This window comes from Sphingomonas sp. AAP5 (genome assembly GCF_004354345.1).
GTDB classification, from domain to species: Bacteria; Pseudomonadota; Alphaproteobacteria; order Sphingomonadales; family Sphingomonadaceae; genus Sphingomonas; species Sphingomonas glacialis.
In genome coordinates this window covers 1,543,529-1,599,801 of the sequence record NZ_CP037913.1, presented here as the reverse complement: position 1 = coordinate 1,599,801, position 56,273 = coordinate 1,543,529, and the positions used below count along the sequence as shown (strand labels likewise).

At 66.3% G+C, this 56,273-nt stretch carries 56 protein-coding genes and 2 tRNA genes (2 of these 58 running past the window's edge); 39 read left to right on the top strand and 19 right to left on the bottom strand.

Features of this window, described 5'->3' with window-relative positions:
* On the bottom strand, nt 1-247 hold the start of the coding sequence (locus tag E2E30_RS07265; RefSeq protein WP_133188604.1) for a M1 family metallopeptidase. The gene continues 1,481 nt to the left of window position 1, outside the view; only the first 247 of its 1,728 coding nucleotides appear in the window; it begins with the start codon at nt 245-247; the stop codon falls past the left edge of the window.
* Nucleotides 244-912, bottom strand: coding sequence for a hypothetical protein (locus E2E30_RS07260; RefSeq protein WP_133188602.1), 669 nt, complete (start codon nt 910-912; stop codon nt 244-246). Before E2E30_RS07260 ends, E2E30_RS07265 begins: the two co-directional genes overlap by 4 nt.
* 82 nt (nt 913-994) lie before the next feature.
* On the opposite strand from E2E30_RS07260, the gene lon reads away from it, so the two are divergent.
* The 3 genes from lon to E2E30_RS07245 all read left to right on the top strand — a co-directional run bounded on the left by lon (nt 995) and on the right by E2E30_RS07245 (nt 4,112).
* Entirely contained in the window at nt 995-3,481 is a 2,487-nt protein-coding gene (gene lon / locus E2E30_RS07255; protein WP_133188600.1) for an endopeptidase La, read from the top strand.
* 153 nt (nt 3,482-3,634) lie between these two features.
* Nucleotides 3,635-3,907, top strand: a complete 273-nt coding sequence (locus tag E2E30_RS07250; protein ID WP_133191967.1) for an HU family DNA-binding protein — start codon at nt 3,635-3,637, stop codon at nt 3,905-3,907.
* Nucleotides 3,908-4,037: 130 nt separating this feature from the next.
* A tRNA-Val gene (locus E2E30_RS07245) sits at nt 4,038-4,112 on the top strand.
* 43 nt (nt 4,113-4,155) lie between these two features.
* Here the strand turns inward: E2E30_RS07245 and E2E30_RS07240 are convergent.
* Entirely contained in the window at nt 4,156-4,767 is a 612-nt protein-coding gene (locus E2E30_RS07240) for a prolyl hydroxylase family protein (protein ID WP_240699100.1), read from the bottom strand.
* A 210-nt stretch (nt 4,768-4,977) separates the two neighbouring features.
* Here E2E30_RS07240 and E2E30_RS07235 point away from each other — a divergent pair, with 210 nt between their 5' ends.
* From E2E30_RS07235 to E2E30_RS07160, 16 genes are all read left to right on the top strand, one after another.
* Nucleotides 4,978-5,841, top strand: coding sequence for a type II secretion system protein N (locus E2E30_RS07235; protein WP_133188596.1), 864 nt, complete (start codon nt 4,978-4,980; stop codon nt 5,839-5,841).
* Entirely contained in the window at nt 5,838-8,054 is a 2,217-nt protein-coding gene (gene gspD, locus E2E30_RS07230) for a type II secretion system secretin GspD (RefSeq protein WP_133188594.1), read from the top strand. Before E2E30_RS07235 ends, gspD begins: the two co-directional genes overlap by 4 nt.
* 147 nt (nt 8,055-8,201) lie before the next feature.
* On the top strand, nt 8,202-9,746 hold the full coding sequence (locus E2E30_RS07225; protein WP_133188592.1) for a GspE/PulE family protein: 1,545 nt from the start codon (nt 8,202-8,204) through the stop codon (nt 9,744-9,746).
* Between the two features lie 104 nt (nt 9,747-9,850).
* Entirely contained in the window at nt 9,851-11,077 is a 1,227-nt protein-coding gene (gene gspF, locus E2E30_RS07220; protein ID WP_133188590.1) for a type II secretion system inner membrane protein GspF, read from the top strand.
* Between the two features lie 16 nt (nt 11,078-11,093).
* Nucleotides 11,094-11,594: a type II secretion system major pseudopilin GspG gene (gene gspG, locus E2E30_RS07215; protein ID WP_443018392.1), complete on the top strand. Its 501-nt coding sequence runs from the start codon at nt 11,094-11,096 to the stop codon at nt 11,592-11,594.
* On the top strand, nt 11,569-12,045 hold the full coding sequence (locus E2E30_RS07210; RefSeq protein WP_133188588.1) for a GspH/FimT family pseudopilin: 477 nt from the start codon (nt 11,569-11,571) through the stop codon (nt 12,043-12,045). The genes gspG and E2E30_RS07210 overlap by 26 nt, the downstream gene beginning before the upstream one ends.
* Nucleotides 12,008-12,406, top strand: coding sequence for a type II secretion system minor pseudopilin GspI (gene gspI, locus E2E30_RS07205; protein ID WP_416194498.1), 399 nt, complete (start codon nt 12,008-12,010; stop codon nt 12,404-12,406). The genes E2E30_RS07210 and gspI overlap by 38 nt, the downstream gene beginning before the upstream one ends.
* Nucleotides 12,403-13,029, top strand: a complete 627-nt coding sequence (gene gspJ, locus E2E30_RS07200) for a type II secretion system minor pseudopilin GspJ (RefSeq protein WP_133188584.1) — start codon at nt 12,403-12,405, stop codon at nt 13,027-13,029. Before gspI ends, gspJ begins: the two co-directional genes overlap by 4 nt.
* Entirely contained in the window at nt 13,013-14,008 is a 996-nt protein-coding gene (gene gspK, locus E2E30_RS07195; protein ID WP_133188582.1) for a type II secretion system minor pseudopilin GspK, read from the top strand. Before gspJ ends, gspK begins: the two co-directional genes overlap by 17 nt.
* Nucleotides 14,005-15,102, top strand: a complete 1,098-nt coding sequence (gene gspL, locus E2E30_RS07190) for a type II secretion system protein GspL (RefSeq protein WP_133188580.1) — start codon at nt 14,005-14,007, stop codon at nt 15,100-15,102. Before gspK ends, gspL begins: the two co-directional genes overlap by 4 nt.
* A complete protein-coding gene (gene gspM / locus E2E30_RS07185) occupies nt 15,099-15,575 on the top strand; it encodes a type II secretion system protein GspM (RefSeq protein ID WP_133188578.1) in 477 nt (158 codons plus the stop codon). Before gspL ends, gspM begins: the two co-directional genes overlap by 4 nt.
* A complete protein-coding gene (locus E2E30_RS07180; protein ID WP_133188576.1) occupies nt 15,572-16,303 on the top strand; it encodes a type II secretion system protein N in 732 nt (243 codons plus the stop codon). Before gspM ends, E2E30_RS07180 begins: the two co-directional genes overlap by 4 nt.
* Before the next feature lie 54 nt (nt 16,304-16,357).
* Nucleotides 16,358-16,434: transfer RNA gene (locus tag E2E30_RS07175), tRNA-His, on the top strand.
* A 27-nt stretch (nt 16,435-16,461) separates the two neighbouring features.
* Entirely contained in the window at nt 16,462-17,514 is a 1,053-nt protein-coding gene (locus E2E30_RS07170) for a Leu/Phe/Val dehydrogenase (RefSeq protein ID WP_133188574.1), read from the top strand.
* An 85-nt stretch (nt 17,515-17,599) separates the two neighbouring features.
* The gene (locus tag E2E30_RS07165) at nt 17,600-17,998 is read left to right on the top strand and encodes a VOC family protein (RefSeq protein ID WP_133188572.1); all 399 of its coding nucleotides are present in this window, start codon (nt 17,600-17,602) and stop codon (nt 17,996-17,998) included.
* A 121-nt stretch (nt 17,999-18,119) separates the two neighbouring features.
* Nucleotides 18,120-18,773, top strand: coding sequence for a tetratricopeptide repeat protein (locus tag E2E30_RS07160; RefSeq protein ID WP_133188570.1), 654 nt, complete (start codon nt 18,120-18,122; stop codon nt 18,771-18,773).
* Between the two features lie 44 nt (nt 18,774-18,817).
* Here E2E30_RS07160 and E2E30_RS07155 read toward each other — a convergent pair whose 3' ends face one another.
* From E2E30_RS07155 to E2E30_RS07140, 4 genes are all read right to left on the bottom strand, one after another.
* Nucleotides 18,818-19,096, bottom strand: coding sequence for a hypothetical protein (locus tag E2E30_RS07155; protein ID WP_133188568.1), 279 nt, complete (start codon nt 19,094-19,096; stop codon nt 18,818-18,820).
* 158 nt (nt 19,097-19,254) lie between these two features.
* Complete coding sequence (locus E2E30_RS07150; protein ID WP_133188566.1) at nt 19,255-20,658, bottom strand: M20/M25/M40 family metallo-hydrolase; 1,404 nt, start codon at nt 20,656-20,658, stop codon at nt 19,255-19,257.
* Entirely contained in the window at nt 20,655-21,071 is a 417-nt protein-coding gene (locus tag E2E30_RS07145; RefSeq protein WP_133188564.1) for a type II toxin-antitoxin system VapC family toxin, read from the bottom strand. Before E2E30_RS07145 ends, E2E30_RS07150 begins: the two co-directional genes overlap by 4 nt.
* A gap of 23 nt (nt 21,072-21,094) precedes the next feature.
* Nucleotides 21,095-21,349, bottom strand: coding sequence for a hypothetical protein (locus E2E30_RS07140; RefSeq protein WP_133188562.1), 255 nt, complete (start codon nt 21,347-21,349; stop codon nt 21,095-21,097).
* Nucleotides 21,350-21,450: 101 nt separating this feature from the next.
* On the opposite strand from E2E30_RS07140, the gene ettA reads away from it, so the two are divergent.
* On the top strand, nt 21,451-23,130 hold the full coding sequence (gene ettA / locus E2E30_RS07135) for an energy-dependent translational throttle protein EttA (protein WP_133188560.1): 1,680 nt from the start codon (nt 21,451-21,453) through the stop codon (nt 23,128-23,130).
* Nucleotides 23,131-23,154: 24 nt separating this feature from the next.
* Here ettA and E2E30_RS07130 read toward each other — a convergent pair whose 3' ends face one another.
* From E2E30_RS07130 to E2E30_RS07105, 6 genes are all read right to left on the bottom strand, one after another.
* Nucleotides 23,155-23,727: a Uma2 family endonuclease gene (locus tag E2E30_RS07130; RefSeq protein ID WP_133188558.1), complete on the bottom strand. Its 573-nt coding sequence runs from the start codon at nt 23,725-23,727 to the stop codon at nt 23,155-23,157.
* Nucleotides 23,728-23,794: 67 nt separating this feature from the next.
* Nucleotides 23,795-24,070, bottom strand: coding sequence for an acylphosphatase (locus tag E2E30_RS07125; protein ID WP_133188556.1), 276 nt, complete (start codon nt 24,068-24,070; stop codon nt 23,795-23,797).
* A gap of 126 nt (nt 24,071-24,196) precedes the next feature.
* Nucleotides 24,197-24,577, bottom strand: a complete 381-nt coding sequence (locus E2E30_RS07120) for a DoxX family protein (RefSeq protein ID WP_133188554.1) — start codon at nt 24,575-24,577, stop codon at nt 24,197-24,199.
* Nucleotides 24,578-24,631: 54 nt separating this feature from the next.
* A complete protein-coding gene (greB, locus tag E2E30_RS07115) occupies nt 24,632-25,138 on the bottom strand; it encodes a transcription elongation factor GreB (protein ID WP_133188552.1) in 507 nt (168 codons plus the stop codon).
* A gap of 21 nt (nt 25,139-25,159) precedes the next feature.
* Nucleotides 25,160-25,894 carry an NYN domain-containing protein gene (locus E2E30_RS07110; RefSeq protein ID WP_133188550.1) on the bottom strand — a complete coding sequence of 245 codons (735 nt, stop codon included), beginning with the start codon at nt 25,892-25,894 and terminating at the stop codon, nt 25,160-25,162.
* A 45-nt stretch (nt 25,895-25,939) separates the two neighbouring features.
* The gene (locus E2E30_RS07105) at nt 25,940-27,931 is read right to left on the bottom strand and encodes a lytic transglycosylase domain-containing protein (RefSeq protein WP_133188548.1); all 1,992 of its coding nucleotides are present in this window, start codon (nt 27,929-27,931) and stop codon (nt 25,940-25,942) included.
* A gap of 86 nt (nt 27,932-28,017) precedes the next feature.
* Here E2E30_RS07105 and dapA point away from each other — a divergent pair, with 86 nt between their 5' ends.
* Entirely contained in the window at nt 28,018-28,896 is an 879-nt protein-coding gene (gene dapA / locus E2E30_RS07100; RefSeq protein ID WP_133188546.1) for a 4-hydroxy-tetrahydrodipicolinate synthase, read from the top strand.
* Between the two features lie 62 nt (nt 28,897-28,958).
* Nucleotides 28,959-29,273 (top strand): GIY-YIG nuclease family protein, encoded by a 315-nt coding sequence (locus E2E30_RS07095; protein WP_133188544.1) that lies wholly within the window; start codon nt 28,959-28,961, stop codon nt 29,271-29,273.
* 69 nt (nt 29,274-29,342) lie between these two features.
* Here E2E30_RS07095 and E2E30_RS07090 read toward each other — a convergent pair whose 3' ends face one another.
* Entirely contained in the window at nt 29,343-29,759 is a 417-nt protein-coding gene (locus E2E30_RS07090; RefSeq protein WP_133188542.1) for an acyl-CoA thioesterase, read from the bottom strand.
* 153 nt (nt 29,760-29,912) lie between these two features.
* Here E2E30_RS07090 and smpB point away from each other — a divergent pair, with 153 nt between their 5' ends.
* The 8 genes from smpB to E2E30_RS07050 all read left to right on the top strand — a co-directional run bounded on the left by smpB (nt 29,913) and on the right by E2E30_RS07050 (nt 39,378).
* Nucleotides 29,913-30,395: an SsrA-binding protein SmpB gene (gene smpB / locus E2E30_RS07085; protein ID WP_010186783.1), complete on the top strand. Its 483-nt coding sequence runs from the start codon at nt 29,913-29,915 to the stop codon at nt 30,393-30,395.
* Nucleotides 30,388-30,972, top strand: coding sequence for a DUF2062 domain-containing protein (locus E2E30_RS07080; protein ID WP_133188540.1), 585 nt, complete (start codon nt 30,388-30,390; stop codon nt 30,970-30,972). Before smpB ends, E2E30_RS07080 begins: the two co-directional genes overlap by 8 nt.
* 58 nt (nt 30,973-31,030) lie before the next feature.
* The gene (locus E2E30_RS07075) at nt 31,031-33,082 is read left to right on the top strand and encodes a M13 family metallopeptidase (RefSeq protein ID WP_133188538.1); all 2,052 of its coding nucleotides are present in this window, start codon (nt 31,031-31,033) and stop codon (nt 33,080-33,082) included.
* Between the two features lie 136 nt (nt 33,083-33,218).
* Nucleotides 33,219-35,624 (top strand): response regulator, encoded by a 2,406-nt coding sequence (locus tag E2E30_RS07070; RefSeq protein ID WP_133188536.1) that lies wholly within the window; start codon nt 33,219-33,221, stop codon nt 35,622-35,624.
* A 37-nt stretch (nt 35,625-35,661) separates the two neighbouring features.
* The gene (locus tag E2E30_RS07065) at nt 35,662-36,027 is read left to right on the top strand and encodes a response regulator (RefSeq protein ID WP_133188534.1); all 366 of its coding nucleotides are present in this window, start codon (nt 35,662-35,664) and stop codon (nt 36,025-36,027) included.
* A 94-nt stretch (nt 36,028-36,121) separates the two neighbouring features.
* A complete protein-coding gene (locus tag E2E30_RS07060; protein WP_133188532.1) occupies nt 36,122-37,132 on the top strand; it encodes an SDR family oxidoreductase in 1,011 nt (336 codons plus the stop codon).
* A 134-nt stretch (nt 37,133-37,266) separates the two neighbouring features.
* Nucleotides 37,267-38,376: a recombinase RecA gene (gene recA / locus E2E30_RS07055; protein WP_029625358.1), complete on the top strand. Its 1,110-nt coding sequence runs from the start codon at nt 37,267-37,269 to the stop codon at nt 38,374-38,376.
* A gap of 369 nt (nt 38,377-38,745) precedes the next feature.
* Nucleotides 38,746-39,378 (top strand): glutathione S-transferase family protein, encoded by a 633-nt coding sequence (locus E2E30_RS07050; RefSeq protein WP_133188530.1) that lies wholly within the window; start codon nt 38,746-38,748, stop codon nt 39,376-39,378.
* Between the two features lie 138 nt (nt 39,379-39,516).
* Here the strand turns inward: E2E30_RS07050 and E2E30_RS07045 are convergent, their stop codons facing one another.
* Complete coding sequence (locus E2E30_RS07045; protein WP_133188528.1) at nt 39,517-40,824, bottom strand: dicarboxylate/amino acid:cation symporter; 1,308 nt, start codon at nt 40,822-40,824, stop codon at nt 39,517-39,519.
* 133 nt (nt 40,825-40,957) lie between these two features.
* On the opposite strand from E2E30_RS07045, the gene E2E30_RS07040 reads away from it, so the two are divergent.
* The 3 genes from E2E30_RS07040 (at nt 40,958) to alaS (ending at nt 45,933) form a co-directional block, all read left to right on the top strand.
* Entirely contained in the window at nt 40,958-42,244 is a 1,287-nt protein-coding gene (locus E2E30_RS07040) for a M24 family metallopeptidase (protein ID WP_133188526.1), read from the top strand.
* 71 nt (nt 42,245-42,315) lie between these two features.
* The gene (locus E2E30_RS07035) at nt 42,316-43,080 is read left to right on the top strand and encodes a hypothetical protein (RefSeq protein WP_133188524.1); all 765 of its coding nucleotides are present in this window, start codon (nt 42,316-42,318) and stop codon (nt 43,078-43,080) included.
* A 174-nt stretch (nt 43,081-43,254) separates the two neighbouring features.
* The gene (alaS, locus tag E2E30_RS07030) at nt 43,255-45,933 is read left to right on the top strand and encodes an alanine--tRNA ligase (RefSeq protein ID WP_133188522.1); all 2,679 of its coding nucleotides are present in this window, start codon (nt 43,255-43,257) and stop codon (nt 45,931-45,933) included.
* 39 nt (nt 45,934-45,972) lie between these two features.
* Here the strand turns inward: alaS and E2E30_RS07025 are convergent, their stop codons facing one another.
* The 4 genes from E2E30_RS07025 to E2E30_RS07010 all read right to left on the bottom strand — a co-directional run bounded on the left by E2E30_RS07025 (nt 45,973) and on the right by E2E30_RS07010 (nt 50,990).
* A complete protein-coding gene (locus E2E30_RS07025) occupies nt 45,973-46,245 on the bottom strand; it encodes a hypothetical protein (RefSeq protein ID WP_133188520.1) in 273 nt (90 codons plus the stop codon).
* A 40-nt stretch (nt 46,246-46,285) separates the two neighbouring features.
* Nucleotides 46,286-47,332 (bottom strand): M4 family metallopeptidase, encoded by a 1,047-nt coding sequence (locus E2E30_RS07020; RefSeq protein ID WP_133188518.1) that lies wholly within the window; start codon nt 47,330-47,332, stop codon nt 46,286-46,288.
* A 373-nt stretch (nt 47,333-47,705) separates the two neighbouring features.
* Nucleotides 47,706-49,496: a cation:proton antiporter domain-containing protein gene (locus E2E30_RS07015; protein WP_133188516.1), complete on the bottom strand. Its 1,791-nt coding sequence runs from the start codon at nt 49,494-49,496 to the stop codon at nt 47,706-47,708.
* Nucleotides 49,497-49,766: 270 nt separating this feature from the next.
* On the bottom strand, nt 49,767-50,990 hold the full coding sequence (locus E2E30_RS07010) for an NADP-dependent isocitrate dehydrogenase (protein WP_133188514.1): 1,224 nt from the start codon (nt 50,988-50,990) through the stop codon (nt 49,767-49,769).
* A 136-nt stretch (nt 50,991-51,126) separates the two neighbouring features.
* Here E2E30_RS07010 and E2E30_RS07005 point away from each other — a divergent pair, with 136 nt between their 5' ends.
* The 6 genes from E2E30_RS07005 to frr all read left to right on the top strand — a co-directional run.
* A complete protein-coding gene (locus E2E30_RS07005) occupies nt 51,127-51,855 on the top strand; it encodes a phosphatidylserine decarboxylase (protein WP_133188512.1) in 729 nt (242 codons plus the stop codon).
* A gap of 160 nt (nt 51,856-52,015) precedes the next feature.
* Entirely contained in the window at nt 52,016-52,831 is an 816-nt protein-coding gene (locus E2E30_RS07000; protein WP_133188510.1) for a CDP-alcohol phosphatidyltransferase family protein, read from the top strand.
* A 420-nt stretch (nt 52,832-53,251) separates the two neighbouring features.
* Nucleotides 53,252-54,097, top strand: a complete 846-nt coding sequence (gene rpsB, locus E2E30_RS06995) for a 30S ribosomal protein S2 (protein ID WP_133188507.1) — start codon at nt 53,252-53,254, stop codon at nt 54,095-54,097.
* An 85-nt stretch (nt 54,098-54,182) separates the two neighbouring features.
* Nucleotides 54,183-55,121, top strand: coding sequence for a translation elongation factor Ts (gene tsf / locus E2E30_RS06990; protein ID WP_133188505.1), 939 nt, complete (start codon nt 54,183-54,185; stop codon nt 55,119-55,121).
* Nucleotides 55,122-55,474: 353 nt separating this feature from the next.
* Nucleotides 55,475-56,149, top strand: coding sequence for a UMP kinase (gene pyrH, locus E2E30_RS06985; RefSeq protein ID WP_229839259.1), 675 nt, complete (start codon nt 55,475-55,477; stop codon nt 56,147-56,149).
* Nucleotides 56,150-56,152: 3 nt separating this feature from the next.
* Nucleotides 56,153-56,273: the start of a ribosome recycling factor gene (frr, locus tag E2E30_RS06980; protein ID WP_133188501.1), read on the top strand. Its footprint extends 437 nt past the window's final position; the window shows 121 of its 558 coding nt (coding positions 1-121); its start codon is at nt 56,153-56,155; the stop codon falls past the right edge of the window.

Genomic DNA, 56,273 nt, shown 5'->3' with positions numbered 1-56,273 from the left:
GCACAAGCCGGGCGAGCGGCGCCTTGGCGGTGAAGCGCAGCGTCGCGACGCCGCGTAGCGTCTCGGTCTCGGGCAGCACTTCGAACGCGAGGTCGGCGGCGTCGAAGCCGAGCTTGGCTTGCTCGGCATCGATCGGCCCGCCCGATTTCTGCGTCTGTGCGGTCAGCGGCGGCTCGCCCTTGGTCGGCAGGGCGGCGGCGGTCAGCGCGAGGCAGCTCGACAGGAGCGCGATACGAACAGGGATCATGCGGGGCTCAGTTCCACGGAGAAATCGGTGATCGTCAGGCGCAGCGACGGGCGGCCGTCCTGGAGCATCGTCGTGACGCGCGGGAAGCGGACGCCTTGCGCGTTCACGCTGCCGGCAAAGCTGAAATGCTGGCGGATCGCGGGGGCGCCGGGTTCGGGTGCCGTCAGCACATAATCGGCCGCGGCAATCCGTCCGTCGCGATCGAGCGTCAGTGCGATCGGCGGATAGCCGTCGCGCGCGGCGTTGAGCCGGTTATAGCCCGCGGTGGAAACGAAGGCCGGGGCAAGCAGCAGATAGGCGAACGCGCCGAGCCGCTGGCGTTCGAAGCGTGCCTGCGCGGCGGCGAGCGTCGTCTGCGCGCCGTCCTGCACCAGAAAGGCGGTGTCGCGCTCGATCATCACGGTCCGCGCGGCGCTGCGCGTTTCGCTGACGAGCCAGCTGTCCGACCGCGACCGTGCAAACGGCTCGATCCGGCATTCGACGTGCAAGTCGACCGGGGTCTTGCCGAGCATCATCCGTGCCATGCCGCTCCACGTCAGCACGCGGACGCGCGCCAGCCGGTCGCGCCCGCCCGCAGCGATCATCGCGCGGGCAACCGCGTCGCCACCACGCCCCGCAGCACCGATCGCCTGCGGCAGCGCCGCGATCGCGATCGTTCCGCCCAAAATCGCACGACGATTGATGGATCGGCAACTCCCCCCATATAAGGGGGCAAGCACGCGGCCTTGTCGCGATCTCGGAGTATCCATGACCCAAGCTTCTTCCACCCCGTCCACTCAGGCTTATCCCGTCCTGCCGCTGCGCGACATCGTTGTCTTCCCCAACATGATCGTGCCGCTGTTCGTCGGTCGCGACAAGTCGGTCGCAGCCCTGGAAGCCGCAATGGCCGCCGACAAGGAGATTTTCCTGGTCGCGCAGCTCGATCCGAGCGAGGACGACCCCGATCGCGACGATCTGTACGAGATCGGCGTCACCGCGGTCGTGTTGCAATTGCTCAAGCTGCCCGACGGCACCGTCCGCGTGCTGGTCGAGGGCAAGCGCCGCGCCGCGCTGACCTCGCTCGTCCAGAGCGACGGCTATCTGTCGGCCGAAGTCGAGATGCTCGAGGGCGATGCCGGTTCGGACGAGCTCGAAGCCGCGAGCACCGAGCTGGGCGACCGCGTTGGCGAGATCACCCCCGACGATCTCAGCCCCGATCTCAAGGCGCTGATGCGTTCGGTGATCGACCAGTTCGAGAATTACGCCAAGCTCAACCGCAAGCTGCCGGCCGAGACTGCCGTCCAGCTCGGCGAGATCGAGGATCCCTCGAAGCTCGCCGACGCGGTCGCCGCCAACATCCAGGTCAAGGTCAGCGACAAGCAAGCGCTGCTGATCGAGCGCGATCCGGCCAAGCGGCTCGAGATGGTGTTCGCCTTCATGGAGGGCGAATTGGGCGTCCTGCAGGTCGAGAAGAAGATCAAGTCGCGGGTCAAGCGCCAGATGGAGAAGACCCAGCGCGAATATTATCTCAACGAGCAGTTGAAGGCGATCCAGCGCGAACTCGGCAACGAGAGCGATGACGGCGAAGGCGACGAGATCGCCGAGCTGACGCAGAAGATCGCGACGATGAAACTCTCGAAGGAGGCGCGCACCAAGGCGACCGCCGAGCTCAAGAAGCTGAAGACGATGGCGCCGATGAGTGCCGAGGCGACCGTCGTGCGCAACTATCTCGACGTGCTGCTCGGCCTTCCGTGGGGCAAGAAGTCGAAGATCCGCAAGGATATCTCGGCCGCGCAAGCGGTGCTCGACGAGGACCATTATGCGCTCGAGAAGGTCAAGGACCGGATCATCGAATATCTCGCGGTGCAGGCGCGCACCAACAAGCTGAAGGGGCCGATCCTGTGCCTCGTCGGCCCGCCTGGCGTCGGCAAGACCTCGCTCGGCAAGTCGATCGCCAAGGCGACCGGCCGCGAGTTCATCCGCCAGTCGCTCGGCGGCGTGCGCGACGAAGCCGAGATCCGCGGGCATCGCCGCACCTATATCGGCTCGCTGCCGGGCAAGATCGTGACGAACCTCAAAAAGGCCGGCACCAGCAACCCGCTGTTCCTGCTCGACGAGATCGACAAGCTCGGCCAGGATTTCCGCGGCGATCCGGCGTCGGCATTGCTCGAGGTGCTCGACCCCGAGCAGAACGCCAAGTTCCAGGATCACTATCTCGAGATCGACGTCGATCTGTCGGACGTGATGTTCGTGACCACCGCGAACACGCTCAACCTCCCGCAGGCGCTGCTCGACCGAATGGAGATCATCCGGCTCGAAGGCTATACCGAGGACGAGAAGGTCGAGATCGCCGAACGCCACCTGATCGAGAAGCAGATCGAGGCGCACGGCTTAAAGGAAGGTGAGTTCACGCTCACCACCGAGGGCCTACGCGCGCTGATCCAGTACTACACGCGTGAAGCCGGCGTCCGCACGCTCGAGCGCGAGATCGCCAAGCTCGCGCGCAAGGCATTGCGCCAGATCCTCGAGGGCAAGACGACGAGCGTCACCGTAACGCCCGACAATCTGTCCGACTTCGCCGGCGTGAAGAAATATCGTCACGGCTTGGGTGAAGAAGAGAATCAGATCGGTGCGGTCACCGGGCTCGCCTGGACCGAGGTCGGCGGCGAATTGCTGACGATCGAGAGCGTCACCGTGCCCGGGCGCGGTCAGGCCAAGATCACCGGCAAGCTCGGCGACGTGATGAAGGAATCGATCGAGACCGCGTTCAGCTTCATCAAGGCGCGCTCGCCCTCGTACGGAATCAAACCGAGCATCTTCGCGCGCAAGGACATTCACATCCATCTGCCCGAAGGCGCGGTGCCCAAGGACGGTCCGTCGGCGGGCATCGGCATCGTGACGGCGATCGTCTCGACGCTGACCGGCGTGCCGGTGCGGCGCGACATTGCGATGACCGGCGAGGTGACGCTGCGTGGTCGCGTGCTGCCGATCGGGGGCTTGAAGGAAAAGCTGCTCGCGGCGTTGCGCGGTGGCATCACCACGGTGCTGATCCCGCACGAGAACGAGAAGGACTTGGCCGATATTCCCGCGAATATCCGTGACGGGCTCAAGATCATCCCGGTGGCGCATGTCGATGAGGTGCTCCGTCTTGCGCTAACCGCGCCGTTGACGGCGATCGATTGGACCGAAGCGGACGATCTGGCGGCACAGCCCCCGGCGGGCGTCCCGGCAATCGGTGGTGAACTGCACCACTGAGCTCGGATCGGCGTATAATACTGCATCCTCGCCGTTTTGACCGACGGCGGGGATGTTTTTGCTTTGACAGCCCCGGTGCGAGCCGCCTTACTGCGCCACCGGCTTTCGCCTGGGAATCATTTCAGTAGTTTTTTAAACGGGGGTTTCGTGGCCATGAACAAACAGGAACTGATCGCGACGGTGGCCGACACGTCGGGTCTGACCAAGGGTGATGCAAGCAAGGCCGTCGAAGCCGTGTTCGAAGCCGTGTCGGCCGCGCTGAAAAAGGGGGATGAAGTCCGTCTCGTCGGTTTCGGGACGTTCTCGGTCAGCAAGCGCAAGGCGTCGACCGGCCGCAACCCGCGCACCGGCGAGCCGATGACGATCAAGGCCTCGTCGCAGCCCAAGTTCAAGGCCGGCAAGGGCCTCAAGGATTCGGTCAACTGATCGACTGACTCGGAAATTCTGGGCATCGGCGCTGGACAAGCGGCGCCGGCTCGTTTTAAGAGACTGCAACAGGGCGGCGTCAATGCCGCCCTTCTCCGTTTTGCCCCGCCGTTCCGGCGGAAAAGGCAACGGGCGCGTAGCTCAGTGGTAGAGCACACCCTTCACACGGGTGGGGTCGCAAGTTCAATCCTTGCCGCGCCCACCATATCGCAGCCGCCGGATCCGCATGGGTCTGGCGGCTTTTTCCGTTACCGCCAGGCGCGTTCGCGAAACCATTTGGTGATGACGTATTTGGTCCCCGCGCGGACTTTCATGCCGTGGTGGAGCGTGGCCGGGTTGAGCGTGCCATCGGCCTGCCGGTTGTTCCAGGCGAGCAGCTTGCCCGTCTCGGGCTGGATGATCTTGTTGATCGCCTTGAACCGCGTCGCGCCGCCCGCTTCGGGTTCGTTGAGATAGAGCATCACGGTCCAGGTGCGGTTGCCCGCGCTACGACAATGGCGATCGAAATCCACGCCGCCCGGTTCGAAATAATCGGTGTGCGGCTTGAACTCCTGGCCAACCGCGTAGCGCTGACCCTGGATCGGTTCGCCGTGCGCCGGGTCGAGCCCGGTGAACGCGCTGATCCGCGCGTCGAGCCACTGCGTGAGCGGGGCGAGCGAGTCGAGATCGCCGGTCTCGCTCGTGCGAAACGCGCGGTCGCCGTTGAAGTCCGCGACCGTCGAAGGGCGCCGCGTCGCGTCGACCGCGTCGCGCACCTGCGCGCAGGTTTCGGCATCGAGGAACTTGCGGCACACGAACAACGTCAGTTTGGGAGACGGAACACGCTGGACCCCCGGCAGAGCGGCGAGATGTGCGACCATTGCCGCTGCATTGAGACCCGAACCGAAGCTGGGGGCGGCTGGGAAGGCAGGAGCATCGGTCACGCGACACACTTTGCCAAAGACTTCGCGCATTTTCCAGGTGCTGGCAGCGCGTCCGATGCGGGGGGCGCCACGTACAAGGTTCACAGCGGCACCGCGGAACGGTAACACGGGCTGTAATATGGCGTCGCGATCGGGGATGGGTTCCACATGCGCTTGGTTTTGGATGCGCGGGCGCGGGCCTTTCTGCGACGGTTTCCGGTTACCACGGTCTATTCCGCGCTCGAGCTGGCGCTGATCGCGGGGCTTGCCGTGCAAAGCGCGCGGCTCGTCTGGGCGGTGCTGACGCCGGTCGGCCCGGTCGGGATCTGGCGCCCCGAGCAAGGCGGCGTGCCCGGTTCCCCCGAGGCGATCCTGCGCGGCTTCGATCCGTTCTACCGCGCGAGCGGCGGCGATGTCGCGGGGCCGTCGGTCGTCACCACGCTCCAGCTCTCGCTGTTCGGCGTGCGGATCGACGAAGCGCAGGGCGGTGGCTCGGCGATCATCGCTGGCCCCGACGGCGTCCAGCAAAGCATCGGCGTGGGGCAGGAGATCATGCCCGGCGTGCGGCTGAAGGCGGTTGCGTTCGACCACGTCACGATCGATCGCGGCGGCGTCTCTGAGGATCTCTATCTGCCGCAGACCGAGCAAGCGCCGGTCGCGCCCGCGATGCCGAACGGGCCACCGCTGATCGGCGGCAGCGCACCCGCAGTCATCACCGCGCCACCGCCTGCCGCGGTCGGACCGCAAGGCGTCAGCTTTGCGCAGTTGCGGCGCGATGTCGGCTTCATCCCGCGGATCGACGGCGGCCGCGTGACGGGGTTGACGGTGCGGCAGCAAGGCGACGGCGCTGGCTTCCGCGCGGCAGGGTTGCGCGACGGTGACGTCATAACGCAGATCGCGGGCAAGCCCGTCGGCGGCGCTGCAGACATCGAGCGTCTCGGCGCGCAATATGCAAAGGGCGGCACGCTAGGCTTTACGGTCGAGCGTGGCGCAGACACTGTACCACTCGTCATCACGATTGCGGGGCAATGAAGAAACGAATCCTGGCGCCTATCCTCGCGATCACGCTTGTCACGGCGGCGCATGCGCAACAGACCATGAATGTCCGCGATGCGGATATTCGCGCGTTCATCGCCGATGCCGCCCGCGTGACGGGGCGGACCTTCATCATCGACGCGCGAGTGCAGGGCAAGGTGACCGTCGTCACCGATCACCCGGTGAGCAAGTCGCAATATTTCGAGATCTTCCTCTCGACGCTGCGTGCCAACGGGCTCGTCGCGGTGCCGACGACCAATGGCGCGTTCCGCATCCAGCCGACCGATAACGCCGCGTCGCAGCCGAGCCGCATCGGCTCGCGCGGCGCGACGAGCAACAGCTACATCACCGAAATCGTCCGGCTGCGCTCGATCGATGCGCAATCGGCGGTCGACACGGTGCGCGGGCTGATCTCGCCGCAAGGCTCGGTCACCGCCAATCGCGGCGGCAACAGCCTCGTCATCGTCGACTTTGCCGACAATGTGCGACGCGTGCGCGAAGTGCTGCGCCGGATCGACACCGACACCGCCTCGACGCGGATCATCGCGCTTAAGAACGCCGGCGCGCGCGAGATCGCGACCGCGTTGCAGGCGCTCGCCGGGCAGAGCGCAGGCGGTGCCGGGGGGGCAGCGCCCGCGGGCGCCGCGACGTCGGTCAGTGTCGTTGCGGTCAACAGCTCGAACTCGGTCGCGATTCGCGGCGATGCTACCTCGGTCGCGCGGCTCGCTGCGGTTGCCGAGGATCTCGATCGGCGCGCCAAGAACGGCACCGAGATCAAGGTGATCTTCCTCGAAAACGCCGATGCCGAGCAATTGCTGCCGGTGCTCCAGCAGCTCGTCGGGCAGACGCCATCGCCGATCACCAACCAGCAATTGTCGGCGTCGAACTTCGGGAACAACAGCCAGTCGGGCGGCAGCAACGGCAACAATCCCAGCTCGCGCCCCGCGAACACGCCTGCGGTCCAGCAGCAGGACACAGGAAATACCGGCAACGCACCAACCCAGACTGCGATCACTTCGGGCGGCCGAACCGCCTCGGTCGTGACGCGTTTCGTCGGGGCGAACGCGATCGTCATTGCCGCGCCCGCCGAAGTCCAGCGTCAGCTCGCCGACGTCGTCCGACAGCTCGATACGCGGCGCGAGCAAGTGCTGGTCGAGGCGATCGTCGCCGAAGTGTCGGACCAGACGGCGAGCTCGCTCGGCGCGCAATTCGCGATCGCGAACTTGAAGGGCGGCGCGTTCGCCGCGTCGAGCTTCCAGAACTCGGCGCCGAGCCTGCTCACCATCGCCGGCGCGATCGGCGCGCGGCAGCTCGCGACGACGACGACGACGATCAACGGCGCGACCGTCACGACGAGCACCGGCAGCTCGTCGAGCGATTCGCTGACGCAAAGCGCGATCAGCTCGGTGCTCGGCGCGAGCGGCGGCTTTGGCGGCTGGGCGGGCAAGATCGGCGACACCGTCTTCGGCTCGATCATCAACGCGGTGAAGAGCGACACGACCTCGAACCTTCTCCAGGTGCCGCATCTGGTGATGCTCGATAATCAGGAAGCACACAGCCTGGTCGGGCAGGAAATCCCGATCACCACGGGCAAGGCGCTGTCGACCAATTTCGACAATGCCTTCCAGACGACGCAGCGTGAGAATGTCGGGATCGAGTTGACGGTGCGGCCACAGGTTAATTCGAGCGGAACGGTGAAGCTCAACCTGCGGCTCGAGGTCAGCTCGATCGCCGGGCCGGTGTCGAGCAGCAACAGCGACCTGATCCTCAACAAGCGCGAGGTCGAGACCGTCCGCACCGTCGACGACGGCGACATTGCGGTGATCAGCGGCTTGCTCGACGATAACGAGCGGCGGACGATCGAGAAGATCCCGTTGCTCGGCGATATTCCGGGGCTGGGGAACCTGTTCCGCTCGAAGGCCAAGTCGCGGACCAAGACCAATTTGATGATCTTCATCCGCCCGACGATTCTGCGTACCGCCGATGACAGCCGCAAGCTGACCGAGCAGCGTTATGGCTATCTCCGGCTCCAGCAGGGGCTGGCGATGCCCAATGACGAGCCGTCGATCGACCAGCTGGTGCGCGATTATATGGGCGCGGCGCCACCGATCCCGAGCGCGCCGGTGCCGGGGAATATCGAGGATCCGCGGATCATGGTGCCGGTGCAGCGGAGCTCGAGCACGGTGATCCGCACGAAGCGGGACCGGTGATGGCGATGCGCGGTCCCGCTTTCTCCTTCTGCGCTTCCCCGGCGCAGGCCGGGGCCCAGGGGCGGGCGGCTGAGTGTTCGGACGCTGCGCGCGATGCGCCTGACCTCCGCGACTGGGCCCCGGCCTGCGCCGGGAAAGCGCGTTAGGATGGCCGAGATCGATCTTCTGGCGCTGACAAGCGTGGCAGCGGCAACCATCCCCTACGCCTTCGCGCGCCGCTTCGGCGTCGTCCTCGACCCGACGCACGAACACCTGACCATCGCCATGCGCGAAGGCTCCGACCCCAAGGTTCTGCTCGAACTGCGCCGCCACCTCGCGCGCGCCTTCGACGTGACCTTCGTCGTCGCGACCGAATTCGATCGCCTGCTGTCCGAGGCCTATGCGATGGACGGCCAGGCCGCCGCGATGGCCGCCGGCACGCTCGGCCTCGGCGACGAACTCGACCTGCTCGCCGATCATCTTCCCACCGCTGACGATCTGCTCGACACCGCCGACGATGCCCCCGCGATCCGGCTGATCAACGGCATCATCGCCGACGCCGCGCGCAACGGCGTGTCGGACATCCATATCGAGCCGTACGAGACCGGCCTCGTCGTCCGCATGCGCATCGACGGCGTGCTGCGCGAGACGCTGCGCATGCCGCCGCACGTCGCCCCCGTCGTGGTCAGCCGCGTCAAGGTGATGGCACGGCTCGACATCGCCGAGCGACGCGTGCCGCAGGACGGCCGCATCGGCCTGACGCTCGGCGGCAAATTGCTCGACGTCCGCGTCTCGACGCTGCCGAGCCGCGCGGGCGAGCGCGTCGTGCTGCGTATCCTCGACAAGGAAAATGCCGGGATCACGCTCGACGTGCTCGGCATGACCGCGGCCATCAACCAGTTGCTCAAGGACGCGGTCACCGAGCCCAACGGGATCATCCTCGTCACCGGGCCGACCGGTTCGGGCAAGACGACGACGCTCTACGCCTCGATGCGGCTGCTCAACGATGGCAGCCGCAATATCCTGACGGTCGAGGATCCGGTCGAATATGCGATGGAGGGCGTCGGCCAGACGCAGGTCAACGCCAAGGTCGGGCTGACCTTCGCCGCGGGGCTGCGCGCGATCCTGCGGCAGGATCCCGACGTCGTGATGGTCGGCGAAATCCGCGACCGCGAGACCGCCGAGATCGCGGTGCAGGCGTCGCTGACCGGGCATCTGGTGCTGTCGACCGTCCACACCAACGACGCGGTCGGCGCGATCACGCGGATGCGCGACATGAAGGTCGAGCCGTTCCTGCTGGCATCGACGCTGCGGGCGGTGATCGCGCAGCGCTTGGTGCGGCGTTTGTGCGAGGTGTGCCGGCGGCCGGTGGCGGCGGATGCATCGGTCGCGGCGCTGCTCGGCTTCGAGCCGGGGGCGATCGTCTATCAGGCGGTCGGGTGCGAGCAATGCCAGGGGACGGGCTATAAGGGCCGCGTCGGCGTCTATGAGGCGATCCGCATCGACGAGACGGTGCGACGGCTGATCAACGATGGCGGCGACGAAGCGCTGATCGCGCGGCATGCGTTCCTGCATGCGCCGACCTTGGGTTCGGCGGCGCGGCAGTTGGTGCGCGACGGGGTGACGACGCCTGAGGAAGCGGTGCGCGTTTCCAGGCGCGACATGGCTGATGCCGAGGCGCCGATGGTGGTGCCGGAGGTGGGGGATGCGTGACCGCAATCGTCGCCCCGGCGCAGGCCGGGGCCGCTGCGTTGTAGGGCGCGACGGCACTCCAGAACGCAGCGGCCCCGGCCTGCGCCGGGGCGACGGTATGACACATGCCTGACTTCGATTACCTCGCGATCGACACGAAGGGCCGCGAGGCGCGCGGGGCGATCGCTGCGCCGTCGCTCGACGCGGCGCGCGTATTGCTCGACCGGCGGCGGCTCTACGTCGTCAAGGTCGAACCCGGCTCCGGGCGCTCCCCCAAGGGCAAGCCGCTCCTCTCCGACCTGCGGCTGGGTTCCAAGAAGATGAGCACCAAGCAGCTCACGCTCTTCACCCGCCAGCTCGCCACGCTCAACCGCGTCTCGCCGCTCGAGGAATCGCTGCGGACGATCTCACGCCAGACCGAGCAGCCGCATGTCCGCGCGATCGTCGAATCGGTCCATGCCGGCGTGGTCGAGGGCCGTCGCCTGCACGAGGCGATGGCGCGCGAGGGCAAGAGTTTCCCCTCGCTCTACCGCGCGATGGTGTCGGCGGGCGAGAGCTCGGGCTCGCTCCCGGTGATCCTCGAACGCCTCTCGGTGCTGCTCGAACGCCAGGCCGAGATCAACGGCAAGATCATCACCACGCTCGCTTACCCCGCGGTGCTCGCGGTGGTGGCAATGGCGGTCGTCACCGCGCTGATGGTGTTCGTCGTCCCGCAGGTGGTCGAGCAGTTCGACACCGTCGGGCAGCAGCTCCCGTTCCTGACGCGCGTCGTGATGGGGCTGTCGAACTTCATGGTCGGCTATTGGTGGGCGATCCTGCTCGTCATCCTGCTTACCGGCTTCGGATCGTGGCGCGCGCTCAAGAACCCGCGGATCAAGCTCGGCTTCGACAGCTGGATCCTCAAGCTGCCGATCCTCGGCCGCCTGTTCCGTGATCTCCACGCCGCGCGGATGGCGCGCACGCTTGCGACTATGGTCGCCAGTCGCTTGCCGCTGCTCGAAGGGCTGACGCTGACCGGCAGCACGATCCACAACCTCCGCCTCAAACAAGCATCTGACGAGATCATCGAATCGATCCGCGGCGGTGGCAGCCTGTCGGCGGCGATGCGCCGCGCGGGCGTCTTTCCGCCGCTGCTGACGTATCTGGCTGCGTCGGGGGAAACGGCGGGCCAGCTCGACGACATGCTCGAGCGCGCGGCGGAGTATCTCGAGCGCGAGTTCGACCGTTTCACCACGACCGCGCTGTCGCTGCTCGAGCCGATCATCATCGTCGTGATGGGGGGTGTCGTCGCGACGATCGTGCTATCGATCCTGCTGCCGATCCTGCAGCTCAACACCCTGGCAGGCCAATAACATGACGAGGTTCGCAATGCCCCCCATCCGTCATTCCCGCGCAAGCGGGAATCCCGCTGATTTCCCCGCCCAGCAGAGGCGGGATCCCCGCGTTCGCGGGGATGACGGGGAGTCGGGTTTTACGCTGATCGAGCTGATGGTGGTGATCGTCATCATCGGCCTGCTTGCCGCGATCGTCACCTACAACGTCCTGCCGCTCGGCGACAAAGGCAAGATCGTCAAGGCCAAGGCCGACATCTCGACGATCGAGGGCGCGCTCGATCTCTACAAGCTGCAGAACGATTCGTACCCCTCGACCACCGATGGCCTGCAGGCGCTGGTCTCGGCACCGGCCGATGCCGATGCGTCGAAATATCAGCGCGGCGGCTATATCAAGAAGCTGCCGCTCGATCCGTGGGGCAAGCCGTATCTCTATGCGGCGCCCGGCGCACATGGCGAGGCCGATGTCTGGACGCTCGGCGCGGACAAGAAGGAAGGCGGCGAGGGCGTCAATGCCGATATCGGCAGCTGGCAGTAATCGCCGGAAGGGCGAGCGCGGCTTCACGCTGATCGAGCTGATGGTCGTCGTCACGATCATCGGTCTCGCCAGCGCGGCCGTCGTGTTCGCGCTGCCCGATCCGCGCGGTCGTCTCGCCGACGAGGCTGCGCGCTTCGCGACGCGGACCAGCGCCGCGCGCGATCTTGCCGTGGTCGGCGCCAAGCCGATCAGCGTGTGGGTGTCGCATGGCGGCTACGGGTTCGACGAGCGCGTCGACGGCGCGTGGGTCGCGATGGCCGAGAAGCCGCTGCGCGTTACGCAGTGGGGCAAGGGCACGCACGCGCTGCCGAGCGGCGATGGAACACGCGACCGCATCCTGTTCGATTCGACCGGCGGGACCGATCGCCCGCTCGACGTGACGCTCGAGCGCAGCGGGCAGAGTGTCGTCGTCCATGTCGGCAATGACGGCAAGGTCCGCGTCGGTGGCTAAGCCCCGCGGCTTCACGCTGATCGAGATGATGGTCGCGCTCGCGGTGTTCAGCCTTGCGGCGCTCGCGCTGATCCGGCTCGAGGGCGCAACGATCCGCGGCGCCTCGACGCTCGACACGACGCTGCTCGCACAGACGGTCGCACGCAACGTCGCGATCGAGGCGATGACCGACGCCAAGCCTCCGACGATCGGCGCGGCGAGCGGTGTCGAGAGCAATGGCGGGCGCGCGTGGAGCTGGACTCGCAGCGTCCAGCCGACCGGCGACATTCGCGTGCTGCGGATCGACGTCACCGTGCGCGATCCGGCGGGGCGGCAGGCTGGGCATCTGACCGTGGTGCGCGACGGGACGCGCGCGCCATGACGCCCGCGACCGACGATGCCGGCTTCACGCTGGTCGAGGTGATGATCTCGCTGCTGATCTTCGGCTTGCTCGCGGCGGCGGGGGTGGCGCTGTTGTCGTTCTCGGTCCGCGCGCAGACCGCGACGGGCGTGAAACTCGACGACGTCTCGGCGATGAACCGGCTCGGCGCAATCCTTACTGCCGATCTGGCGCAAGCGACGCCGCGCCCGACGCGCGGCGAGGATGGCCGCGTCCTCGCGCCTTTCACCGGCGAAGCGGGCGCGGCGGCAGCGCCGATGCTGCGGCTGGTGCGCAGCGGCTGGAGCAATCTCGACGGCACGCCGCGCGCGAGCGTGCAGAAGGTCGACTATGGCGTGGTCGACGGCGCGCTGGTTCGGACCGCATATCCGATGCTCGACGGTGCGCCGCCGCTCCCGCCGACGCCGCTGCTGGCGCACGTCCGCCAGGTCGCGCTGCGCTACCGCATCAAGGGCGCGTGGAGCGACCGCTGGAGCGGCAGCCCGCAATCGCCGCTGCCCGACGCGCTCGAACTGCGCGTGGTGCGCGACAGCGGGATCGCGACGCGCCAGCTCTTCCTCGTCGGCACCGGCTATGGGAGGCGCGTCGATGACCGCGTCGGTTGAGCGCAAATCCTCCGAGCGCGGCGCCGCGCTGCTCACGGTGTTGCTGCTCGTCGCGGTGATCGCGGTGCTTGCCGGGACCGCGCTCGAGCGTTTGCGACTCGCCACGCGGCTCGGCGGCAACGCCGTCGCGCTCGACCAGGCGCGCGCCTATTCGTTCGCGGCCGAGACGCTCGCGGTCGTCAGGGTCAGCGAGTTGCTGCGCAAGAGCCCCGACAAGGTGACGCTGCAGGGCGGCTGGAGCGGCACGCCGTACCCGCTGCCGATCCCGAACGGCACCGCGACGGCAACGGTCGTCGATGGCGGCAATTGCTTCAACCTCAACAGCCTCGTCACCGAGACGCCCGCGAAAAGCGGCAGCTATTTCGCCTACACGCCAGCGCAACTCCAGTTTGCGCGACTGATTCGTCTGGTCGATCCCGCAGCGGCATCGCCCGAGGCGATCGCCGCTGCCACCGCCGACTGGATCGACAGCGACGATTCGCCGATCACCGGCGGCGCCGAGGACCGCGACTATCGTGGTGGCGCGCAGCCCTATCGCACCGCGAACACACTGATGACCGATCCGAGCGAGTTGCGCGCGGTGCGCGGCGTGACGCGCAGCGATTACGACAAGCTCCGGCCGTGGCTGTGCACCTTGCCCGTCGCCGGGCTGTCGCGGATCAACGTCAACACTCTGCTGCCGGAGCAGGCGCCGCTGATCGCGATGCTGCGGATCGGCCTTTCGCCCGAGGCGGTGCGGCAAGTGCTGCTCCAGCGTCCGCCTTTGGGCTTCGCGACGACGACGGCCTTCTGGGCGCAAAGTGCGGTGCGCAGCAGCACCGGCGACGATGCGCCGTCGCAGACCGACGTAAAGACGACATGGTTCTCGCTCAAAGTGCGCGTCGCGCTCGGCGGGGCCACGCTTGAACAAACCGGACTGATCGACGCGACGGCGCTTCCCGCGCGGCTCGTATCGCGGCAATGGGGCGAGCCATCATGACAGAAACGCTCGTCCTCTTCTTGCCCGCCCCCGATCTGCCGTGGCGCTGGCTGCGCATCGCGGGCGACACCGTCGCGGCGCGCGGCGAGGGCTTTCCGCTGCTCGCCGCCGATACGACGCTGGCGTGTGTCGCTGTCGCGCCGGCTGACGCGGTGACGCTGCATTGGGCCGAACTGCCCGATCGCTCGCTTGCCCAGTCGGTCACTGCCGCACGCATGCTTGCGGCGGATGCAAGCGCTGGCGCGATCGGCGATCTGCACGTCGCGGTCGGGCGTGAGGGGGAGGTCGTCGAGCGGCCGATCGGCGTCGTTGGCGCGCTGCAGATGCGCGCATGGCTCGAACTGCTGGCCGAGAACGGCGTCGATCCCGATGCGATCTTGCCCGCGCCGCTGCTGCTGCCACGGCCCGAGACGGGCTATCTTCGCGCCGATCTCGGCGGCGAGGGCGTAGTGCGCGGCGTCACGAGCGGGTTCGCCGATGAAGCTCGGCTGACCGAGCTTGTCACGGGCGGCGTCGCGCCGGTGGTCCTGTCGCGCGATGCGCTCGAGACCGCGATCGTTGCGGCGGTGGCGGCGCCGTCGCTCGATCTTCGCCAGGGCGCGTTTGCGCGCAAGACGCGCCGCGCGGTCGATTGGGCGCTGGTCCGCCGACTCGGCTGGCTGAGTGCGGCGATCCTCGGCGTGACGCTGCTCATCACGATCGTCCAGCTGTTCAAATATTCGACCGCTGCGGATGATCTCGAACGCCGCACCGAACTGCTCGCGCGGACCGGGCTTGCGCGCGGCGAGGCGGTGAGCGACGCCGATCGCCAGTTGACCGCGCGGCTCGACCGGCTGCGCGGCGGCGGGCTGGGCTTCACCCGGACCACGGCGGCGGTGTTCGCAGCGATCCGCGCGACGCCGGGAAGCGAAGCGCACACGCTCGCCTTCGATCCCAACGGCACGCTGCGCGTCGGCGTCGGCGTCCAGAACGAAGGCCAGATCCTCGACCTGCAGCGCCGGCTCGGCGCGAGCGGCTTCGACGCGACGCCGCAAGGCCAGTTCCAGTCGGTGAACGGCCGCCTCTTGGGGGATCTGACGGTGAAGCCACGATGACCGAGCGCCTGCTCCTCTGGTTTCGCGCGCGCACGCAGCGCGAGCAATATCTCGTGCTCACCGGCGCGGTGCTCACGCTGCTGGTGCTGTGCTATTTCCTCGTCGTGCCGCTCGGCGATGCGCTCGAGTCGGCTAAGGCGCGGCATGCCGATGCGGTGATCGCGCTCGGCGAGACGCAAGTGCGCGTCGATGCGGTCAAGGCGGCACAGACGCTGCGCGTCGCTCCGCTCGATGCTCCGCTCGAATCGGTGATTCGCGCGCGCGCCAACGATGCCGGCTTCGCGCTGGCGAGCGTCACGCCGCAGGGCAGCGACCGAGTCGAGATCGCGATCGGCTCGGCGCGACCCGGCGCGCTGGTCGCCTGGATTGCCGAACTCGAGGCGGCGGGGATTCTCGTCGACCGGCTCGCCACCACTGCTGGCGCCGACCGTACCGTGTCGGTGCAACTGACGTTGAAGGCGAAGGGCCAATGACGCGCTTTCGATTGAAGACCGGCCCCGTCGCGCTGTTCGGCGCGGTGTTCGTCGTCGCGCTGCTCGTGCTGCTGCCGCTGCGCTTCGTGCTCGGGGCGTTCGAGCTCGAGCAAAGCCGAGTCGCCGCGCGCGAGGCGAGCGGCAGCGTGTGGTTCGGGCATCTCCGCGAGGCGCAGGTCGGCAGCATCGCGCTCGGCGATCTCAGCGCATCGCTGTCGCCCTGGGCGTTGCTCGCCGGCCGGGCGCGCGTCGATCTCGCGAGTCCGGCGACGGGTGCGGACGCGACTCGCGCGATCCACGGCGCGATCAGCGTTTCGCGGCACGGCGTCGGGCTCGACGACATGACCGCGAGCGTGCCCGCCGGTGCGGTGTTCGCGCCGCTGCCGGTCAGTGGGATCGATCTCGACGCCGTCACCGTCCATTTCGTCAACGGCACGTGCGAGAGTGCTGAGGGGCGCGTCAAGGCGACGCTTGGCGCGGACATCGCCGGAATCAGCTTGGGGCAGGGGCTCGCCGGCACCGCGCGCTGCGACGCAGGTGCTTTGCTGCTGCCGCTCGCGAGCCAGGCGGGGACCGAGCAGATCGCGCTGCGGCTGTGGCTGAACGGGCGGTTCCGCGCGGACCTCACGGTCAAGCCAAGCGACTCAAGCGCGGCGCAGAAACTCGAGCTGAGCGGCTTTCAACCGAGCCCGTCGGGGCATCGGCTGTCGATTGACGGTAAATTCTGAACGATCCATTCTTGACGCTGGCCCCTCGACCCCGCTAGGGGCGCTTCCTCTGCGGCGATCGTAGTTCAATTGGTTAGAGCGTCGGCTTGTGATGCCGGATGTTGCGGGTTCAAGTCCCGTCGGTCGCCCCACTTCTTTCAACAGCCAGGAATTTGTCCGTGACCACCGGCTGGGGCTTCCCCGATTTTGATGATCATGAGGGCGTGCACCTCTTCACCGATCCCGCTTCGGGGCTTCGCGCGGTCATTGCGGTTCATTCGACCAAGCTCGGGCCGGCGGCTGGCGGCGTGCGCTTCTGGCACTATGCCGATAGCGACCGTGCGATCACCGATGCGCTGCGCTTGTCGCGCGGGATGAGCTTCAAGAACGCCATGGCCGATCTCCCGATGGGCGGCGGCAAGGGCGTCGTGCTCGCGGCGAACCCTGGTGACAGCATCAGCCATGCACAGCTCGAGGCGTTCGGCCGCGCGGTCGAATCGCTCGGTGGGCGCTATGTGACCGCCGAAGACGTCGGCATGTCCGAGGCGAGCATGAAGACGATCGCGACGATGACCAAGCATGTCTCTGGCCTTCCCGTCGCAGCCGGCAGCGCGGGCGGCGATCCCGGGCCGTACACCGCAATGGGCGTCTATCTCGGCGTCAAGGCAGCCGCACAGCGCGGGCTTGGTGCCAACGACATGAAGGGCGTGCGCGTCGCGATCCAGGGCGTCGGCAGCGTCGGCGGCGGGCTCGCCCGCTTGCTCGCCAAGGACGGCGCGGTGCTCACGCTCGCCGACGTCAATGCCGACCGCGCGAAGGCGCTCGCCGAAGAGCTCGGCGCGCAGACCGCTGGTGCCGACGAGATTCTCGGCGTCGAGGCCGACATCGTCAGCCCCAACGCGCTCGGCGCGATCCTGACTCCGGCATCGATCGCTGCGCTTCGCACCACGATCGTCGCAGGCGGCGCGAACAACCAGCTCGAGACCAAGGCCGAGGGTGCGGCCCTCCAGGCGCGCGGCATCCTGTACGCGCCCGATTACGTCATCAACGCCGGCGGCATCATCAACGTCGCGCTCGAGTATCTCGGCCACGGCGATCAGGCCGAAGTCGAGACGCGTATCGCTCGCATTCCCGACCGGCTGGTCCAGGTGTGGGACGAGGCCGAGCGCACCGGCGCGCCGATCTCCGACGTCGCCGACACGATCGCACAGCGTCTGATCGGCCGCGCTTGAAGGCCGCCCACGCGGACGCCCTCGGGCGTCCGCTGAGGGGCGGTCTGGCATTGGCGCGACGGGCGTTATCGGTCAGAAGGGCCGGATGCCACAGCGTCTCGCCCTGACCTCTCTACTCGTTGCGGATTATGATCTCGCCATTGCCTTCTTCGTCGATGCGCTCGGGTTCGAGCTTCGCGAGGATACTGCGCTCGGCGATCAGAAGCGCTGGGTCGTCGTTGCGCCGCCGGGTAGTGCAAACGGGCTGCTGCTGGCGCGAGCCGTTGGCGAGGCACAAGTCAGCGCGGTCGGCAATCAGAGCGGCGGACGCGTGTTCCTGTTTCTTGAGACCGATGATTTTGCCCGCGACCATCATGCCTATACGCAGCGCGGCGTCCGGTTCGTCGAGCCGCCGCGACACGAGCCGTACGGTATTGTCGCGGTCTTCGAGGATCTGTGCGGAAACCGCTGGGATCTGATCCAGCCGATACGTTCTGGCCACTGACCCGTGGGTGTAGCGCCCGTGAAGCGGCGGCGCGCCCGCGCTTGTGCTTAGACCCAACACTTGTGCTTAGACGTCGCGCGCAAATCCCGTACAGCAGCCTGATGAACGCAAAGCAGACGCAATGAGTGGCTGGATCGGTTTGGCGCTGATCGGCGTCGTGGCCGCCGCAGCCTTATGGGCCAGCGGCGTGTCGCGCTCGCTGTGGACGCTGGTCGGCGCTGCCTTTATGCTCGGGGCTGCCGGATATGCGCTTCAGCAACGCGCCGGGCTTGGCGAACATCTGGCGGTGTCGGATGCGATCCCCGTGGCGGTCGCCCCGGAAATGGTCGAGCTGCGCGACGCGATGCTCGGTCGCTTTACCGGCGACGGCGCATATCTGATCGCGTCGGATGCGCTGATGCGCGCGGGCAGCCGGCGTAGCGGCGTCAATGTCATCCTGCTCGGCCTCAACCATTATCCGCGCAGCCTGACGTTGTGGACCGGGCTGGGGACTGCGATGGCGCAGCACGACGCCGCGATGTCCCCCGCGGCGCGGCTCGCGTTCGAGCAGGCGACCCGGCTCGCGCCAGACCATCCCGCACCAGCATTTTTCGAAGGGCTCGCTTACGCGCAGGCCAGGGATTATCGCACCGCGCGTCGCTATTGGGCGCGGGCGCTCAGCCTGGCGCCCGCTGGCACCTCGTATCGTCGCGAGATCGCGTTACGCTTGGCGGCGCTCGACATGGTCCTCGCGCAGCTTGACGCAGCGGGCACGAAAAAGGGCGCCTTCCGCTAGGAAGGCGCCCCAAATCTTCAGATCCGGGCCGAAGCCCAGTGATCTTAGTTGGCAGCCTTGGCGACGTTGTCGGCCTTGGCTTCGCCCGCGTCACGGACGTTGTCGGCAGCGTCATGCAGTTCGTCGGCCTTGTTCGCCAGGACGTCCGAAGCAACCGCGTTCGAGGTGTTCGAAGCCATGTCGTCGATCATCGACGCGTTGTTGTCGATGCCGTCGGCGATGACGTCAGCATTGTTTTCGATTGCAGCAGCTTCAGGGTTCTTGTTGCAAGCGGCGAGCGAGACCAGGCCGGCGGCGACGAGAACAAGGGCGATCTTCTTCATGCAATTGCTCCCAAGCAAATTAGCGCTTCGCAGTCGGCCCTATGCCGCCCGCGAAGATCGGAGGCATAGCGCCCCGCTGCGGTGCGTCAATCGCAAATCGGCCATAGACGGGCGCTTCTGCCACCTTTCGGCCATATTTGCGACGAAGCGAGCGCGGGCTATTTCTTCGGCGTAACCGGGCCGATTGCCTCGGGCGCATCGGCGACGATCGCGAGCATTGTCGCCCAAGCCGCTACATTCTGACGCAATTGTTGCGGATCGATCCGCTCGAGCGTGTCCTCTGGCGTGTGGTGGTAATCGAAATAGCGCGTGCCGTCCTGGTTGAGGTCGATCGCGGCGACGCCGGTCGCCAGAGTCGGGCCGACATCGGTCCCGTCGCCCCCGATTCCGCTGCCGCGAACGATTCCGAGCGGCGCGAGCGCGGCGGCGAGGCGATCGCCGACGGCTTTGGCGGTCGCGGGGAGGTTGGTTTCGAATCGCCAGACGCGGTCGGCGCCGAAGTCGGATTCGGCCGCCAGTGCGTGCGTCTCGCCGGCATGTGCCTTGGCATAGGCGAAGCCGCCGAAGCCGCCGGTCTCCTCGTCGCCGAACCAGACGACGCGAATCGTGCGGCGATGGCGACCGCTGTCCATCAGTCGCTTTGCGGCGGCGGTGGTGATCGCGACCCCCGAGGCGTCATCGATCGCGCCGGTGCCCAGATCCCAGCTGTCGAGATGCCCGCCGATCAGGATCGTGCCTGCCTTGGGATCGGTGCCGGGGACTTCGGCGACGACATTGCCCGACATGCGGGTCGGCACGAAGGTCGGCGTGAGGGTGAGGTGGAGCGTGACGGGCTTGCCGCGCTTGATCATCCGCTCGAGGTTGGCCGCATCGGCGACCGAGAGCGCGGCAGCCGGGATCGGAGCGACGCCCGGCGCGAAATTGGTCACGCCGGCGTGTGGCCCGCGACCGTGGTCCGAACCGATCGAGCGGATCACGATCGCGCTTGCGCCCTTCTGCGCAGCGATGCTCGGGCCGGCGCGACGCGCCTGGCCTTCGGGGCCATAGGCCGATCCGTCCTGATTGGCCTGCATCGCGTTCGAGACGAAGGCGATCTTGCCCTTAAGACTCCCATCGGGCGCCGCGCGGAGGTCTGCGAGCGAGGGGAAGAAGGCGACCGGGAGCGTCAGCCCCTCGGCGGGCGTCGCGCCCGAATTGCCGAGCGCGGTCAGCCGCAGCGGCTGCGCGAACGGCGCGACCACCTCCGCCGTCTCGACGCCGCGGACCCAGACATTCTGCAGTTCATACGGTTCGATCCGCACATTCTTGAAACCGAGGCTCTTGAGCTTCGCCACCGCCCATTGCCGCGCCCGCTCTTCCTGCGGCGAGCCGTCGGGGCGGGGCCCGACCTCGGTGGTGAGCCCCTCGACGATGTCATAGGCGATGTCGTCGTTCAGCGCCTTGTCGCGCAGCGCAGCGACTGCGGGATCGACCAGCGGGGCAGGGCGCTGGGCGAGCGCCGGACTGGCGAGCAGGGTCGAGGCGAGCAGCAGGCAAGGGGCGAGGGCGCGAAGCTTGGTCAAGAAGGAGTCCCGTCTGTTTGCAAGGGGTTGATGGCGGCGACACCGAGCGAGGCGGCAGCGCGGACTTGGCGGATGTCGGTCGAAACGAGTGTAAGCCCGAGGCGTCCGGAAGTGGCAATGTGAATCGCGTCGGGAAGGCGCAAACCGAGCGAAAACTGCGAGACCATAACCGTGGCGTGGGCGATATCGGCGCTATTGACCTGGATGAACGTCCATTGCGCGGCGTAAGACTGAAAGTCTGCGATCAGGCCATGCGCATAGTCTGCCGAAAAGTCGCCGCGTCGCACGCGGTTTCCCAACGCCGACTGCGCCTCACCCCAACAGAAATCGCTATAGAACGATGTTGGATTCGTGGCGATGAGCCAGTCCGAGATGGCGTTCCATACGACGTCGCTCACGATCATCGCGACCACAGCGCTTGCGTCGAAACACGCTTTCAACAATCGTCTGCGTCGCGCAGTTCGCGGATCAGAGTCGCAGCGTCTCCGATGCGCACCGGATATTTGGCCCGCAACGCCTTCAGCCCTTCCATGTCGAAGCCTCGCGGTTTGGCAGCGGCCGCCAAAGGCTGTGGCGCCGCAACGGTCGCCACCACCACGCCATCGCGCACGATCTCGACCGCGCCGTCGCGCTCGACCGCTTCGACCAGATCCGCGACGCGGCGATCATCCGAGATGTCGATCCGTTCCATCGCAACAGGCTACCGCACCCCGCCCACGTTGCCAACGCCCCCGCGCATCGCTATCTGCCACGCCAACAATCCACCATCTTTACCCCCGGAGTCCGCAGCCGATGGCCGTGCAGTACAGCTATGTGATGAAGGGCCTGACCAAGACCTTCCCCGGCGCCCCCAAGCCGGTGCTCAACAACATCTCGCTCCAGTTCCTCCCCGACGCGAAGATCGCGATCATCGGGCCGAACGGCTCGGGCAAGTCGACGCTGATGAAGATCATGGGCGGGATCGACCCCGAATTCACCGGCGAAGCTTGGGCCGCCGAGGGCATCAAGGTCGGCTATCTGCCGCAGGAGCCCAAGCTCGACGAGACCAAGGACGTGATCGGCAACGTGCGTGCCGGCGCCGGCCCGATCGGCGGGATGGTCGATCGCTATAACGAGATCGTCGCGATCATGGGCGATCCGCCCGAGGATTGCGACTTCGACGCATTGCTCGCCGAGATGGGCGATTTGCAGGAGAAGATCGACGCGGTCGACGGCTGGAGCCTCGACAACCAGCTCGAAATCGCGATGGAAGCGCTGCGTTGCCCGCCGGGCGACAGTTCGGTCACGAACCTGTCGGGCGGTGAGAAGCGTCGAGTCGCGTTGTGCAAGCTGCTGCTCGAAAAGCCCAACATCCTGCTGCTCGACGAGCCGACCAACCATCTCGACGCCGAAAGCGTCGCCTGGCTCGAAAATTACCTGCGCGACTATGTCGGCAACGTCATCCTCGTCACCCACGATCGCTACTTCCTCGATAACGTCGTCAACTGGGTGCTCGAGCTCGATCGCGGGCGTTACTACACCTATGAGTCCAACTATTCGGGCTACCTCGAGAAGAAGGTCAAGCGGCTCGAGCAGGAGGATCGCGAGGAGCAGGGCAAGGCCAAGGCGATCTCGGACGAGCTCGCCTGGATGCGCCAGACCCCCAAGGCGCGCCAGACCAAGTCGAAGGCGCGTATCCGTGCGTTCGACGAGCTGATGGAGAAGCAGGAGAACCGCAGCGTCGGCAAGGCGCAGATCCTGATCCAGCTGCCCGAGCGTCTCGGTGGCAAGGTGATCGAGGCCAAGGGCCTGACCAAGGCTTACGGCGACAAGCTGCTGTTCGACAATCTCGACTTCGTGCTGCCACCAGGCGGCATCGTCGGCGTGATCGGGCCGAACGGTGCGGGCAAGTCGACGCTGTTCAAGCTGATCACCGGCCAGGAACAGCCCGATGGCGGTTCGATCGAAGTCGGCCAGACCGTCAAGCTCGGCTATGTCGACCAGTCGCGCGACGATCTGACGCCGTCGAACACGGTGTGGGAAGAAGTCTCCGACAAGCTCGAAGTGTTCCGCTTCGGCAAGCAGGAGCTCGGCACGCGCGCCTATGTCGGCGCGTTCAACTTCAAGGGCCAGGACCAGCAGAAGAAGGTCGGCCAGCTGTCGGGCGGCGAGCGCAACCGCGTCCATCTCGCCAAGATGCTCAAGGAGGGTGGCAACGTCCTCCTGCTCGACGAGCCGACCAACGATCTCGACGTCGAGACGCTGCGCGCGCTCGAGGAAGCGCTCGAGAGCTTCGCGGGTTGCGCGGTGGTCATCAGCCACGATCGCTTCTTCCTCGATCGCCTCGCGACGCACATCCTCGCGTTCGAGGGTGACAGCCATGTCGAATGGTTCGAGGGCAATTTCGAATCGTACGAGGAAGACAAGCGCCGTCGCCTCGGCGATGCGGCCGACCGCCCGACGCGGCTGGCCTACAAGAAGCTGACGCGCTGATCAGCGCGGTCGATGCGGCGGGCCCTAGAGGCTCGCCGTATCGACGCTCAAGCCCACGATCGTCGCCGCTGCGATGATATCGCCGAACGCGACCGCGCAGCGTTCGGCATAGAGCTCGCCGATCGGCGACCACATCTGGTGGATCGTGCGCGCCTTGATATCGACCACCCAATATTCGGGCATCGCGGCGCGGGCATAGCTCGCGACCTTGCGGCGGATGTCGCTGCGCATCGTCGTGTCGGACACTTCGATGACGAGGTGCACCGATAGGAGCGGGACGAAGCCCTCGCCGCGCGGCTCGCTCGTCAGCACGATGTCGGGCTCTGGCACGTCGTGCCCCGACAGCGCGATGCTCGCTTCGACCAGCGGGCGCAGCGGCGAGCCGATCGCCCGCAGCGCCGCGCGGATCGCATCATACAATTCGATCTTGGCGAGCGCGTGCGGTCGATGCTGTGCGTTCACGAAATACACCCCCCCGTCGATCAACTCGGTGCGAGTGTAGGGGGCGAATGCTCCTGCTTGGTGAAGCAGCAGATAATCCTCGGACCGCAGCCGGACCGGCAGCGGCGCGGTATTGAGGGGCGGCGCATCGCTCATGCGCCTAGAATAACACTGCTATAGGTTAAGTGCAGTTGCGAAATTGGCCCCGTTTCGGTGCAGGCCGCTAGGCGGTGAAGCGCTTGGTAAAGCCCTTTGGCGCGCGCTCGTCGGCGGGAAGCGCCTCGACATGGTCGACGCGCGAATGTTCGGATCCCTGGCGGCACGCCTCGGCCATCGCGATGACCGCGCTATCCTCGCCGACGACGAGCAATTCGACTCGCCCGTCGTTCAAATTGCGGACCCAGCCGGTAAGGCCCAGTTCCTGCGCCTTGCGCACTGCCCAATCGCGATACCCCGTCCGCTGAACCTTCCCACTCACGAACACGCGTTGCATCGTCATTGTCTTGTACTGCTCCCGACACGGCGCGCTGGAATGACGCACGCCGGACCGGCGCTATAGCCGCGTCGATCGCGCAACGCACGACCATCGATCGCACAGCGCGCAATATTCGTCGCACGCCGTGCTTCACATCTTAGAGCGGCGCGCATCCAAGCTGATCGGGCCGGCTCCGGCCGCGGCGAGATACAGGAAGACGAAGCAATACAGCATCGCCGCTTCGCCACCGTTGGCGGCCGGAAAGACGCTCTTGGGGAAATGCGCGATGAAATAGGCAGCGGCCGACATGCCCGACAGCACGAACGCTACCGGCCGAGTGAACAGCCCGATCAGGATCAGCGCGCCCCCGCCGAGCTCGAGCACGCCGGCCACGGTCAGCAAGGGATAGAGCGGCATGGGGAAGGGCGGGATGCCGAAGAATTTGGAGCAGCCATGCTGGACGAAGCCGAGCCCGACGATGATCCGCAGCAGGCTGAGCAAGCGGGGCGACCAGAGAGGGGGGAGCGGCATCGGCAAGGTCCTTTGATGGTCAGCGCCCAACCGTGTGCGGCGCACCACCCAGCGTCAATCGCCGGGGATGAAACGCTCGGTTGCCGGGTAGGTGATCGCCACCACTTCATACGCGCGCTCGCCCGCGGGCAGCAGTACGCGCCGCAGATCGCCGACCGCCGCGCCGCGGAGCGCCCGCGCGATCGGTGCGTTCCACCCGATCTTGCCCGCCGCGGCATCGGTCTCGTCGTCGCCGACCAGCGTCAGCACGCGCTCGACATCGTCGTCATCGGCGATCGTGACGGTCGCGCCGAACCAGATTCGCGCGCGATCGGGCTGCTGGGCGGGGTCGATCACCTTGGCGGTTTTCATCCGCCGCGCGAGGAAGCCGAGCCGCCGGTCGATCTCGCGCAGCCGCTTGCGGCCGTAGATATAGTCGCCATTCTCCGAGCGATCGCCATTGCCCGCCGCCCAGGAGATGACGTCGACGAGCTTGGGCCGTTCCTCGCCGAGCAACTGGCGATATTCGGCGCTGAGCACGGCGTAGCCCGCGGGGGTGATGTAATTGGGGCGGTCGGTCATCGCGATCGTTCCGGCGGCCGGCTATTTGACGCGCTTGACGAGGACGCCGCCGCCGTCGCGTCGTTCGACTACGAAACCGGGCACCGCCTCGACCAAATCAGACAGCCGCGAAAAGCCATAGTTTCGCGTGTCGAAGCTCGAGCGGTTGCTCGCGCGCTGTCCGACCTCACCCAGCGAAGCGAAGCCCTGCCCATCGCGCTTTGACGCATCATAGGCATCGATCAGGAGGCGTACGAGCGCGCTGTCGACAGGTTCCTTTCCCTCTTTCGACAGGATCGCCGGCGGGAGCGGCATCGGCATCTCGGCGGCGGTCTTCTCTAGCGTTTCGACATCGATGAAGCGGTTGCACGCTTGCCGAAAGCCCTCCGGCGTGTTGGCGCGACCGAAGCCGTAGACTTGAAGCCCCTGCTGACGGATGCGTGTCACCAACGGCATGAAATCGCTGTCGGACGACATGATGCCGAACCCCGTGACGCGCCCCGTCAACAGCAGGTCCATCGCATCGATCGTCATTTTCATGTCGGTCGCGTTCTTGCCTCTGGTCAGGTCGAATTGCTGTTGCGGATCGAGTGCATAGCGCAGCGCGACCTCGCTCCAACCCTTGAGCGCGACTTTGCTCCAATTGCCGTAGATCCGCCGGATGTTGACGGTGCCAAGATCTGCGAGCGCGGTCAGGACCGGGTCTATCGCGGTGTGGCTGGCGTTGTCAGCATCAATCAGCAGCGCAACGTTGCCGGTGGGAACAAGGTCATTCATCGCACTATTCTAGACGCTTGCGATCGGCCGGACCAGCCTGCGCGCTCAGCCTGGAATGCGCTTGCCGAGATACCAGCTGATCCGGTTCGACCCCGACGAGCGCGAGCGCGTGGGGTTCATCAGATCGTACACCACGGCATTCTCGAGCACGCGCTGGACGTAGTTGCGCGTCTCGTAGATCGGGATCGCCTCGATCCAGTCGAGCATGTCGACGCCGCCGCTGCGCGGGTCGCCATTCGCGCGGAGCCATTTGTTCACGTTGCCCGGGCCAGCATTGTACGCCGCGACCGCGAGCGGATAGCTGCCGTAGATGTCGTAGATGTGCCGGAAATAGGTTGATCCGACCATGATGTTATAGTCGGTATCGGTCGTCAGCGCCGCGGCATTGTATGCCAGGCCGAGCTTGCCAGCCTGATCGCGCGCGGTGCCGGGCATCAGCTGCATCAGCCCGCGCGCGCCGGCATGGCTGATCGCGGCGCGGTCGAACTGGCTTTCCTGGCGCGCGATCGCGTGGATCATCGTCCAGTCGTCCTGGCTCGCCACCGGCACGCGGACGTTGGGGAAACCGACAGTCGAATATTCGCTGAGCCCGTTCTGCAGCGCGCTGCGCCCGACCATCACGCCGAGATCGGGCCGCCCGAGCGTGCGCGACAGTTCGGTCGCGAGGACATGGTCGCTGTCGGTCTTGGCATCGAGCGCGATCTGGCGGACGAACGCGGTCTGGTCTTCCCAATTGCCGACCGTGCCGAGATATTGCGCCGCGCGCACCGTTTCGCGCGCGTAGAACGCCGCGCGCGTCGCTGGATCGACCGGGCGCAGCACCGGATCGCCCGGCGCGACGAGCGGCTGGCCGATCCGCTCGGCGGCAAGCTGGCCGTAGAACAGATCGCGGAACGCCGCGGCGCGCGCGTAATAGCCGTTGGCCTCGTCGCGACGCCCGGCGGCCTCGGCGGCGCGCCCGGCCCAATACAGCCCCTTCGATTGCGTCGTCGGCGTCTTCGAGGCGGCGGCGTAACTGACGAACAGCGGCACGGCATCCGCCGGGCGGGCGAGCTGCTTCAGCGCGGTGCGGCCCGCGAGCCAGGCAAGATTCGTATAATCGTCGCGCTCGCCATAAGGCCGCGTGCTGACGTCGGTGCCGATCGGATAGGCATCGCCGAGCTTGCGCGCGATGTCATAGGCGAGCGAATTCTGCCCGTCATTGGCGGCGGCGCGCGCGTTGGTCAGCAGCACTTCAAACCATTGCTCGGCGCTGCCCGGTACGACCGCGAGCGCGGGGCGTTGTGCAAGCGAATTGCGCGCGCTGGCCGAGGCGCCGGTGTTGCGATACCAGCTCGCCCGGTCGGCGACCCAGCCGGCATCGGTCGCGCCATACGCTTGCGTCGCGATCAGCCGGTCGCCCGCATCGGGCGCGCTGGTGCGGAAGGCGAGCCGCGCGGCGAAGACGCTTTGCCGCGCCGGGCTGGTCAGCATCAATTGGCGCTGCGCCGAGGCAGTCGCGCCCTGCCACAGCAGCATGTCCATCCGCGCATCGTGATCGGCAGGCGACAGGGCGCCGGGGAACGTCGCGAGGATCTTGCTCTCGTCGGTGCTCGACAGCGTTCCCGAGACCCAGGCGGCGCGCGCCGCGCTCGCGGCTTCGCTCTGTTGCCCCGACGCGGCGAGCGCCTCGGCAAAGCGCGTCTTCCCCGCGCCGGTCAGCGCGGGGAAGCGCCGGAAGAACGCGACCACGGTCGACGGCGACCAGCCGCCAGAATCGAGCGCCTTCTCCGCCATCCGCCGCATCGCGGTCTCGCCGGGCCAGCCGGGGTGCGCGAGCAGGAAGCGGGCGTAGCTGTCGAAGCCGTAGCTCGACGATTGCTGGAGCGATTTCCACTCGGCGATCGACGCGGCGAGCGCGCTGTTGGTGGCGGTCGTGCCGGTCAGCACCTGCGTCGCGCGACCCCAGCCGAGCTGATCCTGCGCGTCGCCAGAGGTAACGGCGAGGGTCGAAATGCCCGCGAGCAGAACACCGGATTTGAAGAGCCATGCAATCATGTGGACAGACTATGCCTCCGGTCCGTATTTGTCCCGCGCATTACACCTCAAATGCGACGAAATTCGGTTCGCAGGAGCAATTCGCTATGTTTTCGGGATCGATCCCGGCGTTGGTCACGCCGTTCGCCGCAGACGGCAGTTTCGACGAGCGCGCCTATCGCGATTTCATCGAGTGGCAGATCGCCGAGGGCTCGGCCGGGCTGGTGCCGTGCGGCACGACGGGCGAGGCGGCGACGCTGACCGCCGAGGAGCATTTCGCGATCGTCGCGGTCTGCGTCGATCAGGCGCGCGGTCGCGTGCCGGTGTTGGCGGGCGCAGGCTCGAACGACACGCGCGTCGCGATCCACAACATCAAGGCCGCCAAGGCGGCGGGCGCCGACGCGGCATTGATGGTCCCGCCCTATTACAACCGACCCAATCAGGAGGGCATCTTCCGCCATTTCGAGGCGGTCGCGGGGTCGTGCGACCTGCCGATCGTGCTGTACAACGTGCCGGGCCGCACCGTCACCGACATCGCGGTCGAGACCGTCGCGCGGATTGCGCACGCCATGCCGAGCGTGATCGGCATCAAGGATGCGACGGGCGTGATCCAGCGCGTGTCGGCACAGCGCGCGGCGTGCCCCGAGGGGTTCGAGCAGCTGTCGGGCAATGACGACATGGCGCTCGCGTTCAATGCGACCGGCGGGATCGGGTGCATCTCGGTAACGGCGAACGTCGCGCCGCGGTTGTGCGCAGAGTTCCAGGCGGCGTGTGCGGCAGGGGATTATACGCTCGCGCTCGAACTGCACGACCGGCTGTTCGCGCTGCACGTGTCGCTCTTCACCGATGCCTCGCCCGGGCCGGTGAAGTATGCCGTGAACAAGGTCCGCCCGGACTTTCCCAAGGCGCTGCGCCTGCCGATGACTTGGCCGAGCGAAGCAAGCCAGCGCGCGGTCGATTCGGGGTTGGCTGCGGCAGGGATCTAACGCCTCACACGATTGTCACCCCGGCCTTGTGCCGGGGTCCACCGTGCGGCAACGTTCACCGCATGACGATCGAGCGAACCCCGTGCGTCTATATTCTGGCGTCCCGGTACAACGGGTCGGTCTATGTCGGCGTGACGTCGAATCTAATTGGTCGCGTGCTCCAACATCGCTCCGGTACTTTCGACGGGCACACGAAGAAGTATGGGATACTCCGGCTCGTGTACTTTGAGGTCGCGGGAACGATGGGATCCGCGATCATGCGCGAGAAACAACTCAAGCGCTATCGCCGAGATTGGAAGCGGAACCTCATCGAATCCGACAACCCCGCCTGGAACGATCTCGCGGTTGGCTTCGGTCTCGACCCGCTACCGGCATGACGGCCGGCCCGGTGGACCCCGGCACAAGGCCGGGGTGACGGATCTGAGCGCGTTCCTTCCCGAAAAGCCTCAATCCTTGGCGAAGAACCGGTCGATCACGCCCTGCGCCAGCCTTGCCGGGCGCATAGTCTCGACATTAAGGCAGCACCAGCTCGACTTGACCTCGGCGAGCACGTCCTCGCCGCGCTTGATCACCGTCTCGTAGAAAGCGCGCGCGCCCTGCACCTTTTCGAGCAGGACGGTGGCGATCACCTCGTCGTCGAGGAAGGTCGGCTTGCGATAGGTGATCTCATGCTTGAGCGCGACCCAGGCGTGCGTCGCCACCGCCTCGCTCGGCGCGAAGCGCTGCCAGTGGCTGACCACCGCGTCCTGCACCCATTTGAGATACGAGGCATTGTTGACGTGCCCCATGAAATCAATGTCGGCAGCGTCGATGGCGATCGGGAAGCTGTGGGTCGCGAATTTGGGAGCGGCGAAATCGGACATGGCGGAACTCTACACTGGATCGGGCAATCACGCGAGCGGCCATTGCACCCTAACCTTAAGATAGGGGCTTTGCGCGCGCTTTGCTTGCGCGCGTCGGCTAAATTGTCCGCATGGCTTTTGTTTCGTCGCGGCAACGCCTACATCGCGGCTCCCATGGCACGTCCGAAACCCCCGCTCTTCGAAAAGACCAAGATCGTCGCCGAGAACCGGCGCGCACGGTACGATTATTACATCGAGACGGTGTACGAAGCGGGAATCGCGCTGACGGGTACCGAGGTGAAGTCGCTGCGCAGCGGCACCGGCTCGATCGCCGAGAGCTATGCCGAGGTGAAGGACGGCGAGGTCTGGCTGATCAATTCGAACGTGCCGGAATTCAGCCACGGCAACCGCTACAACCATGAGCCCAAGCGCGTGCGCAAATTGCTCCTCAAGGAGCGCGAGATCAACAAGATGCACGGCGCGGTCAACCGCGAGGGCATGACGCTCGTGCCGCTGATGGTCTATTTCAATTCGAAGGGCCGCGCCAAGATCGAGCTCGCGCTCGCCAAGGGCAAGAAGGATCACGACAAGCGCGACTCGATCAAAGAGCGCGACTGGAAGCGTGAGCAGGGCCGGATCATGCGCGACCGTGGCTGATCGCGTGGCGCGCGGCGGACCCGTTGCCCGTGCGACGGGCTGGGCGCGCCGTCATGTGCCGACGCGCGACAGTATCGAGGCGAATCGCTTTCTCCGCCCCGTCTCGCACCGCATCCTCGCACCGTCGCTGTGGCGCTTCACGCGCCGCTCGGTGCCGCGCGGCGTCGCGCTCGGGCTGTTCACCGGCATCCTCTTTCCCCTGGCGCACATGCCGCTCGCCGCGCTGACCGCGCTGCCGGTGCGCGCGAACGTGCCCGTGGCGGTCGGCACGACGCTGCTCCACAATCCGCTGACGACCGTCCCGCTGTTCTGGAGCGCGTACGAGATCGGCCATTGGGTGCTGCGGCTCGACCGCGATGTTCCCGGCGCGCCGATCGCGAGCAACGTCGCGGCGAATGCGAGCTGGCTGCATTGGCTGGTGTCGCATGGCGGCCCCGCGACGATCGTCGGGCTGGTGATCCTGGCGATCGGGCTCTCGGTGGCGGGTTATGGCGTGACGAGCCTCGTCTGGCGGCTGCGGATCGCACGCAAATGGCGCGCGCGCGCGCATCGCGCCGGGGCGACAAGAACGATTTGACTGCCCGTGTCATAGCGGTACAACACGCGGCAATACGGTTCAGGAAGGATACATTTGTATGCGTTTTTCGCTACTAACGCTCTCGCTGCTGGCATCGGCCGCTGCGGGGGGCGTGACCTACGCCCAGACGAGCAAGCCAAAGCCCGTTGTGGCGCCGAGCGCGAGCACCGGCGCCGAGATCGGCAGCTTCGGCATCGACACGGCCGGAATGGATACCGCGGTGAAGCCCGGCGACGATTTCGGTAAATATGCCGGCGGCGCGTGGGAAGCCAAGACGCAGATCCCCGACGACAAGGCGACCTACGGGATGTTCAACGCGCTGGCCGATCGCTCGCTCGAGCGGACGCGCATCATCCTCGACAAGGCAACGCAGACGCCGGGCAACAAGATCGGCGATTTCTATGCGAGCTTCATGGATGAAGCCGCGGTCAACGCGAAGGGCATCGCGCCGATCCAGCCGTGGATCGCCGAGATCAAGGCCGCCAAGGACAAGACCGCACTCGCGACCGAGATGGCCAAGCTCCAGCAGCGTGGCGTCGGCGGTCTGTTCGGCGTCGGCGTCGGCCAGGACGACAAGGCTCCCGAGAACTATATCGTCCACGTCTATCAGGGTGGTCTCGGTCTCCCCGATCGCGATTATTACCTCAAGGACGACCCCAAGCTCGCCGAGACGCGCACCAAGTACCAGGCGTACCAGGCAACGATGCTCGGCCTCGCCGGGCAGGACAATGCCGCTCAGCGCGCCGCCGCCGTGTTCGCGTTCGAGAAGACGCTCGCCGAGGCGCATTGGGACCGGGTCAAGTCGCGCAACGCCGACCTGACCTACAACAAATACCTCCCGGCCGATTTCGACGGCAAGGCGATTGGCTTCCCGTGGACGGCCTATCTCCAGGCGACGGGCACTGCAGGCCAGGCGAGCTACATCGTCGGCATGCCGAGCGCGATCGCGGGTGAAGCCAAGGCGTTTGCCGATGCGCCGCTCCAGGTGCTGCAGGATTACATGATCCTGCGCACGATGCGCTCCTATGCGGGCTATCTGTCGAAGCCGATCAACGATGCCAATTTCGCCTTCTACGGCACCGTGCTCAGCGGCGCGCCGCAGCAGCCGGTGCGGTGGAAGCGCGGCGTCTCGACGGTGTCGGGTGCGCTCGGCGAAGAGATCGGCCAGCAATATGTCGCGGCCTATTTCCCGCCGGCATCGAAGGCGTCGGCCGACCAGCTCGTCAAGAACATCATCTCGGCGATGGGCACGCGGATCGACAAGCTGACCTGGATGGCGCCCGAGACCAAGGTCAAGGCGCACGCCAAGCTCGCCGCCTTCACCCCCAAGATCGGCTATCCGACCAAGTGGCGCGATTACACGGCGGTGCAGGTCAAGCGGGACGATCTCGTCGGCAACGTCGCCTCGGCCAACCAGTTCGAGTATCAGCGCGATCTGAAAAAGCTCGGCCAGCCGATCGACCGCACCGAATGGGGCATGACCCCGATGACGGTGAACGCCTATGCCAACCCGCCGATGAACGAGATCGTCTTCCCGGCGGCGATCCTCCAGCCGCCGTTCTTCGACGCGAAGGCCGATCCGGCGGTCAATTATGGCGGCATCGGCGTCGTCATCGGCCACGAGCTCAGCCATCACTTCGACGATCAGGGCCGCAAGTTCGATCCGACCGGCGCCTTGAAGGAATGGTGGACGCCGCAGGACGTCGCACGCTTCACCGCGATGACCGATCAGCTCGTCAAGCAGTATGACGCGTACGAGCCGCTCCCCGGCCAGCACATCCGCGGCGGCCTGACACTCGGCGAGAACATGGCCGATCTCGCGGGCCTCGCGCTGGCATACGATGCCTATCATCGCTCGCTCGGCGGCAAGCCTGCGCCGGTGATCGACGGTCTGACCGGCGATCAGCGCTTCTACCTCGGCTATGCGCAGGTTTGGCGGATCAAGTTCCGCGAGCCCGCCTTGCGCTCGCAACTGCTGAGCGATCCGCATTCGCCGGGTCCGTTCCGCACGATGGAAGTGCGCAACGTCGACGCCTGGTACGCCGCGTTCGGCGTAAAGCCCGGCGACAAGATGTACCTCGCGCCTGCCGAGCGCGTGAAGGTCTGGTAAAATGCCGGGAGGCCCCGGCGCAGCGCGCTGGGGCCTCCTTTTTTCGATCGACCGCTTGTCGCGCATCGCGACCGATCCGCGGCGCTCCGCCGCTTAAGCCTTGACGCGGGCCGTGCAGCGCTCACAGCATGATGCGATGGTCCCGCTACCTGCGCCCCCCCACGCCACCGCCACACGCAGCGCCGCTCTGATTGCGCTCGGCTGCGGTCTGGCGGCCGCCATGATCATCCTCGGTATTCTCCACAGCCTCGTGATCGCTGCGGCTTTCCTCGCGGCGGCGCTCGTCGTGATAGGCGGGTTGATCGCAGCGCGCCGGCTGTTCCCGGCAACGGCCAACACCGCGATCGAACCCGATTGGAGCGTCGCGCGGACGCTCGCGTCGAGCAGCCCAGATGCGATCGCGGTGACCGACCGCGCCGGCCGCCTCGTCTGCGCGAACGATCGTTACGAAGCGCTGTTCGGCGGTTTCCCGACACCGCCCGGCCTGCCGCTCGACGCGGGCGGGGTCGATCGGCTCGGCAGCACCGGGCGCGCGGCGTGGCGCGATGGCGCGGCGAGCGTCGATCGCCTGGTCGTCAAGGGCGCAGCGCTCTCGGCCGATGTCACGCGCGTCGGCGAGGACGAGAATCTGCTCGTCTGGCGCTTCTTCGCCTCGCAAGGGCTCGATCTCGCCAAGACGATGGAAAACCTCATCGCCGGTGCGACCGGCGACCGGCTCGGCAGCGCCGGCATCATGGCCGCGCTGATCAACCCCGACGGCCGGATCCGCGCCGCCAACCGCGTGCTGCGCGCGCGTGCGATGGGGCAGGAGGACGGCGCGATCATCGGGCGCGATTTCGCGCGTTTCCTCATCACCGACGCGCAAGGCATGGCGCGCTTCGAGCGCGAGGGGCTGACGCGCAATCCGTTGCGCGTGCTCCAGATCCCGTTCCTCGATGGCGAGGACGCGCCAATGCTCGTCGCATTGATCGACGAGGAGGAGGGCCACGCCGCGATCGGCGAGAGCGCGAGCGCGCATATCCGCAGCCTCGTCTCGCTGATGCCCTTCGGCGTCGCGCTGATCGGCGGCGATGGCCGCTTCCTGCAGATGAACGACGCCTTCGCGCGCGCCGCCGCGGTCGATCCGGCGAGCCCGCCGATCTATCCGGGCGATCTGCTCGTGCGCGAGGACAAGGGCGTCGTCGCCGACGCGATCCGCCGCTTCGCCGGGGGCGCAACGCATTCGACCGATCTTGCGGTGCGGTTGAAGGACCACCCCGACGAGCCTGTCGCTTTGTCGATCGCGGGGGCGCGGGGCTTGGGCGATTCGGCCGTGCTGCTCAGCCTCAAGGACAATAGCGAGGAGACGCGGCTCAAGCGCGAGGTCGCGCAAGCGACCAAGATGCAGGCCGTCGGCCAGCTCGCCGGCGGCGTCGCGCACGATTTCAACAATATCCTCACCGCGATCATCGGGCATTGCGATTTGATGCTGATGCGCCATTCGCCCGGCGACAGCGATTATGACGACATCCAGCAGATCCGCGCCAATTCGAACCGCGCAGCGAGCCTGACGCGGCAATTGCTCGCCTTCTCGCGCCAGCAGACGCTGCGCCCGCAAGTGCTGCAGCTGCCCGACGTGATCTCCGAAGTCTCGACGTTGCTCAAGCGGCTGCTCGGCGAGACCGTCACGCTGACGGTCAAGCACGGCCGCAACCTCTCGCCGGTGCGCGCCGACCCGGGGCAGCTCGAACAGGTCGTCGTAAACCTCGCGGTCAATGCGCGCGACGCGATGATCGCCAAGGATTCGCGTGGCGTCGGCACGCTGACGATCCAGACCTACGCCGTCACCGCGGCGCAGGTGCGCAAGCTCGGCTCGGATATCCTTCCCGCCGCGGACTATGTCGTGCTCGAAGTGTCCGATACCGGCGGCGGCATTCCGCCCGATATCCTGCCCAAGATCTTCGAGCCGTTCTTCACCACCAAGGAAGTGGGGAAGGGCACCGGGCTCGGCCTCTCGACCGTCTATGGGATCGTCAAGCAATCGGGCGGCTGGATCTTCGCCGACAGCGTCAAGGCCGGGCCGAAGGGCGGGGCGGGCGCGGTCTTCACAATCTACCTGCCGGTCCACACCGCGGGCGCGTTGGTCGACGCGACGCCGGCCAAGGCGCTCCCGCGCGAAAAGCCAGCCGATCTGTGGGGCAGCGGCACGATCCTGCTCGTCGAGGACGAGGACATGGTCCGCGCCGTCGCCGAACGCGCGCTCGCGCGGCAGGGCTATACCGTGCTCACCGCCGAGCATGGCGAGGCGGCGCTCGAGCTGCTCGCCGGGTGCGACCGGCCCGATCTGCTCATTTCCGACGTCATGATGCCGTTGATGGACGGGCCGACGCTCGTCCGCCAGGTGCGCGCGCGCTATCCCGATCTGCCGATCCTGTTCATGTCGGGCTATGCCGAGGAAACGATCCGCAAGTCGATCGATCTCGACAATGTTGCCTTCCTTGCCAAGCCCTTCTCGGTCCAGGAGCTCGCCGAGGCGACGCGCGACGTGCTTCGTGCGAAATGACTTGGCGGATCGCGCTTCAGGACGCTAAAGGCACACAATGCGCGCCCAGAGTATCCTGATCGTCGAAGACGAGCCCCTTATTGCCATGATGATCGAGGATTTCCTCGATGTGCTTGGTAAATCCGTCGCGGGCTCGGCCGATACCGTGGAGGGCGCGGTCGCGATCATCGCGGATGGCGGTGTCGATGCGGCGATCCTCGATGTCAATCTGCGCGGCGGCGAGAAGAGCTTTCCGATCGCCGAAGTGCTTGCGCAAAAGGGTATCCCGTTCGTCTTCGCCACCGGCGGATCGCACGATACCGTTGCCGAGCAGTTCCGCGACCGCCCGACCTTGCCCAAGCCGTTCACGATGGACGGCGTGTCGAAGGCGCTCGATGCGTTGGGCACCGCCAGCGCGGCTTGATTGAGATTAGCCGAATAAACCCGGCTTGTTTGTGAACCGCGTGCAGACGCCATGAGTTACCCGCTCGACCTTTGATAGCGAGCGAGATCGACCCATGAGCAGCAACGATGAATCCTCCGTTTCCCGCCGGGCTGTCGTGGGCGGTGCTGCGCTCGGCGTCGCGACCGCTGCGACCGGAGCAGCCTTTGCCAAGACGCCAGGAACGCCCGCCGGGGCAGCGCCCATGGCGGGGCTCAAGGATCCGCAGAGCGGGCCCAAGCCGCCGTTCGAAAAGCAGTCGCAGCCATGGCCCGGTCTGTCCGCGAAGATGACCCCCAAGCCCGACAATGGCGAGCAGAGCTATCGCGGCTCGGGTCGTCTGCTCGGCCGCAAGGCGCTCATCACCGGCGGTGATTCGGGCATGGGTGCGGCAGCGGCGATCGCCTATGCGCGCGAAGGCGCCGACGTCGCGATCAACTATCTCCCCGCCGAGGAGGAGGATGCGCGCGCCGTGGTCGCGTTGATCCGCGAGGCGGGCCGCAAGGCGGTCGCCATCCCCGGCGATCTGCGCAGCGAGGCCTTCTGCCAGAAGCTGGTCGAGACCGCGGTCAAGGAGCTTGGCGGGCTCGACATCCTCGTCAGCAACGCCGCGCGCCAGCAGACCCGCGCCTCGATCCTCGACGTGTCGAGCGAGGATTTCGACGCGACGATGAAGACCAACATCTATGCGCCGTTCTGGATCATCAAGGCGGCGCTGCCGCATCTCAAGCCCGGCTCGGCGATCATCGGCACGACCTCCGAACAGGCGACCGACCCGTCGAAGGACCTTTACGACTATGCGATGACCAAGGCCGCGACGACCAACTACGTCCGCAGCCTGGCGAAGCAACTTGCCCCGCGCGGCATCCGCGTCAACGGCGTCGCGCCGGGTCCGATCTGGACGCCGCTCCAGGTGTCGGGCGGCGCGACGATGGAGAAGCTCGAGAGCTTCGGCAGCATGACGCCGCTCGGCCGACCCGGCCAGCCCGCCGAGCTCGCCGGAATCTACGTCCTGCTCGCCGAAAACGGCGCCAGCTACACCACCGGCCACGTCTATGGCGCGGCGGGCGGCGGCGGGATGCCATAACCTGCGGTGTTAACCTGTCCTACGACCCTCGGAAAAGCACCGTCGTTCCACACTTGTTCTCACAGAACAAATGCGATACATCGCTGTCACGCATTGAACGCATGAGGCGTTCGGTCTAGCGACGGGAGCTACCAATGGCGGTATCTTTGAAGGTCATCGACAGCAAAATGGCAGCATCCACGGACAAGGCCGCCGAAAAGGCCAAGGACGAACGCGCAAAGGCGCTCGAGGCAGCGCTCGCGCAGATCGATCGCGCGTTCGGCAAGGGCTCGGCGATGAAGCTCGGGTCGAAGCAGACGATGCAGGTCGAGGTGATCTCGACCGGCTCGCTCGGGCTCGACATCGCGCTCGGCGTCGGCGGCTTGCCGCGCGGGCGCGTGATCGAGATTTACGGTCCCGAATCGTCGGGCAAGACGACGCTCGCGCTCCACGTGATCGCGGAAGCGCAGAAGACCGGCGGCACCGCGGCGTTCGTCGACGCCGAACACGCTCTCGATCCCGTCTATGCCAAGAAGCTCGGCGTCAACATCGACGAGCTGATCGTCTCGCAGCCCGACACGGGCGAGCAGGCGCTCGAGATCGTCGACACGCTGGTGCGCTCGAACGCGATCGACGTGCTTGTCGTCGATTCGGTCGCGGCCTTGGTGCCGCGCGCTGAAATCGAGGGCGAGATGGGCGACAGCCATGTCGGCCTGCAGGCGCGCTTGATGTCGCAGAGCTTGCGGAAACTGACCGGCTCGATCAGCCGCTCGCGCTGCATGGTGATCTTCATCAACCAGCTGCGCATGAAGATCGGCGTGATGTACGGCAACCCCGAGACGACGACCGGCGGCAACGCGCTCAAGTTCTACGCCTCGGTCCGCCTCGACATCCGCCGCACCGGGCAGATCAAGGATCGCGACGAGATCATCGGCAACACGACGCGCGTCAAGGTCGTCAAGAACAAGGTCGCGCCGCCGTTCAAGCAGGTCGAATTCGACATCATGTACGGGCAGGGCGTGTCGAAGATCGGCGAGATCCTCGATCTCGGCGTCAAGGCCGGGCTGGTCGAGAAGTCGGGCGCGTGGTTCTCCTACGACAGCGTCCGCATCGGCCAGGGCCGCGAGAATTCGAAGACGTTCCTCAAGGAACATCCCGAAATGTCCGACCGGCTCGAAGCCTCGATCCGCGCGCGCACCGACAAGGTTGCCGAGGAAATGATGGTCGGCGGCGAGCCCGACGACGGGGACGAGCCCGAGATGTGAGATCCGCTTCGGGCCGCTTGGTCCGGGGCAGGGAGCGGCGGCAGGGCTCGGCCGCGTTCTTTCTAAAGGCGGCTTTGGTTGGTCGTCGCAAAACCGGGAAGGCCCGCCAGCAATGGCGGGCCTTTGCTATGGCGGGCTCGTCAAACGGCAGGCGCTTCACAGGATCAGGCGCCGATCGAAAACTACCCTATCGTCACCCCGGCCTTGTACCGGGGCCCACCCCTCCGCTCGAGCAGCGTCCGATGTCGGACCGCCCCATGACAGTCGGGTCGTCGCGACGAGGCAAGCACCGCGATGGTGCGACTTTAGTGCGACGTTCCGCGTTGCGCGTTACGATCGGTTGATCCTGTCCACCACCGGAGCGCGCGCATGACTCTCATCGTCCACCATCTCAACAACTCGCGCTCGCAACGCATCCTGTGGATGCTCGAGGAGCTCGGGCTGCCCTATGAGATCAAGCGCTACCAGCGCGACGCCAAGACGATGCTCGCCCCGCCCGAGCTGAAGCGCGTCCATCCGCTCGGCAAGTCGCCGATCCTCGAAGACACCGCCGCTGGGCAGACGCTGGTCGAGACCGGCGCGATCATCGACTATCTGGTCGAATATGCCGATGGGAGACTGGGCCCGCCCGCGCACCGCGACGATGTGCTGCGCTATCGCCAGTTCCTGCATTACGCCGAAGGCTCGGTGATGCCGCCGTTGCTGTTGCTGCTCGTGCTCAATCGCATCCCCGTGATCGGCGCAACCGCCGCGAAGCGGGTTCAGCCGATGATCGACGTCCATCTCGATTATGTCGAATCCGAACTCGCCAAGCGGCCGTGGTTCGCGGGTGACCAGCTGACCGGCGCCGACATCATGATGAGCTTCCCGCTCGAAGCCGCAAAGAGCCGCGCCGGGCTCGACGACAGCCGCCCAGCGACGATCGCCTGGCTCGACAAGATCCATGCCCGCCCGGCCTATCAGGCAGCGCTCGAAAAGGGCGGGCCCTACGCCTACGCGTGAAGGAGCGGGCCACCCCCGTCACCCCCGGGCTCGTCCCGGGGTCCACCGTGATCCCGCTCCTGCCGTCGTAGCACGCGCGGCACGGTAGACCCCGGCACAAGGCCGGGGTGACGGCGGGAACGAATGGTGCGGTAAGCGCTAAGCCCGATGCGGCGCGTGCGGCGGTTCGATCTCCGCCGCCTGCGGCTCGCCGAGCGCGCCCTCCCACTTCGCCACCACCGTCGTTGCTACCGCATTGCCGACGACGTTGGTCGCCGAGCGGCCCATGTCGAGGAACTGGTCGACCGGCAGGATCAGCAGCAACCCTGCTTCGGGAATGCCGAACTGCCCCATCACCGCCGCGATCACGACGAGCGAGGCGCGCGGCACGCCGGCAATCCCCTTCGAGGTGATCATCAGCACGAGCAACATCACGATCTGCGTGCCGAGCGGCAGGTCGATCCCGTACACCCGCGCGATGAACAGCGTCGCAAAGGTCATGTACATCATCGACCCGTCGAGGTTGAACGAGTACCCCAGCGGCAGCACGAAGCTCGAGATCCGCCGCGGCACGCCAAAGCGGTCGAGCGCCTCGAGCGTGCGCGGATACGCCGCCTCGGACGACGCGGTCGAAAACGCCAGCAGGATCGGCTCGCGGATATAGCGCGCGAGACCGAAGGCGCGCGGCCCGATGAACACGAACGCCGCGCCGAACAGCAGCAGCCAGAGTGTCGCCAACCCCAGATAGAAGCCGCCGACGAACAACCCGAGCGACCACAAGATCCCGAGGCCGTTGACCGTGATCGTCGCGGTGATCGCCGCGAACACCGCGAACGGCGCGCAGCGCATGACGTAATCGGTGATCTGCAGCATCATCGCGGCGAGCGCCTCGGCGCCGCGCACGATCGGTTCGCCCTTCTCGCCGATCGCGGTGAGCGCGACGCCAGCGAATACCGAGAACAGCACGATCTGGATGATCTCGTTGGTCGCCATCGCCTCGACGATCGAGGAGGGGACGATATGCGTGATGAAGTTGGTGAGGTTGAACGCCTTTTCATCGAGCCCGACCGAGGCGGCGGGCGGCGGCAGCTTGAAGCCGAAGCCCGTTCCCGGCGCGACCAGGTCGATCACCGCCTCAATCCCGTGGAACAGCAAAAGCCCCAGCGAGAGCGAGACGAGCGAGGCGGTGACGAACCACGCCATCGTACGGCCCCCGACGCGGCCGAGCGCGGCGATGTCGCCCATATGCGCGATCCCGACGACGAGCGTCGAGAAGACCAGAGGCGCGATGATCATCTTTATCAGCCGCAGGAAGATCGTCGTGACGATCGAGAAGCCCGCACCGATCTCCTTCAGCCGCGCGGTCGCTTCCGGCGTGCCGTCGGCGATCTGGAAATGGATCGCCCAGCCGACGATCAACCCGAGCACGAGCCCGATCAGGATATAGCTAGTCAGCCGTTTCGCCACGTGTCGCCCCGTTTTGGTCTTTCCCGGTCATCAAGGGGAGAATGCGCGCCCGGTCAAGCGCGCACCGCCACGCAAGGCGTTGCGAGGCGCTGGCAGGGCTGGCAGACACGTGCCCGAATTGGGGAGTGCGAGCATGGCCGATCAGAACCGAACCGCGTCGACTTCAGGCAGCCCGATCACCCGTCGCGCGCTCGTCGGCGCCGCCGCGGCGCTCCCCATTCTGTCGACGGCCGTCGTCCGCGCCGCTGCGCCCGACCTTTCGGGCCTGCGCTCGCTGACCACCGCCACCATGCCGATCGGCCCGGCCGAACGCCGCGCCCGGATCGAGCGTGCGCAAGCCCTGATGCGCGCCACCGGCATCGGCGCGGTGCTGATCGAATCGGGCTCGAGCCTGGTCTATTTTACCGGCGTCACCTGGCACCGCAGCGAACGCCTCACCGCGGCGATCCTGCCGGTCGAGGGCGAGCCCTGCATCGTCACGCCGTTCTTCGAGGAGCCCTCGGTCCGCCAGACGCTCGGCGTCCCCGCAGAAGTGCGTGTCTGGCAGGAGGACGAGGATCCCGCCAAGCTCGTCGCGGGCTTCCTGCGCGACCGCAAGCTTGCTGGCCGGCCGATCGGGATCGAGGAGACGGTGCGCTATTTCGCGGTCGACGGCCTCGCGCATGCGCTTCCCGGTGCGACGATCGTCAGCGCCAATCCGGTCGTGCGCGGCGTGCGAATGCGCAAGACCGCCGCCGAGATCGCGCTGATGCAGGCGGCGACCGATGTCACCATCGCCGCGTATCGCTGGACCTGGCCACGCGTCGAAAAAGGCATGAAGCCCGCCGATATCGCCGCGCTGATGAACGCCGCGACGGTGCAGCTCGGCGGTGACCCCGAATTCGCGCTCGTCCTGATCGGCCCCGCCGCCGCCTTCCCGCACGGCAGCCGCGACCCGCAGATCGTCGCCGACGGGCAGATCGTGCTGATGGACTGCGGCTGCGCGGTGCAGGGCTACCAATCCGACGTCTCGCGCACCTTCGTCTACGGAGCGGCGAGCAAGGACCAGCGCACGGTGTGGGAGCAGGTCCGCACCGGCCAGGCCAAAGCCTTCGCCGCCGCGCAGCTCGGCACACCGGCGGGCGCGGTCGATGATGCGGTTCGCGCCTATTATACATCGCTCGGCTACGGCCCGCGCTACGCGCTCCCCGGCCTGTCGCACCGCACCGGCCACGGCATCGGGCTCGACGGCCACGAGCCGGTCAACCTCGTCCATGGCGAGACGACGAAGCTCGCCGAGGGGATGTGCTTCTCCGACGAACCGGGCCTGTATCTGCCGGGCAAGTTCGGCGTGCGGCTTGAGGATTGCTTCCACATGACCGCGGCCGGCCCGAAATGGTTCAGCGTCCCGCCGACCTTACTCGACGCACCGCTCGGGTGACACGGACTTCGACTGTGGAACGCTAGATACAAGGAGTTCCATCGCGCGCGTCTTCGGCTATGTTGATTACAATGCCTCTCGATCTAACCGACACCGAATTCGAGAATGATCTCGATGTCCTGCTGCGTTTCCAGGATGTCCTACTTAAGGCGGCAGAGGGTGCACGCGACGACGAACTGAACCAGGAATTTCAGTTACTGCGTAGGCTGTTGCTAGCAGACCCAACCTATAAAGAGTCCGTACCGCCTTTCGTCCGCCGTCATCGTGATTTGGGGAGCCTATGGCCTGCCTTCAAAAGTTTTGACCCCCAGTGGGCACCAAGGCGCGTCGAGGTACGGAAACAATTCGAACCTGCGCTAGAGATCGCCGAGCGAACCGAATTGTTCGTGGCCAACGATCCGGTGCCGTCTGGCTATGACTCCACGGCGTGGACTGGCGCATCGACACCGGCTGAGCGGATGAGGGCCGTCAGAACTCTTATTCCGGTCACTTTGCTTTCGATCGAACAACTGCTCGCTTCGCTGGAAGCGCCAAATCACAATGGCGCACCCCCACTCGACGGAACAAACGAGGCTATTGAACAACTTCGTGCACTGCATACCGCGCTAGGCGCGCTGCTCGCCGCGGCCGATGACGGCAAGCTATTTGAAAACGTCAATGAAGGGCTCGCTACGGAGGCGGCACGCTACGCCAAGCGGGCGGCGAAGGCGCTGCGTGATGACCCCATTCCATACGCCTTCTCCGCAATGATTCTCGCCGTTATGTCTGCGTGTGGCATCGGCGGCAGTATTAGTGGTTGGCTCGCTGGGGTAGCGATCAACATGAAACGGAAATGAGGAACGGAAACAGCGGCGGTTCGAATGATTGCGAGCGTGTGGGAAATGTAAGTGATTTTCGCCGCCGGACACCGGAAATCGGGATCGTCGGGATCATCACCGTTGCAACAGCGCGCCAAGACCAACCGCCCCCCCGGCTTGAGCTAAGCCGCGCGCTCGCCTAAGCCACCGCGCATGACCCAGCCTTCGCTCTCGATCCCGGTTTCCACCAACGACATCCGGCGCAGCTTCCTCGACTATTTCGCGGCCAACGGCCACGCCAAGGTCGCCTCGGCGCCGCTCGTGCCGCAGAACGATCCGACGCTGATGTTCGTCAATGCCGGGATGGTGCCGTTCAAGAACGTCTTCACCGGGCTCGAATCGCGGCCCTATGTCACCGCCACCTCGTCGCAGAAGTGCGTGCGCGCCGGCGGCAAGCATAACGACCTCGACAATGTCGGCTATACTGCGCGCCACCACACCTTCTTCGAGATGCTCGGCAATTTCTCGTTCGGCGATTATTTCAAGGAGCGCGCGATCACGCTCGCTTGGAATTTGCTGACCAAGGAATGGGGGATCGACCCCAACCGGCTGACCGTCACCGTCTATCACACCGACGACGAGGCGTTCGACCTGTGGCGCCGCATCGCCGGACTCCCCGAAGAGCGCATCATCCGCATCGCGACCAACGACAATTTCTGGTCGATGGGCGACACCGGCCCATGCGGTCCGTGCTCGGAAATCTTCTTCGATCATGGCGATCACATCCCCGGCGGTCCTCCCGGCAGCCCCGACGAGGATGGCGATCGCTTCGTCGAGATCTGGAACCTCGTCTTCATGCAGTTCGAGCAATCGGCCGACGGCACGCGCACCGCGCTGCCCAAGCCGTCGATCGACACCGGCATGGGGCTCGAGCGCGTCGCGGCGGTGCTGCAGGGCGTCCACGACAATTATGACACCGATACCTTCAAGGCGCTGATCGCCGCCTCGGTCGCGCAGTCGGGCGCGGCGTTGACGCCGAGCACGCAGGCGAGCCACCGCGTGATCGCGGATCATCTGCGCTCGTCGGGCTTCCTCGTCGCCGACGGCGTGCTGCCGTCGAACGAGGGCCGCGGTTATGTGCTGCGCCGGATCATGCGCCGCGCGATGCGCCACGCGCATCTGCTCGGCGCGAAGGAGCCGTTGATGCACCGGCTCGTGCCTGCGCTCGTCGCGGAAATGGGCGCGGCATACCCCGAGCTCGTCCGCGCGCAGGCGTCGATCGAATCGACGCTGCTGCAGGAGGAAACGCAGTTCCGCCGCACGCTGGTCAATGGCCTGCGGCTGCTCGACGAAGCGACCGCGAGCATGGAAGCGGGCGCGACGCTCCCCGGCGAGACCGCGTTCAAGCTCTACGACACGTTCGGCTTCCCCTACGATCTGACCGAGGACGCTCTCCGCGCCCAGGGCTTCGGCATCGACCGCGCGGGCTTCGACACCGCGATGGCCGAGCAGAAGCGCGCCGCGCGTGCCGCCTGGAAGGGCTCGGGCCAGCGCGCCTCCGATGACGTCTGGTTCGACATCGCCGAGGCGACCGGCAGCACCGAATTCATCGGCTACACCGCGGAGGAAGGCAAGGGCCAGGTCGTCGCGATCGTCAAGGACGGCGCGCGCGTCGAGCGCGCCGGCGCGGGAGAGAGCGTCGAGATCCTGTTCAACCAGACGCCCTTCTATGCCGAGAGTGGCGGTCAGGTCGGCGACACCGGCACGCTCACCGCGCCGGGCGTAGTGGGCCAGGTCGAGGATACGCGGAAGTATCTCGGTCGCCTGTTCGCGCACGCCACCACGATCACGGAAGGCGAGATCGCCGTCGGTGACGCGCTCCACTTGACGATCGACCGCGCGCGCCGCGACCGTATCCGCGCCAACCACAGCGCGACGCATCTGCTGCACGAGGCGCTGCGCCAGCGGCTCGGCCTCCACGTCGCGCAGAAAGGGAGCCTCGTCGCGCCCGAACGCCTGCGCTTCGATTTCTCGCAGCCAAGCGCGATCGATCCGGCGGCGCTCGCTTTGGTCGAGGCCGATGTGAACCACCACATCCGCGGCAACTCGCCCGTCGCGACGCGGCTGATGACGCCCGACGAAGCGATCGAGGAAGGCGCGATGGCGCTGTTCGGCGAAAAGTACGGCGACGAAGTCCGCGTCGTGTCGATGGGGACCGCCAAGGAGGACGGGGTCGACAAGACCTACTCGCTCGAGCTGTGCGGTGGCACGCACGTCCGCGCACTCGGCGACATCGGCCTGTTCGCGGTGGTCGGTGAAGGCGCCGTGTCGTCGGGTATCCGCCGCGTCGAGGCGCTCACCGGAGAGGCTGCGCGCGCCTATTTCACCGGCCGCGACGAGAAGCTCCGCGAAGCCGCGACCGCGCTCAAATCGTCACCCGATGAAGTGCCGGCGCGCGTCGCCGCCCTGGTCGAGGATCGCCGTCGCCTCGAGCGCGAACTCGCCGAGGCCAAGAAGGCGCTCGCGCTCGGCGGTGGGGCAGGGGCGGCGCCCGCTGGTCCCGAGATGATCGGCGACGTCGCGTTTCTCGGCCAAGTGGTCGAGGGGCTCGACCCGAAGGGCTTGCGCGGCACGGTCGACGACATGAAGCAACGCCTCGGCTCGGGCGTCGCGATGATCGTCGCGGTCAATGACGGTCGCGCCTCGGTCGCGGTCGGTGTCACCGCAGATCTGGTGGCGACGCGCAGTGCGGTCGATCTGCTCAAGATCGCCGTCGCCACGCTCGGCGGTCAGGGCGGCGGCGGTCGCCCGGACATGGCGCAGGGCGGCGGTCCCGATGGCGCCAAGGGTGGCGAGGCGGTCGACGCGGTCAAGGCGGCGCTGGCGGCGTAACGCCAGCCGTTCCGCCCCACCTCCAGCGTCGTCGCGCCCTCAGTCGAGCGTCGTCTGCACGCTCGCCAAGAGCGCGGGCGGGATCTGGTCGGGCAGGGCATCGACCGTCTCGGTCCCGCCTGCTCCAACCCGCGTCAGACGATAGAACAGGTTGGCGTCGACTCGCGCTTGCGCGGCAAACAGCCGGTCGAGTGCCGCCTGATCGGCCGCCGACAAAGCCGACCAGTCGAGCCGCCCGCGCTGATGGACGTGGCTCGCCGGCCCTCCCGCACCAACGAATCCGCCAAAGCCTTCGATCGAAATCTCACGCATCGCGATTGCCTTGGTTGGGAGGGCCGCGGGCCGACCGGGATTACAAGCCGACAGCAGTCCAAGCAGCGTCGACAGCGTTATGGACCGTAGGATCATTGGGGAACAGGCTCGTCGAGAGTTTACGGGTGCGGGCGGCGAATTTGGACATCGTCATATTGGGCATCGGCGGCGCGGTGGTCAGTGCCGTGTACCAGACCTTGCCGGCTTTTTCCCACGAATGCCCGCCAATCGCCTGGGCCGCCTTGTAGAAAGCGAGATTGGGCGGGCCGCTCGAATAATGCGGATCGAGGTTGCCGATGCCGGGATAATAATGGTCGGGCTGCGGCGCCATTGCGTGCGGGCTCTTGGGAGCCGCCATGTCGCGCAGGCAGGTAAAGCCCTTTTGCTTGGAGAGCGGCCCCATGATGTCGGCGCCGATCAGCCAGTCGGCCTTGGTGACGACCTGCTTCTTCTCCCATTGGCGGAACATCGATCCGAAGACGTCGGACATGCTCTCGTTAAGCCCGCCCGCCTCGCCCGAATAGGCAAGGCCGAGGCTGTGCTGGGTCACGCCATGCGTCAGTTCGTGCGCGATCACGTCGTCACCCAGCGTGAAATCGAGGAAGATCTGCCCGTCGCCATCGCCGTACGTCATCTGCGCGCCGTTCCAGAAGGCGTTGTTGTATTTTACGCCGTAATGGACCGACGAGACGAGCGTCATGTGATTGCCGTCTATCGAATCGCGCTTGAAATTGTCCCAATAGAATTTCGCGACATTCTCCGATTCGATATAGGCGCGCTTGATCGGACCGTCGGGCGACGACCCCGGATTGGCGACCTGCGCGCCGGGTAGCGCCGTCGTGTGGTGACAATCGAAGACGTGCGCGGCGGGAAGCACATGCGGCAGCGGAAACGGGATCGGCGGGCGCGGCAGGGGTAGCCGGATCGCGGTCAGCGTCAGCGCGGCGTTCTGCTGGCGCAACGCGCGGATCTGGCCGCTGATCTCGGCGGTGTGATGCAGCGCCTGGCGCGCCGCGTCGGACAGTTCGGGATCGGATGCGAAGCGGAGCAGGATGTCTTCTGGAATGATGCAGCAACCACACGTCATGATGTCCCCCTGGGCGATGATGATGCGACGACGCGATCACAGGCGCAGGACGGCGGGCTGGCGATTCTCTCCCGGCGCGGGTGTCCGGTGCCGGCAGCGGAGGCTGTCGGATCGAGTCGATCGGGGAGAGGTTCGGCAGCGCGAGCGTTGGCGCTGCTCCTGGTCGCATCTTGCGGCGGGCCGCGTCAAAGCCGGTTGCATCGGTTTCGGATGCGCGCGCGCGCGTGTTGAGCGCGTTTGCCGTTGATCGAGCCGGCGGGATGTAGTCCCAAACCGCTGCAATCGCCATCAAACGATGGCGGTCCGCCCTCAGTGGATCGCGGCGCGATTAGCGGCGTTTCGGATCAGCTCGCGGCGGGGCCGCACGTCGGCGTCAGGCCGGGCTACCCTCGGTACGGATGATGCCGCGCACCCGCTTGAGCCGCGGCAGGACTTCCATCTCGGCCGCCGCCTTGATCTCCTGGCGCAGTTCGTCGCGCTTTTCGTGGATCGAGGCGATCACGGGCCCGACCGCGACGCCGAGATCGGTGAGCACAGCCTCGGCAAGTTGGAGCGAGCTTTCGAGCGTCTCGGGCACGGCATCGCTCGCCCCGGCCTTGTAGAGTTGCGCGGCATGCGCGGTATCGCGTGCGCGCACGATGATCGGCAGATCGGGCACCCAGCCGCGCACTCGCCGCGTCATCGACACGCTCAGCACCGGGTCGTTCATCGTCAGGATCAAGGCCTTGGCGCGCCCCAGATTGAGTCGGTCGACGAGCTCGGGACGGACCACGTCGCCGAAAATCACCGGATATCCCTCGGCGCGCGCTGCGGTCACTGCGTCGATATCCGCCTCGACCGCGACATAGGGCTGGCCGTGCACCGCGAGCATGTCGCACACCATCCGACCGACGCGACCAAAGCCGATTACGACCGTGCCCGGCCCCTCGGGCGAAATCTCCGCCTCAGGCAAGGTGTCGCCGCGGAGCTCGATCCGCTTCGCCGCGCGCTTGCCGAGCATCGCCAGCAGCGGCGTGATGGTGAGGCCAATCGCGGTCACCGTCTGCCAGAAGCTGGTAAGTCCAGGCGCAAGCAATTGCGCCTGTCCCGCTGCGCCGAGCACGATCAGCGTCGTCTCGGACGGGCTGCCCATCAGCACGCCGGTTTCCGCGGCAACCCCGCCACCCAGACCCGAAAGCCGCAGCAGCGCGAAGGTCACCACCGCCTTGATCGCCACGACCGCCGCGATGCCGAGCAGATAGCTGCTCCAATCCGCGAGGATCGCGCCGATATCGACACTCATTCCGACGGTGATGAGGAACACGCCGAGCGCGAGGCCCTTGAACGGCGCGGTCATAACCTCGACTTCACTGTGATAGTCGGTCTCGGCAATCAGCAAGCCAGCGAGCAGCGCGCCGACGATCGGCGAAAGGCCGGCGGCGGTGGTCGCCAGGCTCGCGGCGATCACGACGAGCAGCGAGGCGGCGAGGAACAGTTCGGGGCTCTTGGTGCGTGCGGCTTGCGCGAACAGCCGCGGCAGCAGCAAGCGCCCGCCCACGAACAGGATCGCGACCGTCAGCACCGCGAGCCCGCCGACCTTGACGAATCCGGCCCAGCCCGCCGCCGCCGCCATCGGCCCGAGCGCACCGAGCACGAAGATGATCGGGACGAGCGCGAGATCCTCGAACAGCAGCATCGCGAATGCGGTGCGCCCGACCGGGCTCGCGGTCCCCGCGATCGGCAACACCAGCGCAGTCGACGAGAGGGCAAGCGCGATCCCCAGCGCCATCGATCCCGTCCAGGCCAGCCCCATCAGCAGGTGCAGGCCGGTTCCGAGGATAATGCCCGACACGATCAGCTGCGCGGCGCCCGTACCGAAGACCAATTGGCGCATCGACCACAGGCGCTTGAACGACAGCTCGAGCCCGATTGAGAACAGCAGCAACACGATGCCGAACTCGGCGAAGGGTTCGATCGCGTGCGGGTCGGAGATCGTGATGTGGTACAACCAGGGGTAGCTCTTGACGAGCGCACCGAGCCCGAATGGCCCGACGAGCAGGCCGACGAGGATGAAGCCGATGACCGGACTGATCTTCGCGCGGGCAAATGCCGGAATGACCAACCCCGCGGCGCCGAGGATAACGAGCGCGTCGCTGAAGCCGGAAGAGAGAAGGGGAGATGCCATGCAGCCGTTAGACCAGCTTGCGGCCGCTTTGTCAGCTTATGCCTGACACAGATGTGCTGATTATCGGCGGTGAACCGGCCGGTAGCATCATCCGATTGTTGGTTGCGGGCCGCTGAGGTCGGCCGATTGTGCTCCGAAGGCAGCGCGATTAACTGCGCGATCGTCGTCGTCGCGCCGCCCGATACCTGACAACCGTTCGGAGCAAGGAGCCCGGAGGTGCAAGCAGGACGCTCGCAACCCCGGGGCTCCTCATCTCCTGAAACGCCGGTATCAGCCGGTGATCTCGCCCATCTTGGCTTCGAGGTTGACGCGGACCTGCTCGAAGAACTGCTCGGTCGTCATCCAGGGCTGCTCCGGGCCGATCAGCAGCGCGAGATCCTTGGTCATGTGACCGTCCTCGACCGTCTGGATGCAGACCTGCTCGAGCGTCTCGGCGAACTTGGTCACTTCGGGCGTACCGTCGAACTTGCCGCGATACTTGAGGCCGCCGGTCCAAGCGAAGATCGACGCGATCGGGTTGGTCGAGGTCGCCTTGCCCTGCTCGTGCTGGCGGAAGTGGCGCGTGACGGTGCCGTGTGCGGCTTCCGCCTCGACCGTCTTGCCGTCGGGCGTGAGCAGCACCGAGGTCATCAGGCCGAGCGAGCCGAACCCTTGAGCGACTTGGTCCGACTGGACGTCGCCGTCATAGTTCTTGCACGCCCAGACGAACTCGCCGTGCCACTTGAGGGCGGACGCAACCATGTCGTCGATCAGGCGATGCTCGTAGGAGATGCCCGCTTCCTTGAACTTGTCCTTGAACTCGGTCTCGAAGACCTCGGCGAACAGGTCCTTGAAGCGGCCGTCGTAATATTTGAGGATCGTGTTCTTGGTCGACAGGTAGACCGGCCACTTCAGGTTGAGGCCGTAATGCATCGAGGCGCGTGCGAAGTCGCGGATCGAGTCGTCGAGGTTGTACATCGCCTGCGCCACGCCCGACGACGGGAATTGGAACACCTCGCGGTCGATGACCTTGCCATCGTCGCCTTCGAACACGAGCCGCAGCTTGCCGGGGCCGGGGACGAGGAAATCGGTCGCGCGATACTGATCGCCGAATGCGTGACGACCGACGACGATCGGGTGCGTCCAGCCCGGGATCAGGCGCGGGACGTTCTTGATCACGATCGGCTCGCGGAAGATCGTGCCGCCGAGGATGTTGCGGATCGTGCCGTTGGGCGACTTCCACATCTTCTTGAGGCCGAATTCCTCAACGCGCTGCTCGTCGGGGGTGATCGTCGCGCACTTAACGCCGACGCCGTACTTCTGGATCGCCTTGGCGCTGTCGACGGTGATCTTGTCGTCGGTGTTGTCGCGGCTCATCATGCCGAGGTCGTAATATTCGAGATCGATGTCGAGATAGGGGAGGATCAGGCGCTCGCGGATCCACTGCCAGATGATCCGCGTCATCTCGTCGCCATCGATTTCCACGACGGGCGTCTTTACCTTGATCTTCGCCATTTCCGCTCTTTCCTGAAGGGAGGTTTGGGGAGCGTCTAGGAGCATGGCGCGCGGTGATCAACCCGCACCCGGTCCAGGGCGGAGCGCTTTGGGTTCGCGATTGTCGCAGCGAGGGGGGTGAGCTACAGTTTCCGGCATGATACCATCCGACAAGCTGAACCCGTCCGCCGAAGCCGTGAAATGGCGCGTTCCCGATCTGCACCCCGAGGGACGTAAATATGTCGCGATCGCGCTGCTGATCGCCTTCCTCGCGTGGGTGTTCGTACCCATCCTGACGTGGCCGCTGCTCGGGCTCGCATTGTGGGTCGCCTTGTTCTTCCGTGATCCGGTTCGTGTCACGCCGTCGGGCGAGGGTCTGATCATTTCGCCTGCCGACGGCTTGGTCTCGATGATCGAACGCGTGGCCGTTCCGCGCGAGCTCGCCGGGCCGAATGGCCTCGGCGACGCGCCGCTGATCCGCGTTTCGGTGTTCATGTCTGTGTTTGACGTGCACATCAATCGCACCCCGATCGCCGGCACGGTCAAGCAGGTGGTGTATATCTCAGGCAAGTTCGTCAACGCCGAGCTCGATAAGGCGAGCGAGGACAATGAGCGACAGCATATCGTCGTCGAGGGTCGCGACGGCCGGCGCATCGGCTTCACCCAGATCGCCGGGCTGCTCGCGCGGCGGATCGTTCCGTTCGTCAAGCCAGGCGACATGATCGCGGCGGGGCAGCGGATCGGTCTCATTCGCTTCGGCAGCCGGCTCGATGTATTCCTGCCCGATGATTGTGCGTGCCAGGTCGTCCTCGGCCAGCGCAGCGTGGCTGGCGAGACGATTCTGGGGCGCGTCGGCGGCACCGTCGCAAGCGGGATTGCGCAGTGATCGAGCGTGTTTCAGCGTCACCTGTGCGGTGGTCTTCGCCTGCCATTCGCGTCGAGCTTGTCGAAGCGTTGCCTGCTACATCGCCGACTGCGCGTTCGTGCGCGGCTGAAGGCGTCATCATGTCGCGGATAATTTCCGCCAGCCTGCTGAGCGTCGTCGCATGACCACGCCCCTGCGCCGCACCGCTGCGCGCGGCCTGCCATTGCGGGCCGTCGCGCCCAACGCGGTCACCGCCTTGGCCTTGTGTTCCGGGCTTACCGGGATTCGCTTCGCAATCGCCGAGCAGTGGGAAACCGCGGTGCTGATGGTGATGATCGCCAGTGTGCTCGACGGGATCGACGGCCGGATCGCGCGGATGGTTCGCGGCGAGAGCCGGTTCGGCGCTGAACTCGATTCGCTGTCCGACGCGATTTCATTCGGCGTCTCGCCCGCGCTGATTCTCTATTTATGGTCGCTCAAGGAAGTGCCGCGCTTCGGGTGGCTTGTCGCGTTGGTGTTCGCGGTGTTTTGTGCCCTGCGGTTGGCACGCTTCAATGCTGGCATCGATGTCGCCGAACAGCCGCACAAATCGGCCGGTTTCCTTACCGGTTCACCGGCGCCGGTCGGCGCAGGGCTCGCGATGTTGCCACTCTATCTGTGGTTCTGGACAGGCCTCGATCTGTGGCGCTCGCCGTTCATCGTGGGGCCGTGGGTCGCGTTGATGGCGATCCTGATGGTGTCGAGCGTCGCGACCTTCAGCTGGTCGTCGCTCAAACTGCGCACCAATATCCGCTTCGAGGCGATCGCAGTCGTCGTGTTGCTGGGCGCGGCGCTGATTTCCGCGCCATGGCACACGCTCACGTTCCTGTGTGCCGCCTATCTGGCGACGGTGCCGTTCAGCATCGCCGCCTATGCAAAGGTCAAGCGGCAGCGCGCAGCTTCGGCCGGGCTACCGCCGACACCGTCCGCATCCGCGCCCGAAGCCGAGGCTCGCTAACGATCCAAACCGGAGGTCGCGTCGCCATCGGATCTACACCGTCGCGGAGCAACGCAACGATCCGCGGCAAGGCCGGCACAAGCGTCAAACAAAACACCGCAACGCTCGCTGCCAGCGCGCTTGCAAAAACCAGGAAACCGATAACAGCCATCGTTTATCTCCGTCTATCACGGTGAAGCGTCATAAAGTCGCAACATCCTTAAGGCGTTCGGGTTCCCCGTTCCGCTCACGACCATGGTATGTTCCGTTTCCGTTCCGCCTGTCAAGCGCTGTTCCGGCTTGATTGTTGGGGCGAGCTCGGCTAACGGGGCCGCCTTCACACCGCATGGGAAGCACATATTGCCGGTGTCCGTCCGGGGTTTCACCCTGGATCAACGGATTACTCGCTTCCCAGAGGCACAACCGGAAAGGAACTATCTTATGGCGGCACCAGTCGTCTCCATGCAGCAATTGCTCGAAACGGGCGCGCACTTCGGCCACCAGACGCATCGCTGGAACCCGAAGATGAAGCCTTACATCTTTGGCGACCGCAACGGCGTCCACATCCTCGATCTGTCGCAGACCGTTCCGCTCTTCGCGCGCGCGCTCGAGTTCGTCTCGGCGTCGACCGCCGCTGGCGGCAAGGTCCTGTTCGTCGGCACCAAGCGCCAGGCGCAGGAGCCCGTCGCAGACGCAGCACGTCGCTCGGGCCAGCATTTCGTCAACCATCGCTGGTTGGGCGGCATGCTCACCAACTGGAAGACCATCTCGGGTTCGATCAAGCGCCTCAAGACGCTCGAAGAGCAGCTCTCGGGCGACACGCACGGCCTGACCAAGAAGGAAGTCCTCCAACTGACGCGCGAGCGCGACAAGCTCGAGCTCAGCCTCGGCGGCATCCGCGACATGGGCGGCATTCCCGACGTGATGTTCGTGATCGACGCGAACAAGGAAGAGCTGGCGATCAAGGAAGCCAACACGCTCGGCATCCCCGTCGTTGCGATCCTCGATTCGAACGTTTCGCCCGACGGCATCGCGTTCCCGGTTCCGGCGAACGATGACGCCAGCCGTGCGATCCGCCTGTATTGCGAAGCGATCGCGATCGCCGCGACGCGCGGTGGCAACGAGCAGATGTCGCGCCGTCAGGACATCGGTTCGATGGAAGCGCCGCCCGCCGAGGAAGCGCTGACCGTGGCACCGGAGGCTCCTGCCGTCGAGATCACGCCGGCATCGGACGCAGCGCTGCAGGCCGAAATGGTCGCCGAGGCCGAGCGCCAGATCGACGCGTAAGCGTCACCGAACTGACCTATGGGCGGGGTAGGGCTTTTCGCCCCGCTCCGCCTATATTCGTATCTACAGACAAGAGGATTTTCACATGGCCGAGATCACTGCAGCAGCGGTTAAGGACCTGCGCGAAAAGAGCGGCGCGGGCATGATGGACTGCAAGAAGGCGCTGACCGAAGCGGCTGGCGACATGACGGCGGCGATGGATTGGCTGCGCGCCAAGGGCCTCGCTGCCGCTGCGAAGAAGTCGAGCCGCACCGCGGCGGAAGGGCTGATCGGCGTCGAGGTCAACGGCACCACGGGTGCTGCGGTCGAAGTCAATTCCGAGACCGATTTCGTCGCGAAGAACGACCAGTTCCAGACCTTCGTGCGTGACGTTACCGCAGTCGCGCTCGCGCTCGGCGACGATATCGAGATGATCAAGCAGGCCTCGATCGGCGAGAAGACCGTCGAAGAGACGCTGACCAGCAACATCGCGACGATCGGCGAGAACCAGAACCTGCGTCGCGCCAAGCGCCTCGAAGTGACCTCGGGCGCGATCGTGCCGTACATCCACAACGCGGCGGCCCCCGGCCTCGGCAAGATCGGCGTGCTCGTCGCGCTCGAGAGCGAAGCTGGCGAGGACGTGCTCCTTCCGCTCGGCAAGCAGATCGCGATGCACATCGCGGCGGCCTTCCCGCTGGCGCTCAACGAGGACGGCCTCGACCCCGAGATCGTCGCCCGCGAGCGCGCGATCGCGACCGAAAAGGCGTCGGAGAGCGGCAAGCCTGCCGAGATCGTCGCCAAGATGGTCGACGGTGCGATCGCGAAGTACTGCAAGGAAAACGCGCTCGTCAGCCAGCTGCTGGTGATGGACGGCAAGACCAAGATCTCGGACGTCGTCGCCAACGCTGCCAAGGCCGCCGGCAAGTCGATCGAGCTCAAGGACTATGTCCGCTTCCAGCTCGGCGAAGGCATCGAGAAGGAGTCGAGCGACTTCGCAGCCGAAGTCGCTGCCGCTTCGGGCGTTCCGCAGCAGCCGGCCGCTTAAGCGATTCGCTTTCGCCTCCGGGCGGGACGACAAAGGGCAGGGGCCGCGCCGGATGGTGCGGCCCTTGTTACGTCGGGAACCCGTCCTCCCCGCGAAAGCGGGGATCCCGCTGCCTGGCCCGGGCCGAGAAGAAGAAGCGGGACGCTCGCTTTCGCGAGGGTGACGGAAGCGGGGGCACGCCCACATCCGCGCCGACCCGAGCACTCTGCACGGTTTCCGCGCTTCCAATCATCCGGCGTCGCCGATAAGGTCCGCGCCGCACCGCCCGCTGGCGGACCAAGCCCATTGCAGTCTGGATTCTCGTGACAATCGCCCACAAACGCATCTTGTTGAAATTATCGGGCGAAGTCCTGATGGGCTCGGGCGGCCTGTCGATTGATCCCGACGTCATCGCACGCGTCGCGGCCGAAATCGCCGATGTGAAGCACCAGGGCTACGAACTCTGCGTCGTCGTCGGCGGTGGCAACATCTTCCGCGGCATCTCGGGCGCGGCACGCGGCATGGACCGCGCGACCGGCGATTACATGGGCATGCTCGCGACCGTGATGAACGCGCTCGCCGTCCAGAACGCGCTCGAGCAGATCGGCGTCGAGACGCGCGTCCAGTCCGCCATCCCGATGGCCTCGGTGTGCGAGCCCTTCATCCGCCGCCGCGCCGAGCGCCACCTCGAAAAGGGGCGCATCGTGATCTTCGCCGCCGGCGTCGGCAGCCCGTTCTTCACGACCGATAGCGGCGCAGCGCTGCGTGCAGCGGAAATGAAGTGCGACGCGCTCTTCAAGGGCACCTCGGTCGACGGCGTCTACGATGCCGACCCGAAGCTCGTGCCGACCGCAAAGCGCTACGACACCGTCAGCTACGGCACCGTGCTCGCGCAGGATCTCAAGGTGATGGACGCCAGCGCGATCGCCTTGTGCCGTGACAACAATATTCCGATCGTCGTCTTCAACATCCGTCAGTCGGGCAACCTTGCCGCAGTACTGCGCGGCGAAGGCGTCTCGACGACCGTTCAGCATATCAAGGGAGACTGATCCATGGCCGCGTATGACAAGGCTGATCTCGAACGCCGCATGGCCGGCAGCGTCGAATCGCTCAAGGGCGATCTCAGCGGGCTGCGCACTGGCCGCGCCTCGACCTCGTTGCTCGATCCGGTGA

Bases quoted from the DNA above. Each gene is read 5' to 3' on its own strand.
- E2E30_RS07110 (WP_133188550.1), bottom strand. From the start codon at position 25,894: ATGAATGACCTTGTTCCCACCGGCAACGTTGCGCTGCTGATTGATGCT.
- E2E30_RS07250 (WP_133191967.1), top strand. From the start codon at position 3,635: ATGAACAAACAGGAACTGATCGCGACGGTGGCCGACACGTCGGGTCTG.
- E2E30_RS07105 (WP_133188548.1), bottom strand. From the start codon at position 27,931: ATGATTGCATGGCTCTTCAAATCCGGTGTTCTGCTCGCGGGCATTTCG.
- dapA (WP_133188546.1), top strand. From the start codon at position 28,018: ATGTTTTCGGGATCGATCCCGGCGTTGGTCACGCCGTTCGCCGCAGAC.
- E2E30_RS07070 (WP_133188536.1), top strand. From the start codon at position 33,219: ATGGTCCCGCTACCTGCGCCCCCCCACGCCACCGCCACACGCAGCGCC.
- greB (WP_133188552.1), bottom strand. From the start codon at position 25,138: ATGACCGACCGCCCCAATTACATCACCCCCGCGGGCTACGCCGTGCTC.
- E2E30_RS07235 (WP_133188596.1), top strand. From the start codon at position 4,978: ATGCGCTTGGTTTTGGATGCGCGGGCGCGGGCCTTTCTGCGACGGTTT.
- E2E30_RS07020 (WP_133188518.1), bottom strand. From the start codon at position 47,332: ATGACGTGTGGTTGCTGCATCATTCCAGAAGACATCCTGCTCCGCTTC.
- E2E30_RS07065 (WP_133188534.1), top strand. From the start codon at position 35,662: ATGCGCGCCCAGAGTATCCTGATCGTCGAAGACGAGCCCCTTATTGCC.
- gspF (WP_133188590.1), top strand. From the start codon at position 9,851: ATGCCTGACTTCGATTACCTCGCGATCGACACGAAGGGCCGCGAGGCG.
- E2E30_RS07240 (WP_240699100.1), bottom strand. From the start codon at position 4,767: ATGGTCGCACATCTCGCCGCTCTGCCGGGGGTCCAGCGTGTTCCGTCT.
- E2E30_RS07000 (WP_133188510.1), top strand. From the start codon at position 52,016: ATGACCACGCCCCTGCGCCGCACCGCTGCGCGCGGCCTGCCATTGCGG.
- E2E30_RS07160 (WP_133188570.1), top strand. From the start codon at position 18,120: ATGAGTGGCTGGATCGGTTTGGCGCTGATCGGCGTCGTGGCCGCCGCA.
- E2E30_RS07010 (WP_133188514.1), bottom strand. From the start codon at position 50,990: ATGGCGAAGATCAAGGTAAAGACGCCCGTCGTGGAAATCGATGGCGAC.
- gspK (WP_133188582.1), top strand. From the start codon at position 13,013: ATGACCGCGTCGGTTGAGCGCAAATCCTCCGAGCGCGGCGCCGCGCTG.
- tsf (WP_133188505.1), top strand. From the start codon at position 54,183: ATGGCCGAGATCACTGCAGCAGCGGTTAAGGACCTGCGCGAAAAGAGC.
- E2E30_RS07165 (WP_133188572.1), top strand. From the start codon at position 17,600: ATGCCACAGCGTCTCGCCCTGACCTCTCTACTCGTTGCGGATTATGAT.
- E2E30_RS07225 (WP_133188592.1), top strand. From the start codon at position 8,202: ATGGCCGAGATCGATCTTCTGGCGCTGACAAGCGTGGCAGCGGCAACC.
- E2E30_RS07075 (WP_133188538.1), top strand. From the start codon at position 31,031: ATGCGTTTTTCGCTACTAACGCTCTCGCTGCTGGCATCGGCCGCTGCG.
- E2E30_RS07125 (WP_133188556.1), bottom strand. From the start codon at position 24,070: ATGACGATGCAACGCGTGTTCGTGAGTGGGAAGGTTCAGCGGACGGGG.
- E2E30_RS07035 (WP_133188524.1), top strand. From the start codon at position 42,316: ATGCCTCTCGATCTAACCGACACCGAATTCGAGAATGATCTCGATGTC.
- gspI (WP_416194498.1), top strand. From the start codon at position 12,008: ATGTCGGCAATGACGGCAAGGTCCGCGTCGGTGGCTAAGCCCCGCGGC.
- E2E30_RS07140 (WP_133188562.1), bottom strand. From the start codon at position 21,349: ATGGAACGGATCGACATCTCGGATGATCGCCGCGTCGCGGATCTGGTC.
- E2E30_RS07095 (WP_133188544.1), top strand. From the start codon at position 28,959: ATGACGATCGAGCGAACCCCGTGCGTCTATATTCTGGCGTCCCGGTAC.
- gspD (WP_133188594.1), top strand. From the start codon at position 5,838: ATGAAGAAACGAATCCTGGCGCCTATCCTCGCGATCACGCTTGTCACG.
- gspJ (WP_133188584.1), top strand. From the start codon at position 12,403: ATGACGCCCGCGACCGACGATGCCGGCTTCACGCTGGTCGAGGTGATG.
- E2E30_RS07120 (WP_133188554.1), bottom strand. From the start codon at position 24,577: ATGCCGCTCCCCCCTCTCTGGTCGCCCCGCTTGCTCAGCCTGCTGCGG.
- E2E30_RS07130 (WP_133188558.1), bottom strand. From the start codon at position 23,727: ATGAGCGATGCGCCGCCCCTCAATACCGCGCCGCTGCCGGTCCGGCTG.
- ettA (WP_133188560.1), top strand. From the start codon at position 21,451: ATGGCCGTGCAGTACAGCTATGTGATGAAGGGCCTGACCAAGACCTTC.
- E2E30_RS07060 (WP_133188532.1), top strand. From the start codon at position 36,122: ATGAGCAGCAACGATGAATCCTCCGTTTCCCGCCGGGCTGTCGTGGGC.
- gspM (WP_133188578.1), top strand. From the start codon at position 15,099: ATGACCGAGCGCCTGCTCCTCTGGTTTCGCGCGCGCACGCAGCGCGAG.
- recA (WP_029625358.1), top strand. From the start codon at position 37,267: ATGGCGGTATCTTTGAAGGTCATCGACAGCAAAATGGCAGCATCCACG.
- rpsB (WP_133188507.1), top strand. From the start codon at position 53,252: ATGGCGGCACCAGTCGTCTCCATGCAGCAATTGCTCGAAACGGGCGCG.
- E2E30_RS07210 (WP_133188588.1), top strand. From the start codon at position 11,569: ATGCCGATATCGGCAGCTGGCAGTAATCGCCGGAAGGGCGAGCGCGGC.
- E2E30_RS07155 (WP_133188568.1), bottom strand. From the start codon at position 19,096: ATGAAGAAGATCGCCCTTGTTCTCGTCGCCGCCGGCCTGGTCTCGCTC.
- smpB (WP_010186783.1), top strand. From the start codon at position 29,913: ATGGCACGTCCGAAACCCCCGCTCTTCGAAAAGACCAAGATCGTCGCC.
- gspG (WP_443018392.1), top strand. From the start codon at position 11,094: ATGCCCCCCATCCGTCATTCCCGCGCAAGCGGGAATCCCGCTGATTTC.
- E2E30_RS07040 (WP_133188526.1), top strand. From the start codon at position 40,958: ATGGCCGATCAGAACCGAACCGCGTCGACTTCAGGCAGCCCGATCACC.
- E2E30_RS07015 (WP_133188516.1), bottom strand. From the start codon at position 49,496: ATGGCATCTCCCCTTCTCTCTTCCGGCTTCAGCGACGCGCTCGTTATC.
- E2E30_RS07005 (WP_133188512.1), top strand. From the start codon at position 51,127: ATGATACCATCCGACAAGCTGAACCCGTCCGCCGAAGCCGTGAAATGG.
- pyrH (WP_229839259.1), top strand. From the start codon at position 55,475: ATGGGCTCGGGCGGCCTGTCGATTGATCCCGACGTCATCGCACGCGTC.
- E2E30_RS07050 (WP_133188530.1), top strand. From the start codon at position 38,746: ATGACTCTCATCGTCCACCATCTCAACAACTCGCGCTCGCAACGCATC.
- gspL (WP_133188580.1), top strand. From the start codon at position 14,005: ATGACAGAAACGCTCGTCCTCTTCTTGCCCGCCCCCGATCTGCCGTGG.
- lon (WP_133188600.1), top strand. From the start codon at position 995: ATGACCCAAGCTTCTTCCACCCCGTCCACTCAGGCTTATCCCGTCCTG.
- E2E30_RS07180 (WP_133188576.1), top strand. From the start codon at position 15,572: ATGACGCGCTTTCGATTGAAGACCGGCCCCGTCGCGCTGTTCGGCGCG.
- alaS (WP_133188522.1), top strand. From the start codon at position 43,255: ATGACCCAGCCTTCGCTCTCGATCCCGGTTTCCACCAACGACATCCGG.
- E2E30_RS07090 (WP_133188542.1), bottom strand. From the start codon at position 29,759: ATGTCCGATTTCGCCGCTCCCAAATTCGCGACCCACAGCTTCCCGATC.
- E2E30_RS07025 (WP_133188520.1), bottom strand. From the start codon at position 46,245: ATGCGTGAGATTTCGATCGAAGGCTTTGGCGGATTCGTTGGTGCGGGA.